At 72.9% G+C, this 57,671-nt stretch carries 38 protein-coding genes (1 of these 38 running past the window's edge); 29 read left to right on the forward strand and 9 right to left on the reverse strand.

The window, feature by feature from the left end; all coding sequences use genetic code 11:
* Positions 1-920, forward strand: a 920-nt coding sequence (locus LN042_RS19130; protein WP_230052485.1) for a phosphatase PAP2 family protein, incomplete at its 5' end; no start/stop codon positions are given.
* A gap of 68 nt (positions 921-988) precedes the next feature.
* Here LN042_RS19130 and LN042_RS19135 read toward each other — a convergent pair.
* Positions 989-1,552 carry an acetate uptake transporter gene (locus tag LN042_RS19135; protein WP_230052486.1) on the reverse strand — a complete coding sequence of 188 codons (564 nt, stop codon included), beginning with the start codon at positions 1,550-1,552 and terminating at the stop codon, positions 989-991.
* Positions 1,553-1,872: 320 nt separating this feature from the next.
* On the reverse strand, positions 1,873-4,506 hold the full coding sequence (locus LN042_RS19140; protein ID WP_249801236.1) for a SpoIIE family protein phosphatase: 2,634 nt from the start codon (positions 4,504-4,506) through the stop codon (positions 1,873-1,875).
* A gap of 440 nt (positions 4,507-4,946) precedes the next feature.
* Here LN042_RS19140 and LN042_RS19145 point away from each other — a divergent pair, with 440 nt between their 5' ends.
* The 8 genes from LN042_RS19145 (at position 4,947) to LN042_RS19180 (ending at position 17,589) form a co-directional block, all read left to right on the forward strand.
* Positions 4,947-9,533, forward strand: coding sequence for a HAMP domain-containing protein (locus tag LN042_RS19145; RefSeq protein WP_230052571.1), 4,587 nt, complete (start codon positions 4,947-4,949; stop codon positions 9,531-9,533).
* A 260-nt stretch (positions 9,534-9,793) separates the two neighbouring features.
* Positions 9,794-10,453, forward strand: a complete 660-nt coding sequence (locus tag LN042_RS19150; protein ID WP_230052488.1) for a response regulator — start codon at positions 9,794-9,796, stop codon at positions 10,451-10,453.
* 163 nt (positions 10,454-10,616) lie between these two features.
* Entirely contained in the window at positions 10,617-13,340 is a 2,724-nt protein-coding gene (locus tag LN042_RS19155) for a DNA translocase FtsK (protein ID WP_230052489.1), read from the forward strand.
* 138 nt (positions 13,341-13,478) lie between these two features.
* Entirely contained in the window at positions 13,479-14,333 is an 855-nt protein-coding gene (locus tag LN042_RS19160; protein ID WP_308191827.1) for a helix-turn-helix domain-containing protein, read from the forward strand.
* Positions 14,334-14,402: 69 nt separating this feature from the next.
* Positions 14,403-15,875: a 30S ribosomal protein S12 methylthiotransferase RimO gene (gene rimO / locus LN042_RS19165; protein ID WP_230052491.1), complete on the forward strand. Its 1,473-nt coding sequence runs from the start codon at positions 14,403-14,405 to the stop codon at positions 15,873-15,875.
* Positions 15,872-16,516, forward strand: coding sequence for a CDP-diacylglycerol--glycerol-3-phosphate 3-phosphatidyltransferase (pgsA, locus tag LN042_RS19170; protein ID WP_230052492.1), 645 nt, complete (start codon positions 15,872-15,874; stop codon positions 16,514-16,516). The genes rimO and pgsA overlap by 4 nt, the downstream gene beginning before the upstream one ends.
* The gene (locus tag LN042_RS19175; RefSeq protein ID WP_230052493.1) at positions 16,513-17,025 is read left to right on the forward strand and encodes a CinA family protein; all 513 of its coding nucleotides are present in this window, start codon (positions 16,513-16,515) and stop codon (positions 17,023-17,025) included. The genes pgsA and LN042_RS19175 overlap by 4 nt, the downstream gene beginning before the upstream one ends.
* Before the next feature lie 195 nt (positions 17,026-17,220).
* Positions 17,221-17,589, forward strand: coding sequence for a helix-turn-helix domain-containing protein (locus LN042_RS19180; protein ID WP_101382402.1), 369 nt, complete (start codon positions 17,221-17,223; stop codon positions 17,587-17,589).
* A 315-nt stretch (positions 17,590-17,904) separates the two neighbouring features.
* Here the strand turns inward: LN042_RS19180 and LN042_RS19185 are convergent, their stop codons facing one another.
* Complete coding sequence (locus LN042_RS19185) at positions 17,905-22,596, reverse strand: ATP-dependent helicase (RefSeq protein ID WP_230052494.1); 4,692 nt, start codon at positions 22,594-22,596, stop codon at positions 17,905-17,907.
* 210 nt (positions 22,597-22,806) lie between these two features.
* Between LN042_RS19185 and LN042_RS19190 the strand changes: the two genes are divergently transcribed.
* From LN042_RS19190 to recX, 4 genes are all read left to right on the forward strand, one after another.
* Positions 22,807-24,477 (forward strand): S8 family serine peptidase, encoded by a 1,671-nt coding sequence (locus LN042_RS19190; protein ID WP_230052495.1) that lies wholly within the window; start codon positions 22,807-22,809, stop codon positions 24,475-24,477.
* 90 nt (positions 24,478-24,567) lie between these two features.
* The gene (locus tag LN042_RS19195) at positions 24,568-24,762 is read left to right on the forward strand and encodes a DUF3046 domain-containing protein (protein ID WP_230052496.1); all 195 of its coding nucleotides are present in this window, start codon (positions 24,568-24,570) and stop codon (positions 24,760-24,762) included.
* A gap of 322 nt (positions 24,763-25,084) precedes the next feature.
* Complete coding sequence (gene recA, locus LN042_RS19200; protein WP_230052497.1) at positions 25,085-26,200, forward strand: recombinase RecA; 1,116 nt, start codon at positions 25,085-25,087, stop codon at positions 26,198-26,200.
* Between the two features lie 13 nt (positions 26,201-26,213).
* Positions 26,214-27,344 (forward strand): recombination regulator RecX, encoded by a 1,131-nt coding sequence (gene recX / locus LN042_RS19205; RefSeq protein WP_372495771.1) that lies wholly within the window; start codon positions 26,214-26,216, stop codon positions 27,342-27,344.
* Positions 27,345-27,365: 21 nt separating this feature from the next.
* Here the strand turns inward: recX and LN042_RS19210 are convergent, their stop codons facing one another.
* Positions 27,366-29,081, reverse strand: coding sequence for an FAD-dependent monooxygenase (locus LN042_RS19210; protein ID WP_230052498.1), 1,716 nt, complete (start codon positions 29,079-29,081; stop codon positions 27,366-27,368).
* A 477-nt stretch (positions 29,082-29,558) separates the two neighbouring features.
* Here LN042_RS19210 and LN042_RS19215 point away from each other — a divergent pair, with 477 nt between their 5' ends.
* Both LN042_RS19215 and LN042_RS19220 read left to right on the forward strand, forming a co-directional pair.
* The gene (locus LN042_RS19215) at positions 29,559-30,386 is read left to right on the forward strand and encodes a response regulator transcription factor (RefSeq protein ID WP_230052499.1); all 828 of its coding nucleotides are present in this window, start codon (positions 29,559-29,561) and stop codon (positions 30,384-30,386) included.
* A gap of 2 nt (positions 30,387-30,388) precedes the next feature.
* Positions 30,389-31,816, forward strand: a complete 1,428-nt coding sequence (locus LN042_RS19220; RefSeq protein WP_230052500.1) for a sensor histidine kinase — start codon at positions 30,389-30,391, stop codon at positions 31,814-31,816.
* A gap of 12 nt (positions 31,817-31,828) precedes the next feature.
* Here the strand turns inward: LN042_RS19220 and LN042_RS19225 are convergent, their stop codons facing one another.
* The gene (locus LN042_RS19225) at positions 31,829-32,800 is read right to left on the reverse strand and encodes a TAXI family TRAP transporter solute-binding subunit (RefSeq protein WP_230052501.1); all 972 of its coding nucleotides are present in this window, start codon (positions 32,798-32,800) and stop codon (positions 31,829-31,831) included.
* Positions 32,801-32,898: 98 nt separating this feature from the next.
* Between LN042_RS19225 and miaB the strand changes: the two genes are divergently transcribed.
* Positions 32,899-34,389 carry a tRNA (N6-isopentenyl adenosine(37)-C2)-methylthiotransferase MiaB gene (gene miaB, locus LN042_RS19230; RefSeq protein WP_230052502.1) on the forward strand — a complete coding sequence of 497 codons (1,491 nt, stop codon included), beginning with the start codon at positions 32,899-32,901 and terminating at the stop codon, positions 34,387-34,389.
* Positions 34,390-34,464: 75 nt separating this feature from the next.
* On the forward strand, positions 34,465-35,163 hold the full coding sequence (locus LN042_RS19235) for a class III extradiol dioxygenase subunit B-like domain-containing protein (protein WP_230052503.1): 699 nt from the start codon (positions 34,465-34,467) through the stop codon (positions 35,161-35,163).
* Between the two features lie 72 nt (positions 35,164-35,235).
* Here LN042_RS19235 and LN042_RS19240 read toward each other — a convergent pair whose 3' ends face one another.
* On the reverse strand, positions 35,236-36,006 hold the full coding sequence (locus LN042_RS19240; protein ID WP_230052504.1) for an antitoxin: 771 nt from the start codon (positions 36,004-36,006) through the stop codon (positions 35,236-35,238).
* A gap of 141 nt (positions 36,007-36,147) precedes the next feature.
* Between LN042_RS19240 and miaA the strand changes: the two genes are divergently transcribed.
* From miaA to hflX, 5 genes are all read left to right on the forward strand, one after another.
* The gene (miaA, locus tag LN042_RS19245; protein WP_230052505.1) at positions 36,148-37,083 is read left to right on the forward strand and encodes a tRNA (adenosine(37)-N6)-dimethylallyltransferase MiaA; all 936 of its coding nucleotides are present in this window, start codon (positions 36,148-36,150) and stop codon (positions 37,081-37,083) included.
* A 281-nt stretch (positions 37,084-37,364) separates the two neighbouring features.
* On the forward strand, positions 37,365-37,859 hold the full coding sequence (locus LN042_RS19250; protein ID WP_230052506.1) for a DUF1129 domain-containing protein: 495 nt from the start codon (positions 37,365-37,367) through the stop codon (positions 37,857-37,859).
* A gap of 27 nt (positions 37,860-37,886) precedes the next feature.
* Positions 37,887-38,771 (forward strand): diaminopimelate epimerase, encoded by an 885-nt coding sequence (dapF, locus tag LN042_RS19255; RefSeq protein ID WP_230052507.1) that lies wholly within the window; start codon positions 37,887-37,889, stop codon positions 38,769-38,771.
* Between the two features lie 184 nt (positions 38,772-38,955).
* Entirely contained in the window at positions 38,956-41,415 is a 2,460-nt protein-coding gene (locus LN042_RS19260; protein WP_230052508.1) for a RelA/SpoT family protein, read from the forward strand.
* Between the two features lie 22 nt (positions 41,416-41,437).
* A complete protein-coding gene (gene hflX, locus LN042_RS19265; protein WP_372495772.1) occupies positions 41,438-42,958 on the forward strand; it encodes a GTPase HflX in 1,521 nt (506 codons plus the stop codon).
* Between the two features lie 65 nt (positions 42,959-43,023).
* Here the strand turns inward: hflX and LN042_RS19270 are convergent, their stop codons facing one another.
* Together LN042_RS19270 and LN042_RS19275 are read right to left on the reverse strand one after the other, a co-directional pair.
* Positions 43,024-44,181, reverse strand: coding sequence for a trypsin-like serine peptidase (locus tag LN042_RS19270; protein ID WP_230052509.1), 1,158 nt, complete (start codon positions 44,179-44,181; stop codon positions 43,024-43,026).
* A 41-nt stretch (positions 44,182-44,222) separates the two neighbouring features.
* Complete coding sequence (locus LN042_RS19275; protein WP_230052510.1) at positions 44,223-45,365, reverse strand: trypsin-like serine peptidase; 1,143 nt, start codon at positions 45,363-45,365, stop codon at positions 44,223-44,225.
* 140 nt (positions 45,366-45,505) lie between these two features.
* Here LN042_RS19275 and LN042_RS19280 point away from each other — a divergent pair, with 140 nt between their 5' ends.
* From LN042_RS19280 to LN042_RS19300, 5 genes are read left to right on the forward strand one after another with little or no spacing between them, the layout of a single operon-like run.
* Positions 45,506-47,368, forward strand: coding sequence for an IucA/IucC family protein (locus LN042_RS19280; protein WP_230052511.1), 1,863 nt, complete (start codon positions 45,506-45,508; stop codon positions 47,366-47,368).
* Positions 47,365-47,889 (forward strand): GNAT family N-acetyltransferase, encoded by a 525-nt coding sequence (locus LN042_RS19285; RefSeq protein ID WP_308191829.1) that lies wholly within the window; start codon positions 47,365-47,367, stop codon positions 47,887-47,889. Before LN042_RS19280 ends, LN042_RS19285 begins: the two co-directional genes overlap by 4 nt.
* Positions 47,886-49,247, forward strand: coding sequence for a lysine N(6)-hydroxylase/L-ornithine N(5)-oxygenase family protein (locus tag LN042_RS19290; RefSeq protein ID WP_230052512.1), 1,362 nt, complete (start codon positions 47,886-47,888; stop codon positions 49,245-49,247). The genes LN042_RS19285 and LN042_RS19290 overlap by 4 nt, the downstream gene beginning before the upstream one ends.
* Positions 49,225-51,045 (forward strand): IucA/IucC family protein, encoded by a 1,821-nt coding sequence (locus LN042_RS19295; protein WP_230052513.1) that lies wholly within the window; start codon positions 49,225-49,227, stop codon positions 51,043-51,045. The genes LN042_RS19290 and LN042_RS19295 overlap by 23 nt, the downstream gene beginning before the upstream one ends.
* 12 nt (positions 51,046-51,057) lie before the next feature.
* Positions 51,058-53,169 carry an ATP-dependent DNA helicase gene (locus LN042_RS19300; RefSeq protein ID WP_230052514.1) on the forward strand — a complete coding sequence of 704 codons (2,112 nt, stop codon included), beginning with the start codon at positions 51,058-51,060 and terminating at the stop codon, positions 53,167-53,169.
* A gap of 113 nt (positions 53,170-53,282) precedes the next feature.
* On the opposite strand, the gene lexA is transcribed toward LN042_RS19300, so the two are convergent.
* Positions 53,283-54,161 (reverse strand): transcriptional repressor LexA, encoded by an 879-nt coding sequence (gene lexA / locus LN042_RS19305; RefSeq protein WP_230052515.1) that lies wholly within the window; start codon positions 54,159-54,161, stop codon positions 53,283-53,285.
* A 420-nt stretch (positions 54,162-54,581) separates the two neighbouring features.
* On the opposite strand from lexA, the gene nrdR reads away from it, so the two are divergent.
* Positions 54,582-55,088, forward strand: a complete 507-nt coding sequence (gene nrdR, locus LN042_RS19310) for a transcriptional regulator NrdR (protein WP_230052516.1) — start codon at positions 54,582-54,584, stop codon at positions 55,086-55,088.
* A gap of 178 nt (positions 55,089-55,266) precedes the next feature.
* Positions 55,267-57,671: the 5' portion of a vitamin B12-dependent ribonucleotide reductase gene (locus tag LN042_RS19315; protein WP_230052517.1), read on the forward strand. Its footprint extends 478 nt past the window's final position; only the first 2,405 of its 2,883 coding nucleotides appear in the window; its start codon is at positions 55,267-55,269; its stop codon lies off the right edge, out of view.

Consider the following 57,671-nt stretch of genomic DNA (forward strand, 5'->3'; position numbering starts at 1 on the left):
GACCCGTCGGGGCTTCTTCGCGTTCCGGCGCAGCACGCTACCCTCTCAGCCGGCACTACAGCTCGGTGGAGAGGCGCACGGCGTTGCAGAACCTGACCTTGTCGTGGCAGAGCGCCGGTACCGCCGGGGCCGTGCTCCTCGGAGCCGCCTACGCCGTGCACCGGGCGCGACCGGCGAGGACGACGCTGGTCGCCGTCCTCCGCGAGGCCGGCACCCTGCTGGCCCTGTTCGCGCTCTGGCAACTGGTCGGCCGGTTCTCGCTGATGTCGACGGACCACGCGCTGGACCGCGCCGAGTGGATCCATCGCACCGAGCTGAAACTCGGCCTGCCCGACGAGGCGTCCTGGCAACAGGCGATGATGTCGCACTCGGTGCTGCTGCGGCTGGCCAACTACTACTACGCGGTCATGCACTTCGGCGTGATGATCGCGATGCTGCTCTGGCTCTTCCTCCGGCACCGTGACCGCTACCCGTGGGTTCGGAACACGGTCGTGCTGGTCACCGCGAGCTGCCTGCTGATCCAGTTCGTCCCGGTGGCGCCGCCCCGGATGCTGACCGACCAGGGGTTCGTCGACGTCGCCGCGCAGTACGGCCAGTCCGTCTACACCGCGGGCCTCGGCGGGGTCCACGCGGACGAGCTGTCGGCGATGCCCTCGGTGCACGTGGCGTGGTGCGTGCTGGTGGCGGTCGCGGTGATCGCGGTGTCCGAGTCCGCCTGGCGCTGGCTGGTCCTGGTGCATCCGCTGCTGACCATCGCCGTCGTGGTGGTGACGGCCAACCACTTCTGGGCTGACGGCATCGTCGCCCTCTGGCTGCTGCTACTGGCCTACGCGGCGCAGTACGCCGCCGGCCGCAGGCGGCGGCGCTCCCCGGCGCGCGCCTGGCAGGGCGCGCCGGAGACCCAGCGGGTGGCGCGCTGACAGCGCAGAGGGTCCGGCGGGCGCTGCCGACGATCGGCACCGCCCGCCGGACCCGGGGAGGCGTTACCTCACTTGACCGGCAGGGCCGCCCGGCCCCAGCCGCTGTTGGTCAGTACGGCGGTGGCCCAGTACCAGCTGACCAACCCCGCGGCCGCGGCGATCCAGCCGGCCAGCTTGACCACCCAGCCGGTGCTGCCGAGGGTGCCGACCGCGTTCAGCACCAACGCGACGGCCAGCAGGCCGTAGACCCCGCGGCTGAACATCCCGGACTGCCAGCCGGCCGCGGCGAGCGTGATCGCCAGTAGCGCCCAGAGCAGCAGGAAGAGGCCCGCCGCGTTCTTGCCGTGCATTCCCGGGCTTATCGACCAGGCTGCCCAGAACGCGCCGAGCCCGGCGAAGGCGGTGCCGGAGAAGGTGTCGCCGGAGCGGAACTGCCACAGGCCGGCGACGAACAGTGTGATCCCGCCGACCACATGGGCGAGCCCGGCGGCGTCGGCGACGCCGGTGCGGTGCAGGACCCCGGTCTGCAGCAGGCCGAAGGCGAGGAGGGTCAGTCCGAGTGCGAGGTAGCCGAGAGGACCCGCCTCGAGGGAAGCGGATCGGGCGTTGGCCCCGGAAGCGTCAGTGCTCACCGGAGGCCTCCTTTCCTGGGTGTGCCGATATCGCTCGTATACGCACCCCCTCGGGCATGGCGGTGCCTCGGAGGGTGGTGGGTGTGCGGGGAGTGGGAGGTTTGCCGACGGCGTCGGCGGAGCGCCGACCGTCGCGGTGTCCGGGCAGCACGGCTGCCGGGACCACTGGTGCCGGGGAGGAAATCCCCGGTCAGCAGGTCTCTACCCAGGGTGACGGTGCTTGTACCCTTGTGAATGCCAGATTTTGTCGGTTCGTCAGCTGATCGAGTCTTGCTCGTGATCGGCCCACCGGCTCACCGGACAGGGTCCCAGCTGCGGACTCAACCCTGCCGCTGGGCCGGCAACCGCAGGGCGATGATCGCCATGTCGTCGCACGGCGGCTCCGGAGCGAACCGCTCCACCGCCCGCTGCACCCGGGCCGCCACCGCTCCCGCCGTGAGCCCGGTACAGCCGGTGAGCACCTCGGCCAGCCCGTCCTCGCCGAGCATCCGCATGCCCTCGCGCCGCTCGGTCACCCCGTCGGTCACGCAGAGCAGCACCTCCCCGGGCTCCAGCACCACCCGCTCGACCGTCAGCTCCAGCTGCTCCATCACCCCGAGCAGCGGCTGCGAGGTGGCCGCCGCGGCCACCTGGCCGTCGGGGCGCAGCCGCAGCGGCAGCGGATGGCCGGCGCAGACCAGGTCGAGCTCGGCGCGGCCGTCCGGGAGCGGCGTCAACTCACCGTAGAGCAGGGTGAGGAAGCGACCCCGGTCGCCCTCGTCGAGGATCGCCCGGTTGAGCCGGGCGAGCACCTGCGGCGCGTCCAGGCCCTCGCGGGCCAGCAGCCGCAGCGAGTTGCGGGCCAACCCGGTCACCGACGCGGCCTGCGGCCCGGTGCCGCAGACGTCGCCGATCGCGAAGCCGTAGGTGCCCTCGCGGATCGCGAACAGGTCGTAGAAGTCGCCGCCGACCTCGTTGCCCTCGCCGGCGGCCTGGTAGAAGACCTCCACCTCGACGCCCGGGATCTTCGGCAGCTCCGGCGGCAGCAGGCTGCGCTGCAGTGCCTGGCTGGTGGCGCTGCGCTCGGAGTAGAGGCGGGAGTTGTCCATCGCCAACGCTCCGCGCCGGGAGAGGTCCTCGGCCAGCTCCACGGTCTCCTGACGGAACGACACCCCGGCCCGGGTGCCCAGGACCAGCAGCCCGATCGCCCGGTTGCGGGCGGAGAGCGGCAGCACCACCGTCTCGCCGACCAGCCCGGCGGGCTCGGCCGCGGTCATCGCCTCGGCCGGGCCGCTCCAGAACGCGGTGCCGTCGGCGGTGATCCGGGCCGCCGCCGGGGTGCGGCGCAGCAGCGCCCGCAGCGGGTCGATCCGGTCCTCCTCCTCGTGCAGCACGAAGGCGAGTTCGGCGTACTCACTGCGTTCGGCCAGCGTGTAGACGGCGCACCAGGAGGCCAGCGTGGGCACCGCCATCTGGGCCATCAGGGCCAGCGTCTGCTGGTGCTCCAGGGTGCCGGCCAGCAGGTCGGAGGCCTCGACCAGGAAGGACAGGGCGCCGCGGCGCAGCCGCTCCCGTTCGGCGAGCCGGGCGTTCTCGACGGTGAGCGCGATCCGGTCGGCGGCGAACTGCAGGCGCAGCGCATGGTCGTTGTCGTACTGGGCCGCCTGCCTGGCAGCCACCCCGAGCGAGCCGATCAGCCGGCCCTCCACCTTGAGCGGCACGGTGATCAGCGAGCGCAGCCCGCTGCCGATCAGCAGCGGGGCGCTGTGCGGCCGCAGCGCCAGGTCGTCGTGGACGGCGGGCAGCCGGGCGGAGTCGTAACGGGACTGGCCGGAGTCGATCGGGAGCCGGACGTTCTTGGTGCGTTCGGCCGCCAGTCCGGTGGCGGCCCGGACCTCGAACTCGGTCTCGTCCTCGGTGGTCAGCAGCAGATAGGAGGCGTCGCCGTCGAGCAGGTCGCGGGCCCGCTCCACGGTCTGCTGCAGCAGGCCTGACAGGTCGTCGGCCCAGACGCCCTCGGGCAGCAGGTCCAGCGGTTCGAGGCCGACGAGCGCGGGCCCTGCCGGGGCCCGCTGGTCGGGGCTGCGCAGCACGGCGCGGTCCCGCTCGCGGACCATCAGGCACAGGGTGGCCGGCGCTCCGGTGGGATCCAGCACCCGGACCTGGCAGCCGTAGACCTCGATGGTGCGCTGGTCGGCGCGGCGGACCCCGAACACGCCCTCCCAGCGGGCCAGTCGCAGCGCCGCCTCCAGCGGTCCGGCGGGGCTCTGCGGCCAGACCACCAGCTCCGCCCAGGGCCGCCCGACGGCCTCGACGGCCGGGCGGCGGAACAGTTCTTCGGCGTCGGTGTTCCAACTGCGGACCACGCCCTCGGAGTCCAGCTGGGCGACGGCCACCAGCACCGGACCGTCGGTGCTCGGCAGCACCTCGCCGGGAGCCTGGGGGAGCGCGAACCGCGTGCCGGGGAGCGCGCGTTGCAGCGGGAGCCGGAACCAGACGGTCTTCTGCCCGGCGGCGTACTCCACGCCCCAGCGGCTGGACAGCGCCGAACACATGAGCAGTCCGCGCCCGCCCTCACCCTCGGCGTCCGCGAAGTGCTCCGAGTGCTCCGAGTCCGGCTCGTCGGCCGACCCGGCGGCCAGGGTCGGCAGACCGCGTTCCGGGTGGTGGTCGGTGACCCCGATCTGGACGGAGTCCTCCTCGCGCAGGCAGCTGACCTCGGCGGCGGTACCCGCGTGCACCACCGCGTTCGTGACCAGCTCACTGACCAGCACGATCGCGTCGTCGACCACCTCGGGCAGCCCCCAGCCCAGCAGTGCGTCCCGGACGAATCCGCGCGCGGCCGAAGCCGACCGGCCGTCCGGCTCGAAGGTGGCGGCTGCGCGCGCGGTGACCACGGGCTGCTTCTCCTCTGCGTCGGGTAGCTGCTCGGCGCCTGGTGCCTCCCCCCGGCCTTCGGCCGGGAGGGCCCCCATGGCTGGGTGGCGCTGTCCCGGTGGACCGGCCGGGGGACGTGCAGCGCTCCACCCTACTTTCCGGACGGCTTCCCCGTGGGCAAGGGTGACCGAAACGGGCACTCGAGGGTGATTCTGCCCACCACACGCCTCTCACAATGATGGGAGGACTCGCAAGCGGGTCAACAACGTCGGTCGGTACTGTCAGACTGGGGGATCCGCCCGAGTCCGCAGCCGGACCCCGGGCGGCGGACACCAGCCAGTTGCGACGTGGGAGGGTCCCGTTGAGTTCGGCCACCAAGGACGCTGTCGGGCAGAACGCCACCGGGCAGAAGAGCGCACCGGGTGCCCGTGGTGCCCGGTCGACCACCGCACCGCGCGGTGGAGCGGGTCGGCGCGCGGCGCACAGCCGCGGAGCGGAGCCCGCCGAGCTGCGCAAGCTGCTCGGGGCGCTGACCGCGATGCGCGACGGAAACTTCCGGCGCCGGCTCACCGTGCCCGGCGACGGCCTGGTGGCGGAGATCGCGGCGGTCTTCAACGAGGTCGCCGAGCGCAACCAGCACCTCACCGGCGAGCTGTCCAGGGTGCGGCGCGCGGTGGGCCGCGAGGGCCGGCTGACCGCCCGGCTGGAGAGCGGGGCCGGTGAGGGCGCGTGGGCCTCGGCGGTGGACAACTGCAATGCGCTGATCGACGACCTGGCCCGTCCGATGGCCGAGGTGGGCCGGGTGCTGTCGTCGATCGCCGAGGGCGACCTGGACCAGCGGATGGAGCTGCGCTCGACCCTGCCGGACGGCGGCAGCCAGCCGCTGCGCGGTGAGTTCCTCAAGGTCGGCCGGACCGTGAACAGCCTGGTCGACCAGCTCTCGGAGTTCACCGACGAGGTGACCCGGGTGGCGATCGAGGTCGGCACCGAGGGCAAGCTGGGCGGCCAGGCCCGGGTGCGCTCGATGTCCGGCAGCTGGAAGGACCTGGCCGACTCGGTCAACACCATGGCGGGCCGGCTGACCGCCCAGGTGCGCAACATCGCCGAGGTGACCACCGCGGTGGCCAAGGGCGACCTGTCCCGCAAGGTCACGGTCGACGTGGCCGGCGAGATGCTGGAGCTGAAGAACACCGTCAACACGATGGTGGACCAGCTGAACTCCTTCGCGGCGCAGGTGACCAGGGTGGCCCGCGAGGTGGGTACCGAGGGCCGCCTCGGTGGTCAGGCGCAGGTGCCGGGTGTCGCGGGTGTGTGGCGTGATCTCACCGATTCGGTGAACTTCATGGCCAACAACCTGACGGACCAGGTGCGCAACATCGCCCAGGTGACCACGGCGGTGGCGCGGGGTGATCTGTCGCAGAAGATCCAGGTGGACGCCCGGGGCGAGATCCTGGAGCTGAAGAACACCATCAACACCATGGTCGACCAGCTCTCGGCCTTCGCGGCGCAGGTGACCCGGGTGGCCCGGGACGTCGGCACCGAGGGCCGGTTGGGCGGTCAGGCGCAGGTGCCGGGTGTCGCGGGTGTGTGGCGTGATCTCACCGATTCGGTGAACTTCATGGCCAACAACCTGACGGACCAGGTGCGCAACATCGCCCAGGTGACCACGGCGGTGGCGCGGGGTGATCTGTCGCAGAAGATCCAGGTGGACGCCCGGGGCGAGATCCTGGAGCTGAAGAACACCATCAACACCATGGTCGACCAGCTCGGTTCGTTCGCCGACGAGGTGACCCGGGTGGCGCGGGACGTCGGCACCGAGGGCATCCTGGGCGGTCAGGCCACCGTGCCCGGCGTCTCCGGCACCTGGAAGGACCTGACCAACAGCGTCAACTTCATGGCGTCCAACCTGACCAGTCAGGTGCGCAACATCGCCGAGGTCACCACGGCGGTGGCCAAGGGCGACGTCTCCAAGAAGATCACCGTCGACGCGCGCGGCGAGATCCTGGAGCTGGTCACCACCGTCAACACCATGGTCGACCAGTTGAGCGCCTTCGCCGACGAGGTGACCCGGGTGGCCCGGGAGGTCGGCACCGAGGGCATCCTCGGCGGCCAGGCCCGGGTCCGCGGGGTCTCGGGCATCTGGAAGGACCTGACCGACAACGTCAACTTCATGGCGTCCAACCTGACCAGCCAGGTCCGCAACATCGCCGAGGTGGCCACCGCGGTGGCCCGCGGCGACCTGTCCAAGAAGATCACCATCGAGGCCCAGGGCGAGGTCGCCGCCCTGGCCGGCACCCTGAACACGATGGTCGACCAGCTGAGCGCCTTCGCCGTCCAGGTCACCAGGGTGGCCCGCGAGGTCGGTACCGACGGCATCCTGGGCGGACAGGCGGACGTCCCGGGCGTGGCCGGCATCTGGAAGGACCTCACCGACAACGTCAACCAGATGGCCAACAACCTCACCGGGCAGGTCCGCAACATCGCCCTGGTGATCACCGCGGTGGCCCGGGGCGACCTGTCGCAGAAGATCGACGTCGACGCCCGGGGCGAGATCCTGGAGCTCAAGACCAGCATCAACACCATGGTCGACCAGCTGAGCTCGTTCGCCGACGAGGTGACCCGGGTGGCCCGCGAGGTGGGCACCGACGGACGGCTCGGCGGCATCGCCCGGGTGCCCGGGGTGGACGGCACCTGGCAGGACCTCACCGAGTCGGTGAACGAACTGGCCAACAACCTGACCAGGCAGGTGCGCGCGATCGCCCAGGTGGCGACCGCCGTGACCCGCGGCGACCTGTCCCTGCGCATCGACGTCGACGCCTCCGGCGAGATCGACGAGCTCAAGGACAACATCAACCAGATGATCGCCAACCTGCGCGAGACCACCCGGACCAACCAGGAGCAGGACTGGCACAAGACCAACATCGCCCGGTTCTCCGGCCTGTTGCAGGGCCGGCGGGACCTGGAGGCGGTGGCCTCGTTGATCATGAGCGAGCTGACCCCGGCGGTCTCCGCCCAGCACGGCGCGTTCTTCCTCGCCCAACCAGCCGGCCGCTCCTCGGAGATGGTCACCGAGGACGACGACGAGGCCGACACCGTGCTGCGGCTGATCGGTTCCTACGGCTACCAGCGCCGCTCGATGCCGACCACCTTCCGGCCCGGCGAGTCGCTGGTCGGCCAGGCCGCGATCGAGAAGCGCCCGATCAGCCTGACCGAGGCGCCCCCCGGGTACCTGCGGATCTCCTCGGCGCTCGGCGAGTCCCAGCCCGCCCACGTGGTGGTGCTGCCGGTGCTCTTCGAGGGCCGGCTGCTCGGCGTGATCGAACTGGCCACCTTCAGCTCGTTCACCAGTGTGGTGATGGACTTCCTCACCCAGGTCGCCGACCTGATCGGGGTCACCGTCAACACCATCAGCGTCAACACCAAGACCGAGGGCCTGCTGCTGGAGTCCCAGCGGCTGACCGCCGAACTGTCGATGCGCTCCGCCGAGTTGGAGGCCCGCCAGGAGGAGCTGGAGCGGACCAACGAGGAGCTGCAGGAGAAGGCCGAGCAACTGGCCCAGCAGAACCGCGACATCGAGATCAAGAACAGCGCGATCGAGGAGGCGCGCCGGGTGCTGGAGGAGCGCGCCGAGCAGCTCGCCCAGGCCAACCGCTACAAGAGCGAGTTCCTCGCCAACATGTCGCACGAGCTGCGCACCCCGCTCAACTCGCTGCTGATCCTGGCCAAGTTGCTGTCCGACAACAACGAGGGCAACCTCTCGTCCAAGCAGGTCGAGTTCGCCGACACCATCCACGGCGCCGGATCCGACCTGCTGCAGCTGATCAACGACATCCTCGACCTGTCCAAGGTGGAGGCCGGGAAGATGGACGTGCGCCCGGCCCGGATCGCGCTGGTGCAGCTGACCGACTACGTGGAAGCGGCGTTCCGCCCGCTCACCGCGGAGAAGGGCCTGGAGTTCACCGTCAACGTCTCGCCCGACCTGCCCGCCACCCTGCACACCGACGAGCAGCGGCTCCAGCAGGTGCTGCGCAACCTGCTGTCCAACGCGGTGAAGTTCACCGAGGCCGGCACGGTGCGCCTGGAGATCGGCCCGGCCGGTCCGGTGGTGCCGCAGCACATCCGGGAGCAGTTGCTGGAGTCGGGCCGGATCGACGACCCGGACGCCCCGCTGGTGGCCTTCTCGGTGACCGACACCGGGATCGGCATCCCCGACGACAAGCTGCGGGAGATCTTCGAGGCGTTCAAGCAGGCCGACGGCACCACCAGCCGCAAGTACGGCGGCACCGGCCTGGGGCTGTCGATCAGCCGGGAGCTCGCCCGGTTGCTCGGTGGCGAGATCCACGCACAGAGCGAGTTCGGCCGGGGCAGCACCTTCACCCTCTACCTGCCGCTGTTGCAGGACGTGCCGGAGACCGCGGCGGAGCGCGGGCTGCCGGCGGGCGGCCAGTTGCGGGCCCCGGCCGGTGTCAGCCCGACCGGGGAGCCGGCGCCGGTCGGGGAGGCGGTGTTCGACGAGAAGAACCCCGCGGAGCAGTGGGCCCAGGAGGTCCGGGAGTTGGCGATGGAGCGGCGGCGGGGTGCGGCCGAGCGCCGCCGGGCGGCCGCCGAGCAGCCGGGGTCGGTCGCGCCGCCGCAGCCGGCCGAGCAGGCCGACAGGCCGCGGCAGTCCGACTCGGCCACCGCGAACCGGGTCGAGGACCTGCCGGCGCCCCGGACGGGCTCCGGTCCGGGGTTCGAAGGCCGGTTCGACGGCGAGGAGGTGCTGATCGTCGACGACGACGTGCGCAACGTCTTCGCGCTGACCAGCGTCCTGGAGCAGTACGGGCTCACCGTGCTGTACGCGGAGAACGGCCGCGAGGGGATCGAGGTGCTGGAGCAGCACGAGAACATCTCGCTGGTGCTGATGGACATCATGATGCCGGAGATGGACGGCTACGCGACCACCGAGGCGATCCGCCGGATGCCGCAGTTCGCCGGGTTGCCGATCATCGCGTTGACCGCCAAGGCGATGAAGGGCGACAAGGAGAAGAGCATCGAGGCGGGCGCCACGGATCACGTGACCAAGCCGGTGGACACCGATCACCTGCTCGGCGTGATGCGGCACTGGTTGGGGGCGCGCGGTTAGCGCTCTGGCACCGGCGTTTACTGGCGAGGCGGACCGGGAACCCGCTAGGGTCACTCATCGTTGCGAACAGTAACCGGACGACGACGGTGCGCGGGGCGGCAGCGGCGTTTCCCGGGTCGGCAGGTGCCTTCTGCGGCCTGTGACGAGCATCCGATACGGCTGGGCAAGGGGGTGCGGCTAGCATGGCCGGGACAGTGGCGAGCGGCACGCGAGTGCCGGCGCGCGGGAAACAGGCGGGCCATTCGGCAGGAGGGCGGGTCGTGGTGCAGAAGGCGAAGATCCTCCTGGTCGATGACCGGGCGGAGAACCTGCTCGCCCTGGAGGCGATCCTGTCGGCCCTGGACCAGACGCTGGTCCGGGCCGTCTCGGGCGAAGAGGCGCTGAAGGCGCTGCTCACCGACGACTTCGCGGTGATCCTGCTGGACGTCCAGATGCCCGGTATGGACGGCTTCGAGACGGCCGCCCATATCAAGCGCCGTGAGCGCACCCGGGACATTCCGATCATCTTCCTGACTGCGATCAACCACGGTCCACACCACACCTTCCGCGGCTATGCGGCCGGTGCGGTGGACTACATCTCCAAGCCGTTCGACCCGTGGGTGCTGCGCGCCAAGGTGTCGGTCTTCGTCGACCTCTACATGAAGAACTGCCAGCTCAAGGAGCAGGCGGCGCTGCTGCGCCTGCAGTTGGAGGACGGGGCCGCGGACGGCGGTGCCCCCGGCGGCGACTCCGCCGAGCCGCTGCTCGCCGAGCTCAGTGCCCGGCTGGCGTCGGTGGAGGAGCAGGCCGAGACGCTGACCAAGCAGTTGGACGACTCCCCGGAGACCGCGGCCGCCGCCACCGCCGCCCACCTGGAGCGCAAGTTGGTCGCGCTGCGGGCCGCCCTGGACGCGCTGCGGCCCGGCACCGTCGTCGACTGAGCCCTGGCTGCCGCCCGACGTGCCGTCAACCCTCCGTCGCCGGGTCGACCGTGTGGGTGATTGGGAGTGCCTGACGGAGTGTCGGCGGGCCGAGGCGACACACCCCGGGGCATGACGGTCGGTCATGTGTCCCGCGCGGGAGGCCGCCGGTAGGCTCTGGTACATGGCCACACGGACGCCCGGCAACGCACGCAGCTCCAGTTCGGGTCCGGCGAAGAAGGCCGCCCCCGCGCGGAAACCGGCCGCTCGCAAGCCCGCCGCGAAACCCGGCGCCAAGCCCGTCAAGGCCCCCGCGAAGGCCGGCAAGGCCGCCGCCGCCGCCAAACCCGCCCCGGCCCCGGCGCCGCGCCGCCGCCATCCGGTGGTCCGCGCCATGGGCGGGGTGGCCGGCGGGGTCGGCACGGTCTTCCGCGGCTTCGGCACCGGCGCCAGGAACCTGCATCCGGCGCACCGAAAGGACGGCCGGGCGCTGCTGCTGCTGGCGCTCGCCCTGGTGGTCGGAGCCGGCACCTGGTTCAGCCCGCAGGGCTGGCTCGGCGCGGCCGCCACCGTGGTGGTCAGCGGGCTGTTCGGCCGGCTCGGTGTGCTGGTCCCGCTGCTGATGGCGGGAATCGCGATCCGGCTGCTGCGCCATCCGGAGCTGCCGGAGGCCAATGGGCGGATCGTCATCGGCCTGAGCACCCTGGTGGTCGGGGTGCTCGGCCTGGTGCACATCGGCTGCGGAGCGCCCGGCATGCAGAACGGCGCGGCCCGGCTGCGGGAGTCCGGCGGCATCCTCGGTTGGGGCGTCTCCACTCCGCTGATGGCCGCCGCCGGGCCGCCGCTGGCCGTGCCGCTGCTGCTGCTGCTCACCTTCTTCGGTGTGCTGGTGGTCACCGCCACCCCGGTCAACAAGATCCCGGAGCGGCTGCGGTTGCTCTTCGTGCGCCTGGGCGTCGCCGAGCCGCTGCCCGCCGACGGCTACGGCGACTACGACGAGTACGGCCGTGAGTACGCCACCGGTGACCGGGAGCTCTCCACCGAGCCGCCGGAGGACGCGGACCCGCTGGCCCTGCCGTACACCGTGGACGGCGACCATCCCGACGACGAGGTGGCGGCCCGGCGCCGCAAGCGCGGCCGGCGCAAGCAGGTGGACGAGCCCGAGCTCGCCCCGGCGGTGCCCGACATGTTCGTCAAGGACCCGTTCCAGACCCGCGACCTGGCCGCCGGAGTGGCCGCCGATCTGGACGGCGCCCTGCTGCACGGAGTGCCCGCCTCGCCGGCGGTGGCCAGCATCATGCACCAGGTGCAGGACCGGACCGCGCCCCCGGAGGAGCCCGCGGTGCCGGCGGCCCGTGCCGCGGCTCCGACGGGTGGCGCGTCGGCCGCGCCTGCCGAGCAGGCGGCCGCCCCGCAGCGGATGGAGCAGCTGCAACTGCTCTCCGGCAGCGACTACGCGCTGCCCTCGCTGGAGCTGCTGGAGCGCGGGGGGCCGGCCAAGGCCCGCAGCGCCCTCAACGACGAGGTGGTCGCCCAGCTGACCGCCACCTTCGCCGAGTTCAAGGTCGACGCCAGGGTCACCGGCTTCACCCGCGGCCCGACGGTCACCCGCTACGAGGTGGAGCTCGGGCCGGCCGTGAAGGTCGAGCGGATCACCGCGCTGGCCAAGAACATCGCCTACGCGGTGGCCAGCCCGGACGTGCGGATCATCAGCCCGATCCCGGGCAAGTCCGCGGTGGGCATCGAGATCCCCAACCGGGACCGGGAGATGGTCAACCTCGGCGACATACTGCGCTCGCGCAGCGCCGCGGAGGACACCCATCCGATGGTGGTCGGCATGGGCAAGGACGTCGAGGGCCACACGGTGCTCGCCAACCTGGCCAAGATGCCGCACATCCTGGTGGCCGGCGCCACCGGTGCGGGCAAGTCGAGCTGCATCAACTGCCTGATCACCTCGGTGCTGATGCGGGCCACCCCCGACGAGGTGCGGATGGTCCTGGTCGACCCCAAGCGGGTCGAGCTGACCGCCTACGAGGGCATCCCGCACCTGATCACGCCGATCATCACCAACCCGAAGAAGGCTGCCGAGGCGCTGCAGTGGGTGGTCCGCGAGATGGACCTGCGCTACGACGACCTGGCGGCCTACGGCTTCCGGCACGTGGACGACTTCAACGCGGCGGTGCGGGCCGGCACGGTGACCCCGCCGCTCGGCAGTGAGCGGGAGCTGACGCCCTATCCGTACCTGCTGGTGATCGTCGACGAGCTGGCCGACCTGATGATGGTCGCCCCGCGCGACGTCGAGGACTCGGTGGTCCGGATCACCCAGTTGGCCCGCGCGGCCGGCATCCACCTGGTGCTCGCCACCCAGCGGCCGTCGGTGGACGTGGTGACCGGGCTGATCAAGGCCAATGTGCCGTCCCGGCTGGCGTTCGCCACCTCGGCGATGGCCGACTCCCGGGTCATCCTGGACCAGCCGGGCGCCGAGAAGCTGGTCGGCAAGGGCGATGCGCTCTTCCTGCCGATGGGCGCCTCCAAGCCGGTCCGGATGCAGGGCGCGTTCGTCACCGAGGCCGAGATCGCCGCCGTGGTGAAGCACTGCAAGGACCAGCTGACCGCCGTCTACCGGGACGACGTGACGGTGGGCGGCGGACCGAAGAAGGAGGTCGACGAGGAGATCGGGGACGACCTGGAGCTGCTGATCCAGGCCGCCGAGCTGGTGGTCTCCACCCAGTTCGGCTCGACGTCGATGCTGCAGCGCAAGTTGCGGGTCGGGTTCGCCAAGGCGGGGCGGCTGATGGACCTGATGGAGTCCCGCGGCATCGTGGGGCCCAGCGAGGGGTCCAAGGCCCGGGACGTGCTGGTCAAGCCCGACGAGTTGGACGGGGTACTGGCCACTCTGCGCGGGTAGGGCTCTGATGGTCCGTCAGTACCGTGCGTCCCGGTGGCCCCGGGGTGCGCGTTCGGTCGAACTCCGGTTGAGAAACGATTCGCCAGCACCCCTAGACTGTTCTTCCAGCAGGTGGCCTCCGCTCGAAAGGCGTGCCCAGTGACCGTCGGCAAGTCTTCCCACCGTGACAACAGCCGATCCTCCACCGGTGACACCGCAGCCGATCCCGGTGTCCAGGCCGACGTTCCCTCGATCGGGCGCACACTCGCCGGGGCACGGGAAGCGGCCGGGCTGACGGTCGATGAGGTGAGCGCCGCCACCCGGGTGCGGGTGCCGATCGTGCACTCCATCGAGGAGGACGACTTCAGCCGCTGCGGCGGCGACTTCTACGCGCGCGGGCACATCCGAGCGGTGGCCCGGGCGGTCGGCGCCGACGGCGACACCCTGGTGGCCTGGTACGACGCCGTCCACGGCACCGAGCCGGTGCAGCTGGCGCCGGTGGCGGCGCTGGAGGCCAAGCGGATGAGGATCGGGCAGGGGCGGCCGAACTGGACCGCCGCGATGGTGGTGGCGATCGTCGCGGTGATCCTGCTGATCGGCTTCAACCTGGTCAACGGCAAGTCCACCAGGGCACCGAGCGGCTCGGCCAGTGCACCGCTGCCCAGCGCGACCAGCTCGGCGCCCGCCCCGCCGACCGGATCCGCGCAGCCGCCCGCGCCCGCGAGCACCGCGCCGATCGCCGCCGCCCCGGCCGACAAGGTCACCGTCAAGGTGGTCGGCGAGGGCGGCAGCAGCTGGGTGTCGGCGGTGGACGGCGACGGCAAGTCGCTGTTTCAGAACAATCTGGACGACGGCAAGGACCAGACCTTCACCGATCCGAAGCAGATCAAACTGGTGATCGGCAACGCGGCGGCCGTCCATCTGTACGTCAACGGCAAGGACCTCGGGCCCGCCGGGAAGGACGGACAGGTGGTCCACCTCACCTACACCCCAGGTGATCCGCAGGCCGGCTGAGTCGCCCGTCGTTCGCCGCGCGGCCTCCGGGGGAAACGGCACCGGGGGCCGCGCGTTAATCTTGGCCCTATGCCTGAACGCCGTACTGTCGCACTGGTCACGCTCGGATGCGCCCGCAACGAGGTCGACTCCGAGGAACTCGCCGGGCGACTGGAGGCCGATGGCTGGCTGCTGGTCGACGACGCGAGTGATGCCGATGTCGCCGTGGTCAACACCTGTGGTTTCGTCGAGGCCGCCAAGAAGGACTCGGTCGACGCCCTCCTGGAGGCCAACGACCTCAAGGGGCACGGCCGCACCCAGGCCGTGGTCGCGGTCGGCTGCATGGCCGAGCGCTACGGCAAGGAGCTGGCCGACGCCCTGCCCGAGGCCGACGGCGTGCTCGGCTTCGACGACTACGCCGACATCAGCGACCGCCTGCAGACCATCCTGTCCGGCGGGCACCACGCGCCGCACCTGCCGCGTGACCGCCGCAAGCTGCTCCCGCTGACCCCGGTCGAGCGCCAGGCCGCCGCGACCGAGATCGCGCTGCCCGGGCACGGCGGTGCCCAGCCGTCGATCGCGGACCTGCCCGAGGGCGTGGCTCCGGCCTCCGGCCCGCGCACCCTGCGCAAGCGACTGGACGACTCCCCGGTGGCCTCGATCAAGCTCGCCTCCGGCTGCGACCGGCGCTGCTCGTTCTGCGCGATCCCGGCCTTCCGCGGCTCGTTCATCTCCCGACGCCCCTCCGACGTGCTGAACGAGGCGGTCTGGCTGGCCGAGCAGGGCGTCCGCGAGGTGGTCCTGGTCAGTGAGAACAACACCTCCTACGGCAAGGACCTGGGCGACATCCGGCTCCTGGAGACGCTGCTGAGCGAGATCGCGGCGGTGCCCGGCATCGAGCGGGTCCGGGTCAGCTACCTGCAGCCCGCCGAGATGCGCCCCGGCCTGGTCGACGTGATGACCGGCACCGCCGGCGTGGTGCCCTACTTCGACCTGTCCTTCCAGCACTCGGCCCCGGCGGTGCTGCGCCGGATGCGCCGCTTCGGCAACACCGACCAGTTCCTGCAGCTGCTGAGCACCATCCGGGACAAGGCCCCGCAGGCGGGCGCCCGGTCCAACTTCATCGTCGGCTTCCCCGGCGAGACGGAGGAGGACTTCGCGGAGCTGGAACGGTTCATCACCGAGGCCGGCCTGGACGCGATCGGCGTCTTCGGCTACTCCGACGAGGACGGCACCGAGGCGGCGACCTTCGACGGCAAGCTGCCCGAGGACGTGGTGGCCGACCGGCTGGCCCGGCTCACCCGACTGGCCGAGGAGCTCACCGCGCAGCGTGCCGAGCAGCGGATCGGCACCGAGGTCGAGGTGCTGGTCGAGTCCCTCGAGGACGGCGAGGTCATCGGCCGCGCCGCCCACCAGGCTCCGGAGACCGACGGCCTGACCACCCTGGTCGGCGCCGAGCAGGCCGTCGTGGGCCGGTTCTACCGCGCCCGGGTGATCGCGTCCGAGGGAGTGGACCTGGTGGCCGAGGTGATCGAGGCCGCGTCTCCGGCGGCTGCGGCATGACCGGCGGGCCGGGCAGCCCGGCAGCGGCCCGCCCGGCCCAGCCCGGGGCCGCCAAGCCGGCGGTGCCCTCGCTGTGGAACCTCGCCAACCAGCTGACCATGCTGCGTCTCGCGCTGGTGCCGGTCTTCGTGGTGCTGCTGCTCGCCGACGGCGGGCACAATCCCAAGTGGCGGGCGGTGGCCTGGGCGGCGTTCGCGATCGCCATGATCACCGACCTGTTCGACGGGGAGATCGCCCGCCGGCACGGCCTGGTCACCGACTTCGGCAAGATCGCCGACCCGATCGCCGACAAGGCGATCATGGGCGCCGCGCTGATCGGGCTCTCGGTGCTGGGCGACCTGCCCTGGTGGATCACCGCGGTGATCCTCGCCCGTGAGCTGGGCATCACCCTGATGCGCTTCTGGGTGATCCGGTACAGCGTCATCCCGGCCAGCCGGGGTGGCAAGCTGAAGACGCTGACCCAGGGCGTCGCGGTCGGCATGTACGTGCTGCCGCTGACCGGCTGGCTGGCCACCGGCCGGGCGGTGCTGATCGGACTGGCCGTGGTGCTCACCGTGGCCAGCGGAGCCGACTACGTGCGCCAGGCGGTGCGACTGCGCCGCGAGGGTCTGGCCCGGGCCGAGGAGGCGAAGGCGAAGTGACCGAGTACCTGCCGCTGGCTCAGCAAGTCCACCACGAACTGCTCGGGCTCCGCGCGACCCTGGCGGTGGCCGAGTCGCTCACCGGTGGCCTGCTGGCGGCCCAGCTGGTGGACGTGCCCGGCGCCTCCGCGACCTTCCGGGGATCGGTCACCGCCTACGCCACCGAGCTGAAGGCCGAGCTGCTGGGCGTGGACGAGGGGCTGCTCGCGGTGCACGGTCCGGTGCATCCGGTGGTGGCCCGGCAGATGGCCGAAGGAGTGCGCCGGCTGCTCGGTGCCACCTACGGCCTCGCGACCACCGGAGTGGCGGGGCCGGAACCGCAGCACGGTCAGCCAGTCGGCACAGTCCACCTGGGTTTCGCCGGTCCTGGTGGAACTCTGGTGAGATCGCCCCGGCTGTCGGGAGACCGTGCCACAATCCGACGAAAGGCCGTGACCGGCGCTCTGGAGCTCTTTCTGGCGCGGGCGGTGGCCGTCGGGAACGCCAATGGCGCCACCAGCGTCAGTTGAACAACGGCTGAACAGGCCGAATCCGGGAAACCTCTCGGTACCAAGGGCGTGTGTGCGCCCGGGGCGGGAACAACAGGGGAGGGGAGAGGCTTGCAGCCCAGAGTGAACACGACCACGGTCCCCGCACGGGAAGCGGGCAAGGCGGTACGGTGGGGACGTGACATCTCGATCCGCAGTCCGAGGAGGGAGCAACCGATGATCCTGCTCCGTCGCCTCTTGGGTGACGTGCTGCGTCGGCAGCGCCAGCGCCAGGGCCGCACACTTCGCGAGGTGTCGGCCGCCGCACGAGTTTCGCTCGGATACCTCTCCGAGGTCGAGCGCGGGCAGAAGGAGGCCTCCTCCGAGCTGCTCTCCGCGATCTGTGACGCACTCGACGTCCGGATGTCCGAGGTCATGCGCGAGGTGAGCGACGAGCTGTCGCTGGCCGAGCTTGCCGCGATGGCCGCCCTCTCCGAGGACGACCTGCTCCGTCCGGTGCTGGAGCCCGTACAGCTTCCCGCTCCGGGGGAACGGATGAGCACGATCACTCCGAAGGCCGCGGCCGTGGATGTCGTTGCTGCCTGACTCGCGCTGCTGACCTGAACGCTTGATGAGCATCAGGGGGGCCGGGAGAAGGAGCCGCGCGTGCACCGAGGCACCGAGGGCGCGGGCCGAATAGGTCCGCGCGGCCGTCGCCGGTCGGCGCTCGCCCGCGGCCGGGCGCTTCGCGTGGTCTGGCCGTTAGGCGTGGCGCTCTGGTTACTGTTCGCCGCCTGTCTGATATCCACCGGCACGCCGCACGGCTCCGGTGCCTTCTTCGCACTGCTCACCCTCGGCGGCTGGGGCCTCGGGGTGCTGCCGGTGCACTCGGACAGCCGGGCCCGGGGGCCGGTCCGGAGGTCAACCGCGCAGTCGCAGCCCGCGCGGAGTGGCGTGGAAGCCGGCCTCCTCGAGGACGGCGCCGAGCCCTGAGCCCAGTGCGGGCTCGCCGTTGGTCCGCTCCACCGTCAGACCGCTGAGCAGCCCCCGGCGCACCCCGTCCACCAGCGCGCCCACGGCCGCGGTCAGCACCTGCGGGGACTGCGTCCAGCAGAGCAGCGACTTGCCGCCGCGCTCCAGGTACAGCACCAGCTCACCGTCGACCAGCACCACCAACGCGCCCGCCTTGCGGCCGGGGCGGTGGGCGGTGGCCTGCTCGCCCGGCGGCTCGGGCCAGGGCAGCGCGGCACCGTAGGCATTGGCCGGGTCGGCCGCGGCCAGTAGCTGGGCGGCCGGGCGGTCGGCCGGGCCCGGACCGCGCTCGGGCCACTCGGTGGCGGCCGCCCGCTCCAGCCGCCCGTTGACCGAGCGGAGCCGGTCGGCGGCGCCGTCCATCGCGAACTGGGCGCCACCCAATCCCTCCACCAGGTAGCCGCGACGGGCCCGGCCGCGCTCCTCGAAGGCGGAGAGCACCTGGTAGACGCCGGCGAAACCGCCCGGGATCCGCTCGGCCTGCACCGCGCCCCGGGTCAGCACCCCGTGGCGGTCCAGCAGCACCTGCGCCTGGGCGGCGGCCCGGCCGGTCGGCTCGGCGGGGGCGGGCAGCATCGACCAGCGGCCGCCCGTGGTCGGGTCGCTCGGGAGCCGGGCCGAGACCCGGCCCAGCCCGCCGTACCGGGCGCGCGGCACCGAGCGCGGTGCGCGGTGTGCGGTCGACCCGGGGGTGCGGCCGGAGCCGAGCAGCGCCCGGACCGGGCCCAGGGTGTCGTTGGTGACCAGGCCGGCCCAGACCAGGTCCCACAGCGCGGCGGCGATTTCCGGCTCGGGGGTGTCCGGCAGCTGGGTGCCGAGCTGTTTGAAGAGCAGTCCGTAGCCGCTGGCCAGGGCGGAGAGCAGCGCCTCGTGCAGCGGGGTGCGGGTGAACGGGAGCGGCTCGGGGCGCACCAGGTCGGCGGTCTCGGCCAGATGCAGGCTGATCCAGCCGTCCTTGCCGGGCAGCGCGCCGGCCCCGGCCCAGCCGATCTCGCCCGCCTGCATCAGCCGGTCGAGCAGGCCGGGCTGGTAGTCGGCCAGCCGGGCGGGCAGGATCAGCCGCTCCAGCGCGGACGCCGGCAGCACCGTGCCCTGCAGCTGCTCGACCACCCGGTACAGCCCGTCCTCACCGCGCAGCTGGTGGCCGCTCAGATGCTGCCACTGCGGCAGGAAGGCGGCCAGGGCCCGCGGCGGCACCGCCTCCACCTCCTGGCGGAGCGCGGCCAGTGACCGGCGCCGCAGCCGGCGCAGCACCTCGGCGTCGCACCACTCGGGCTCGCCGGTGCCGCCGGCCTCCACCGGCCGGAACTCGCCCTGCACCAGCCGCCCGGCGGCGGTCAGCCGCTGCAGCGTGCCGACGACCACGGCGCTGCCCAGGCCGAACCGGGCGGCCGCCCGGGGGGCGGTGAACGGCCCGTTGGTCCGGGCGAACCGGGCCAGCAGGTCGCCGAGGGGATCCTTGACCGGCTCGGTGAAGGCCTCCGGGATGCCGACCGGCAGCGGCGTGCCCAGGGCGTCGCTGAGCCGCCCGGCGTCCTCGATCGCGGCCCAGCGCTGCTCGCCGGCGATCTTGACCAGGATGGCCCGGCGGGCCGCCTGCAACTCGGCCGGCCAGCCGGCTTCGGAGCCCCGCGCCAGCAGCTCCTCGGTGCTGAGCGGGCCGAGCAGCCGCAGGGCGTCGGCCACCCCCTCGACGTCCTTGATCCGGCGCTCAGGGGTGAGCCGCTGCAGCTCGGCCTCCAACTCGGCGAGCACCGCCGGGTCGATCAGCTCGCGCAGCTCGGCCTGGCCGAGCAGTTCGGCCAGCAGCCGGGAGTCCAGCGCGAGGGCGGCGGCCCGGCGCTCGGCCAGCGGCGAATCGCCCTCGTAGAGGTACTGGGCGACGTAGCCGAAGAGCAGCGAGCGGGCGAACGGCGAGGGCTCGGGCGTGGTGACCTCGACCAGCCGCACCGCGCGGGACTCCAGGTCGCGCATCAGCTCGACCAGGCCCGGCAGGTCGAAGACGTCCTGCAGGCACTCCCGGACGGCCTCCAGCACGATCGGGAACGAGCCGAACTCGCTGGCCACCTCGAGGAGTTGGGCGGCCCGCTGGCGCTGCTGCCAGAGCGGGGTGCGCTTGCCGGGGCTGCGGCGGGGCAGCAGCAGGGCGCGGCCGGCGCACTCGCGGAACCGGGAGGCGAACAGCGCTGAGCCGCCCACCTGGTCGGTGACCAGCTGCTCGATCTCACCCGGGTCGAAGAGCACCGCGTCGGCGCCCACCGGGGCCTCGTCGACCGCCGGCCCGTCAGCGACCGGGCTGCTGAAGTCGTAGTCGGGGGCGAGCAGGTCGACGTCCGGCAGCCGCAGCACGATGCCGTCGTCACCGTGCATCACCTGCGGGTCGAGCCCGTGCCGCTCGCGCAGCCTGGCCCCCAGGGCCAGCGCCCACGGGGCGTGCACCTGGGCACCGAACGGGGAGTGGACGACGATCCGCCAGTCGCCCAGCTCGTCCCGGAACCGCTCGACCACGATGGTGCGGTCGTCCGGCAGGTGACCGGTCGCCTGGCGCTGCTCGGCCAGGTAGCCGAGCAGGTTGTCGGCCGCCCAGTCGTCCAGCCCCGCGCCCAGCAGCCGCTGCCTCGCCTCGGGCTCGGGCAGGCTGCCCAGCTCGCGGACGAACGCGCCCAGCGCCCGGCCGAGTTCGAGCGGGCGGCCCAGTGAGTCGCCCTTCCAGAACGGGAGCCGGCCCGGCACTCCCGGAGCCGGGGTGACCAGCACCTTGTCATGGGTGATCTCCTGGATCCGCCAGGAGCTGGTGCCCAGGGTGAAGACATCGCCCACCCGGGACTCGTAGACCATCTCCTCGTCCAGCTCGCCCACCCGTCGCCCGCCACCACCCTTCTGACGAGGCGCTTCGCGCTGCCCCTCCTGGTGGCCGCCCTCGTAGGACTCGGAGCCGACGATGAAGACGCCGAACAGGCCGCGGTCCGGAATCGTGCCGCCGGAGGTGACGGCCAGGCGCTGGGCGCCGGGCCGGCCCGTGACCGTGCCGGCCACCCGGTCCCAGACCAGGCGGGGACGCAGCTCGGCGAAGGCGTCCGAGGGGTAGCGGCCGGCCAGCATGTCCAGCACCGAGTCGAAGGCGGACTGCGGCAGGGTGGCGAACGGCGCCGCCCGGCGGACCAGCGTAAGCAGCTCGTCCACGTCCCAGGTGTCCAACGCGGTGATCGCGACCAACTGCTGGGCCAGCACGTCCAGCGGGTTGCGCGGGATCCGCAGCGCCTCGATCCGGCCGGCCCGCATCCGCTCGGTCACCACCGCGGACTGCACCAGGTCGCCCCGGTACTTGGGGAAGACCACGCCGGTGGAGACCGCGCCCACCTGGTGCCCGGCCCGGCCGACCCGCTGCAGTCCGGAAGCCACCGAGGGCGGCGACTCCACCTGCACCACCAGGTCGACCGCGCCCATGTCGATGCCCAGCTCCAGGCTGGAGGTGGCGACCACGGCGGGCAGCCGGCCGGCTTTCAACTCCTCCTCCACCAGCGCCCGCTGCTCCTTGGAGACGGAGCCGTGATGGGCCCGGGCCAGCACCGGCGGGGCGCCCTTGGCCGCGCCCGAACCGCCCATCAGCTGGGCCGGACCGTGCCGCTCGGCCGGCGGGGCCCCGGTGGCGCGCTCATGGGCGATCTCGTTCAGCCGGTTGCAGAGCCGTTCGGCCAGCCGGCGGGAGTTGGCGAAGACGATGGTGGAGCGGTGGGCCTGGACCAGGTCGACGATCCGCTCCTCGACATGCGGCCAGATGCCGGCCGTCTGGGTCGGCTCGGTGGCGGCGGGGGCCGGCGAGAGCTCGCCCAGGTCGGCGACCGGGACCACCACCGAGAGGTCGAACTCCTTGGCCGCGGGCGGTTGGACGACGACGGCGCCGCGCTGGGGGGAGAGGAACCTCGCCACCTCGTCCACCGGCCGGACCGTGGCGGACAGGCCGATCCGCCGGGCCGGGCGCTCCAGCAACTGGTCCAGCCGCTCCAGGCTGAGCGCCAGGTGGGCGCCGCGCTTGGTGCCGGCCACCGCGTGCACCTCGTCGAGGATCACCGTGTCGACGGCGCGCAGCGCCTCCCGGGACGCCGAGGTGAGCAGCAGGAAGAGCGACTCGGGCGTGGTGATCAGGATGTCCGGCGGATGGCCCTGGAAGCGGCGGCGCTCGGCGGCCGGCGTATCACCCGAACGAGTGCCGACCTGCACCTCCGGCTCCGGCAGGCCGAGGCGGACCGCCGCCTGGCGCAGGCCGGCCAGCGGTGCCCGCAGGTTGCGCTCGACGTCCACCGCGAGGGCTTTCAGCGGGGACACGTAGAGGACCCGGAGGCGCCGGCGCGGATCGGCCGGCGGCGGGGCGCTGCTCAGCCGGTCGAGGGCGGCGAGGAAGGCCGCGAGGGTCTTGCCGGAGCCGGTGGGGGCGACCACCAGCACGTCGGACTCCCGGCGGATCGCGGCCCAGGCGCCGGCCTGGGCGGCGGTGGGCCGGTCGAAGGCGGCCTCGAACCAGGCCCGGGTGGCCGGCGCGAAGCCGGCCAGTGGGTCGGGGGAGAGCTGCTGGTCCGCCATGCCATCCATGGTGCCGGGTGGCACTGACAGTCCGGGGAGGGCGGTCGCACGGCGTGCACCGGATGGCGGCCCAGGTAAGGACATATCGGATGAAACGCTCATATGGTGAGGCCCAGGCGGCGAGGCTTCGAGGGTGATGAGGCTTCGAGGGCGGCTTCGAGGGCCGCGAGGCTGCGAGGCTTCGGTGGCTGCGACGAGCGGAGGACAGCGATGGCCGAGGTGCGGTTGGTCACCCGCGGCCGGCGTCGCTCCCTGGTGCTGCGCAGCGCTCCCGTCGTGCTCGCGGCGGTGCTCCTGCTCGGCGGGGCGCTCCCCTACATGGCGGGCGACCAGCGCTCGTACCTCAGTTTCCTGGTGCTGGCCGACCGGGCCGACGCCCAGGGCAGTGCCGCGGCGGACGCCGCGGTCCGGGCGCTGGGCGGCCGGCCGGTGCAGGACTACCCGCAGATCGGCGCGGTGCTCGCCTACTCCGCCGACGGCGACTTCGCGGAGCGGCTGCGCCGGCGGCCCGGGATCGCCGCGGCCGGGGCCACCCGCACCGAACCGGTGCCCGGGCCGCCGGGGGCGCTGGCCGGTGCGGGGGACTTCCGCCGTCCGGTGGTGTCGGGGCGGCCGTGGTCGGTGGAGCGGGTCGAGGGTGGCGTTCGTCGGTGGGGGGTCGGCGTGGCCGGGGTCGTCGGCGTCGAGTCGGTGCCCGGGGTGCCGTGGGCGCCGGCTAGTGCGGGGGGCTTTCGCCGTCCGGTGGTGTCGGGGCGGCCGTGGTCGGTGGAGCACCTCGAGGGCGACACCACCACGACGGTGCCGGATCCGGGCGAGCGCGGCGGCTGGAACCTGGCGATGATCGGCGACGACCCGGCAGCCCGGGGAGCCGGTCTGTTCACCGTGACCGGCGCCGGCCCGGCGACCGCGGCCGGCGAGCAGCGGGCCGCCGCGCTGCGTCGGGAGCTGGTCGCGGTGCTCGACTCCGGGGTCGACGACACCCACCCGGACCTGCGGGACGCGGTCAGCCCCGCCGACTCGGCCTCCTGTGCCGACGGCCGTCCGGACGCCCGGCGCGGCGCCTGGCGCCCGGACCCGTCGGTGGCGGAGAGCGGTCACGGCACCCATGTGGCCGGACTGGTCGGCGCGGCCCAGGACGGACACGGGATCGTCGGGGTGGCGCCCGGGGTGCGGATCGCGGCGGTGCGGCTGCTCGGACCGCTCGGGCAGTACTACCCGGAGAACATCGTCTGCGGGCTGCTGTGGGCGGCCGACCACGGTGCGGTGGCGATCAACAACAGCTACTTCGCCGACCCGTGGAAGTACAACTGCCCGGACGACCCGGACCAGGCCGCGATGATCCAGGCGGTGGACCGCGCGGTGGCCTACGCCCGGCGCGTCGCCGTGGTGGTGACCTCGGCGGGCAACGACACGCAGGACCTGGCCGGGCCGCGGACCGATCAGCGCAGTCCCAACGACCGGGCGGCCGGCCCGGCCCGGGACCGCCGGCTCGGCCCGGAGTGCATCCGGCTGCCCGGCGAGCTGCCCGGGGTGGTGTCGGTCAGCGCGGTCACCCGCAGCGGGACGGTCGCGGCCTACTCCAACTACGGCAAGGGCCGGATCACCCTGGCCGCGCCCGGCGGTGACCCGGACGGCGGGCCGGGCGAGGCGATCGTCTCGGACTGGCCCGGCGGCCGGTACGCCGCGCTGGCGGGCACCTCGATGAGCGCTGCCCAGGTGACCGGCGCCGTCGCGGTCGCCGCCGCACTGCATCCCGGGTGGGGGCCGGACCGGCTGCGGGACCTGCTGGTCGGTCTGGCCGCCGGGAACTGCCCGGTCGGACCAGGCCTGTGCGGAGACTCCAGCGGGTACGGCGCGGGGGTGCTGTCGGTGCCGCACTGACGGGCCGGCGCTGGGCGGCGCGAACCCGGGGCGGGCGGGCGCTGGGCGGCGCGACCGCGGGGTGCGGCCTGGCTCCGCGATACTGGCTTCATGAGGCTGACCGAGTTCTGGCGACGGATGAACGAGCACTTCGGCCCCGCGTACGCGGAGTCGTTCGCCCGGGACCACGTGATGAGCGAACTCGGCGGCCGGACGGTGCACCAGGCGCTGGACGCCGGCTGGGAGGCCAAGGACGTCTGGCGGGTGGTCTGCGATGTGATGGGCGTGTCGTCGCGGCTGCGCTGACGCGCTCGGCCGGCCGTTCCCCGGGGGTCGCTGCGCTTCTCTTTCTGCGCTTCCCTCCTTTTCCCTGCGGTTCTCTCCTCTTCCTCGCGGTTCCTTGCGTTCCTTGCGGTCCCTTGCCGTGGCTGCGGTGGCCTGCGGTTCCCCGCAGCTCCCCAGCGCCTTCCCGACGGGAAGTGGTCGAACAGCGATTCGAACTGTTGTTCCCTATACTGTTCCTCGACGAGTTATCCACAGGCCGAGCCCGTCCGGGGCCGATTGTCGGTGGGACGCGCTAGCGTCGAGGACGATGAAGCGCACAGCACAGAACCCGAGGGTGGAAGCCATGGCAGGTACCGATCGCGAGAAGGCCCTTGAGACCGCGCTCGCCCAGATCGAGCGACAGTTCGGCAAGGGCTCGGTGATGCGCCTGGGCGACCAGGCCCGTACCCCGATCGACGTGATCCCGACCGGATCCACCGCGCTGGACGTCGCGCTGGGCGTCGGTGGTCTGCCCCGGGGCCGGGTGATCGAGATCTACGGTCCGGAGTCCTCCGGTAAGACGACCCTCACCCTGCACGCAGCGGCCAACGCGCAGAAGCTCGGCGGCACGGTCGCCTTCGTCGACGCGGAGCACGCCCTCGACCCGGAGTACGCCCGCAAGCTCGGGGTCGACACCGATGCGCTGCTGGTCTCCCAGCCGGACACCGGTGAGCAGGCGCTGGAGATCACCGACATGCTGATCCGCTCCGGCGCGATCGACCTGATCATCATCGACTCGGTCGCCGCGCTGGTGCCGCGCGCCGAGATCGAGGGTGAGATGGGCGACTCGCACGTGGGTCTGCAGGCCCGGCTGATGAGCCAGGCGCTGCGCAAGATCGCTGGTGCGCTGAACCAGGCGAACACCACCGCGATCTTCATCAACCAGCTGCGCGAGAAGATCGGCGTGATGTTCGGCTCCCCGGAGACCACCACCGGTGGCCGGGCGCTGAAGTTCTACGCCTCGGTCCGGCTGGACATCCGCCGGATCGAGACCCTGAAGGACGGCACCGAGGCGGTCGGCAACCGCACCCGGGTCAAGGTGGTCAAGAACAAGGTGGCCGCGCCGTTCAAGCAGGCCGAGTTCGACATCCTCTACGGCCACGGCATCAGCTGGGAGGGCGGCCTGATCGACATGGGCGTCGAGCACGGCTTCATCCGCAAGGCCGGCGCCTGGTACACCTACGAGGGCGACCAGCTGGGCCAGGGCAAGGAGAACGCCCGCAACTTCCTGCGGGACAACCCGGAGCTCGCCGCGGAGATCGAGCAGAAGATCAAGGGCAAGCTGGGCATCGGCGTCGACCCGGACGCACCGGCGGACGGTGCGGAGCCGGCCGCCGAGTCGGCCGACGGCGCGGTCAAGCCGATCACCGCCACGGCGACCAAGAGCACCGCCAAGAAGACGGCGGCGGCCAAGGCCTGATCGGGCAATAGCGATGCGGAGCAAGCGGGGTCCGGGCGATGGGGCACGCCCGGACTGGTCGGACTGGGACGTCGAGGCCAAGGGCGAGCACGAGGGGGAGCGCCCGGACTGGGTGGTTGACGCACCGGGCCGACCGTCGGGGCCGACCGCCGACCCCGTCGGCTCGCGCGTACCGCGTGCGGGGGCGGGCAGCCGGGCCGAGCGCTCGGTGCTGGGGGAGTCGGCGCAGGGGGGCGGCGCTGCCAGGGTGGCGCGCCCGGTCGGGGAGTGGGTTGCGGAGGGTCCGGCGCGGGGGCGCCGGGCGGGGGGAGTGCGGTCGGGGGATGCTGCGCGGTCGGTGGGGGAGCGCTCGGTGGTGGGGGAGTCGGCGCAGGGGGGCGGCGCTGCCGGGGCGGTGCGGCCTATTGGGGAGTGGGTTGCGGAGGGTCCGGCGCGGGGGCGCCGGGCCGGCGGGCGGGGGCCGGCGGCCGGGGGAGTGCGGCCGGTCCGGGAGGAGCCGTCCGTTGCCCCGGCCGGGGACTGGGTGGCCGAAGCCGAGGCCGAGTTGGCGGCGGCCTCGGCCCGGTCCCGGCGCGGCCGGTCCCGGCGCGCCGAGTCCGCCGACGGTGCGCCGCGGACCCAGCGGACTCCGCAGCCGGACACCGACCCCGCCACCAGGGCCCGGGAGATCTGCCTGCGGCTGCTCACCGGCACCGCCCGCACCCGCAAACAGCTGGCCGACGCGCTGCGCAAGCGGGAAGTCCCGGACGAGGTGGCCGAGGAGGTGCTCTCCCGCTTCGAGGAGGTCGGCCTGATCGACGACGCCGCCTTCGCCGCCGCCTGGGTGGAGTCCCGGCACGCGGGCCGTGGGTTGGCCCGTCGGGCCCTGGCCCGGGAGCTGCGCACCAGGGGCGTGGCGAGCCCGGTGGTGGAGGAGGCCGTGGCCCAGCTCGACGCGGACGACGAGGCGGCCGCCGCGCGGGCCCTGGTGGACCGCAAGCTGCGCGCCACCACGGGCGTGGAGCGGCAGGCCAGGATCCGCCGACTGGTCGGCATGCTGGCCCGCCGCGGCTATCCCGAGGGGCTCGCCTTCCGAGTGGTGCGTGAGGCACTGGAGGCCGAGGGCGAGAGCGCCGAGGAGTTGGAGGACTGGTCGCTGGGCTAGCGGCGACGCCGCCGACGGGCGTCAGCTCGTGCTGGTGAGCGCCTCCGGACCGCCGCGGGCATGTTCGGCGAGCGCTTGCAGGTCCTCGGCGCGGGCGCCCTGGGTGATGCCGACCAGATGCCCGTCGGGGCGGATCAGCAGCACGGTGTGCGGGCCCGCCTCGGGGTAGTGCTCGGCGACCAGCACCTCGGTCGGCACGGGCAGCGCCGCCGCGACCTCCGCCAACCGGGGCATCAGCCCGGCCCCCAGCCACCGTTCGGCTGACCAGACCGCGGTGCCCGGTGCCACCAGCAGCAGTAGGAAGGCCGCGCCGAGCCGGGCGTAGAGCTGATCGGGCACCCCCTCGGTGGTGAGGACCGGGACGTCCGGTACCAGCACCCCGGGCGCCGTGGCCGGCAGGTTCTCGGTCAGCGCGCTGCCCCGCCCGGCGCCGCGCTGGGGCGGCACCCCGGACGGCGCGCCCGGATAGGCGGGCGCCCCGCCGAACCGCCCGGTGCCCAGCATCCCGTCGGCGAGCAGTGGCGCGTGCTTGCGGAACGGGCCGGTGAGCAGCGAGCGCCGGGTCTGCTGCCAACCGCGCAGCGGCCGCAGCAGCGGCATCGACTGGTCCACCGCGCGCAGCCGAGCTCCGACGGCGGCCCGCCGTTCCGCCTCGTACCCGTCGAGCAGCGAGCCGCCGGAGCGCCGTCCGCCGGTGAGCGGCGCGAGGTCCGGATCCTCCCGGCCGGGGGCCGGCGGCAGGTGCCAGGCGACCGCGAGCCGCCAGGCCAGGTTGTCCGCGTCGCGCAACCCGTCCGCCAGGTTCTGCATGCCCAGCGCCCCGTGCAGGTGTGCCGCGTCGCCGGCCAGGAAGCAGCGTCCGCTGCGGAAGCGGGCGGCCAGCCGCTGCTGTGCGGTGTGGTCGGCGGCGGCCAGCAGCTCATGACGGGGCAGTTCGCCGCACCAGCCGGTCAGGGTGGCCTTCACCCGGGTGAGCAGGGTGTCCCCGGTGACCAGGCCCGGCCAGGTGGCGTGCGGGTCCACCGGCTCGCTGGGCGCCGGCCGGCCGGGCGGCAGCCGCCAGTCCAGCCGCCAGAGCCCGTCCGGCAGCGGCCGGGCCGAGGCCTCCCGGTCGCCGCGCCACGGCGGTTCGCGGTGCAGCCGGGCCTCGCCGGGGAACGGCAGGTCGACCCGGACCGTGGCGATGGCGTGCCGGTCCACCGCGGGCCGGCCCGGAAACCGGATGCCGAGCAGCTTGCGCACCGTCGACCGGGCGCCGTCGCAGCCCACCAGGTGGCTGGCCCGCCACCAGGTGTCGCTGCCGTCCTGCGGGTGGCGGCTGCGCACGCTGACCCCGTCCCGGTCCTGCTGGATCTCCTCCACTCGGGCGTGCGGCACCAGTTGGATCAGCGGGGTGGCGGTGGCCGCGTCCCGCAGGCCGCGCTGCAGCCGGTGCTGCGGCAGGTGGCGCACCGGATGTTCGGCCAGGTCCAACTGGAGCACCTCCTGGCGCCGCCGCCAGACGGTCAGCCGGTCCCAGCGCGCGGCGTCCGAAGTGGCCCGCAGATAGCCGAGCCGTTCCAGGAAGGCGGTGCTCTCGGCGCCGAGCACGGCGCTGCGCGGACCCTCGGGGCAGACACCGCCGCCCTGGTCGAGCACGATGCTCGGCACCTCGTGCCGGGCCAGTGCCAGGGCCATCGCCAGACCCACCGGACCGGCGCCGACCACGATCACCGGGTCCACGGACGACCCCCGCACGGCAGCTCAGCAGGGGACGGCCGTCCGGCAGGGGCGGCGGTGGCGGAGCTGGTCCCGGGTGGTGTCACGAACAGCAATGCACCAGATCACCTGGGGGTCCGTCAAGCAGCACTCGGTGTGCGCCGGTTCGAGCCGCGGCGCCCCCGCGACCCCGGAACACCGGGTGAGCGCGGTGGGGGCGGAGCGGTGGTTCCGTGCAGCCCGTCCCACGGATGACCACGAAAAGGCGATTCCGCCCAGGCGCCGATCGAGGACCGAGGGCCGGAGCCGGCGGAGCCCGTGGCCCCCGGTCGGCCCGACCTTAGGCGGCGAAATAACGTCGGGTCACCGGATCTGAGCAGAACTTGAGGGTCACGAAAGGGCCACGCGTGCCGGCGAGCGGCCGTCAAGGGCTGGTCGGGGCGGGCGGCCGTGGGAGAGGATGAGCGCTTCGCCGGACCCGTGCGAGGTGCCGGCCGGACGCTGGAAGGATGTGGGATGCGGCTGCTCCTCGTCGAGGACGACGACCGGGTCGCGGCGGCGCTGGTCGCCGTGCTCAGTCGGCACGGCTTCCAGGTGCGGCACGCCCGCAGTGGGCACGAGGCGCTGGACGCCTTGGTGCCGGACGGCAGTGAGCCCTACCGGGTGGTGCTGCTCGACTTGGGACTGCCCGACCGGGACGGCTTCGAGGTGTGCAGCAGGATCCGGGCCGGCAGCGGCGTCCCGGTGATCATGGTGACGGCACGCGCCGACATCCGCTCCCGGATCCACGGCCTCAACCTGGGCGCCGACGACTACATCACCAAGCCCTATGACATGGGTGAGCTGCTGGCCCGGATCCACGCGGTGGCCCGCCGCTTCCAGCCCGCCCCGGCCGGTGGGCCGAGCGGCTCCGCCGCCGTGCCGGCCGGCCCGGGTTCGCTGGAGTCCTGGGACATCAGCATCGACCGGGAGCGCCGCCGGGTCAGCGTGGCCGGCCGGGAGGTGCCGCTCACCCGCAAGGAGTTCGATCTGCTGGCCCTGCTCGCGCAGAGCCCGGGCGTGGTCTACCGGCGCGAGCAGATCTTCAGCGAGGTCTGGCGCAGCGGCTGGGAGGGCAACGGCCGCACCCTGGAGGTGCACATCGGTTCGCTGCGCACCAAGTTGGCGCTGCCCGGCTTGGTCGAGGCGGTTCGCGGGGTCGGCTACCGGCTGATCCCGCAGTCCCCCACCCCTGATGGTGCCAAGCAGGACGGCGCCAAGCAGGACGGCGCCAAGCACGACGGTGTCGGGCAGGACGGCGCCGGGCGGGAAGGCACCGCCGAGCGGGAAGGCGGCAGGCCGTAGGCATGCGCAACCGCCTGCTCGGCATCCTGCTGGCGCTGATGGCCGGCGTGCTGGCCGCACTCGGCGTGCCGCTGGCCGGCTCGATGGCGCAGGCGGAGCAGAGCCGGGTGGTGGTCGACCGGATGGACGACGTCGCCCGGTTCGCCCAGGAGCTGCCCACCCAGGGGCTGCCGGAGCGCGGCTCGGCCGGCGCCGACCCCAATGTGCCGACCCCGCAGGACTCCTCGGCACTGGCCGCGCTGCGGGCCGAGGCCGACCGCTACCAGCAGCTCTACGGGATCAGGATCGGCATCTACCTCGCCGACGGCCGTCCGCTGGCCGTCTCCCCGGCCGACTGGAAGCTGTCCGCCGCCGGTGTCACGGCGGTGGCGGAGGCCAAGGACGGCAGGCGCAGTCACAACCCGCCGCAGGTCTGGCCCTGGACTCCGGGGCGGACCCTGACCATCGGCTCACCGGTGGTCCGCGACGGCGACGTGGTGGCGGTGGTGGTCACCGACTCCCCGACCGCTGAGTTGCGGTCGCGGATCGTGCACCGCTGGGCCTGGCTGGCCGGCGGCGAGGCGGTCGCCATGATCGCCGCGGTGCTGCTGGCGGTCCGTCTCACCGAGTGGGTGCTGCGCCCGGTGCGCACCCTGGACCGGGCCACCCACGACATCGCCACCGGGCGGATGGACGCCCGGGTGGCCGCCGTCGGTGGCCCGCCCGAACTGCGGCGGCTGGCCTCCTCGTTCAATGAGATGGCCGACCACGTGGTGCTCGCCATGGACCAGCAGAAGGCGTTCGTCGCCGACGCCTCGCACCAACTGCGCAATCCGCTGGCCGCGTTGCTGCTGCGGGTGGAACTGCTCGGCCTGGAGCTCCCCGAGGGGCGCGACGAGGAGCTGTCGCAGGTCCGCGAGGAGGGCGCCCGGCTGACCCGGGTGCTGGACGACCTGTTGGGTCTGGCCACCGCCGAGGGCAGCCGCCCGAAGCCCGAACCGGTGGACCTGACCGCCCTGGTGCTGGCCCGGGTGGACGCCTGGCAGCCGGTGGCCGACCGGCGGGGCATCCGGCTGGGCACCGGTACTCCGCCGCCGGCCCGGGCTTGGGCGGACCCGATCGGTTTCGGCAGCGCGCTGGACGCGGTGATCGACAACGCGCTCAAGTTCAGTCCCGAAGGGGGCACGGTGGCGGTGACCGTGCGACTGGGTCGGGACGAGGTCGCGGTCACCGTGGCCGACCAGGGGCCGGGGCTCACCGAGGAGGAGCTGTCCAGGGTCGGTGACCGGTTCTGGCGCAGCACCAGTCACCAGAACGTGGACGGGTCCGGTCTGGGCCTGTCCATCGCCCGCACCCTGCTGGTGGCCGGCGGCGGTTCCCTGGAGTTCGCCGCGGCCGAGCCGCACGGCCTGGCGGTGACGCTCGTGCTGCCGATCCCACCGAAGAGTTGACGGGATGTCGGCTCAGGGTTTGACCGAGCGGTAGTACGCCTGGGCGCCCTGGTGCAGCGGCAGTGGCTCGGTGTAGACGGCGGTCCCCAGGTCGACCAGCTGGGCCGAGTGGACCGCCGAGCCGATCACGTCCCGGCTGGCGATCACCGACCGGGTCAGTCCCTCCACCAGCGAGGGGCTGACGTCGTCCCTGGTGATGAGCAGGTTCGGCACCGCCAGGGTCAGCACCGCCTGGTTCTTGCCGTAGACCGCGGCCGGCAGCACGGAGGTGCGGTAGGCCGCGGAGTCCGGGTAGCGGTCGTGCAGCGCGTTGGCCAGGTCGCCCAGCGGCACGATCCGGATCGGGAAGGTGTTCGACAGCTGCGTGAGCGCACCGGTCGGTAGGCCGCCCGACCAGAAGAACGCGTCCAGGTCACCGCCGGCCAGCTCCTTGGCGGCCGCCCCCACGTCGAGCGGATACGGCTTGATCCCGGTCTTCGGGTCGATCCCGGCGACGGTGAGCAGCTGATTGGTCACCAGGTTCACCCCGGAGAGCGGCTGCCCGACCCCGACCCTCATGCCCTTCAGGTCGGCCACCCGCTGGACCGGCGAGTCGGCGGGCACCACCAGTTGCAGGTAGTCGTCGTAGAGCCGGGCGACCGCCCGCAGCCGCTGCCAGCCCGAGTTGCGGTACTGGGTCACGGCGTCGGCGGTGGCGAACGCGAAGGCGTCCTGCCCGGAGACCACCCGGTCCAGGTTGTCCACCGACCCCTGGGAGTCGTCCAGCCGCACCCGGACGCCGGGCATGGCCGACTGCACGTACCCCTTCAGCATCGCGCCGTACTGGCTGTACACCCCGGCGGGTACCCCGGTGGCGAAGCCCTGCACCCCCTTGGGGTAGCCGCCCGGCCCGGCGGTGCCCAGCCACCAGCCGGTCAGCGAGCCGACCAGCAGCAGTAGCGCGGCCAGCAGCGGCCAGCAGCGGCGGGCGGGGGAGCAGGTCATGCCGGGATCCTGCCAGGCCGGGCCGCTCGGCGGGAGGGGGCGAGCGGAAACCGTTGCCTGAGGGCCGTCCGGGTGCCCTTACCCTTGCTGATGTGGGTATGGGAGAGAGCTTGCGAACTTACAAGGTCGTCACGCACGGCTGCCAGATGAACGTGCACGACTCCGAGCGGCTGGCCGGGCTGCTGGAGGGCGCGGGATACGTCAAGGCCGACCAGGGCGGGGATCCGGACCTGGTGGTCTTCAACACCTGCGCGGTGCGGGAGAACGCCGACAACAAGCTGTACGGCAACCTCGGTCAGCTGGCGCCGGTGAAGTCCCGCCACAAGGACATGCAGATCGCCGTCGGCGGCTGCCTGGCCCAGAAGGACCGCGACACCATCGTGCGCCGCGCGCCCTGGGTCGACGTGGTGTTCGGCACCCACAACATCGGCCACCTGCCGGCGCTGCTGGAGCGGGCCCGGATCGAGCAGCGGGCCCAGGTGGAGATCCTGGAGTCGCTGGAGACCTTCCCGTCCACGCTGCCCACCCGGCGGGAGTCCGCGTACGCGGCCTGGGTGGCCATCTCGGTCGGCTGCAACAACACCTGCACCTTCTGCATCGTCCCGGCGCTGCGCGGCAAGGAGGAGGACCGCCGTCCCGGCGACGTGCTCTCCGAGATCGAGGCGCTGGTCGGCGAGGGTGTCATCGAGGTGACGCTGCTCGGCCAGAACGTCAACGCCTACGGCTCCGACCTGGGCGACCGCGAGGCGTTCTCCAAGCTGCTGCGCGCCTGCGGCCGGATCGAGGGCTTGGAGCGGGTCCGCTTCACCTCCCCGCACCCGCGCGACTTCACCGACGACGTGATCGCCGCGATGGCCGAGACACCGAACGTGATGCACCAGCTGCACATGCCGCTGCAGTCCGGCTCGGACGGCGTGCTGCGGGCCATGAAGCGCTCCTACCGGCAGGAGCGGTTCCTGGGCATCATCCGCAAGGTCCGCGAGGCGATGCCGGACGCGGCCATCTCCACCGACATCATCGTGGGCTTCCCCGGCGAGACCGACGAGGACTTCGAGCAGACCCTGCACGTGGTCCGCGAGGCCCGGTTCACCAACGCCTTCACCTTCCAGTACTCCAAGCGGCCCGGCACCCCCGCCGCCGAGATGGAGGACCAGATCCCCAAGGCCGTGGTGCAGGAGCGCTACGACCGGCTGACCGCCCTCCAGGAGGAGATCTCCTGGGAGGAGAACAAGAAGCAGGTCGGCCGCCGGCTGGAGATCCTGGTCGCCGAGGGCGAGGGCAAGAAGGACGACCGGACCGACCGGCTCTCCGGCCGGGCGCCCGACAACCGCCTCGTCCACTTCAGCCGTCCCGAGGAGCCGGTGCGCCCGGGCGACATGGTGACCGTCGAGATCACCTACGCCGCCCCGCACCACCTGCTCGCCGAGGGCCCGGCGCTGGCCGTGCGCCGCACCCGGGCCGGCGACGCCTGGGAGAAGCGCAACGCGGCCCCGGTGGCCAAGCCGGCCGGAGTGATGCTGGGCCTGCCCGGCATCGGTGCCCCTGCGCCGATCGCCGTCGCGCCGACCAACGGCTGCGGCTGCGACTGACGCCCCGTCGGGCCGGTCCGGCCGACCACCGAAACGGCCGGACAGGCCCTGATCAGGGCGACTAGAGTGATCGACATGTTGGTCGCCGCCGCCGTCTGCCCCTGCCCGCCGCTGCTGGTGCCCGAGGTCGCCTCGGGTGCCGCCGCCGAACTCGACGAGCTGCGGGCCGCCTGCGCCGAGGCCGTCGACGAGCTGCTGGCGGCCGAGCCGGAGCTGCTGGTGCTGGTCGGCGACGGACCGCAGGCGGAGGTCTGGACCGAGGGCGGGTCCGGTTCCTTCCACCGCTTCGGGGTGGAGCTGGCGGTCCGGCTGCCCTCGGGCGGGGCCGCCGGTGCGGAACTGAGCCCGGCGCTGAGCGTCGGCGCCTGGCTGCTGGAGCGCTCCGGCACCGGCCTGCCCACCCACGGCTGCGCCGTGCCCGCCGACACCCCGGTGGACCGACTGCTCGGGCTCGGCGAGGGGTTGGCCGCGCTGGCCGACCGGGTCGGCCTGCTGGTGCTCGGCGACGGCAGCGCCTGCCGCACCGTGAAGGCGCCCGGTTACCTGGACGAGCGCGCCGAGCCCTTCGATGCCGAGCTGGCCCGGGCCCTGGGCGCCGCGGACGCCGAGGCGCTGGCCGCGCTGGACGTCGAACTCTGCCGGCAGCTGCAGGTGGAGGGCCGGGCGCCGTGGCAGGTGCTGGCCGGCGCGGCACGCGGTGCGGGGCTCGGCGGGAAGCTGCGGTACGCCGACGCGCCCTACGGCGTGGGGTACTTCGTGGCGTCCTGGCGCTGACCGGCCGTTCCGCCGGATGCGGCGGGACGGGGCGATCCGCCGGGCCCCGCCGCGTTCCGCCAGGCCGGCCGGTCAGCCGGGCTGGTCGCCGCTGGGCGGCTCCTCGGTCTCGGCCGCCCGCGCCGCCCCCGCCTGCTCCGTTCTGGCCTGCTCGCCCTTCGCGTCCCCGCCCTTCGCGTCCCCGCCCTTCGCCGGAGCGCCCTTCGCCTTCCCGGCGAAGTCGTCGACCGCGCCCTTGGCCTTCTCCGCGCCACTGACGATCTTGTCGGTGTACTTGCCCTTGGTGGCCTTGTCGATCACCTCACCGGTCTTGTCGACCAGCTCGTCGATCTTCTCGTTGTGCTGTCCGGCCAGCTGTTCGGCCTTCTCCTTGAGCTCCTCGGCGAGCTCCTCGGCCCTGCCCTTGAGGTTGTCCATCAGGCCCATGGCTTCGTCTCCTGTGTCGGACTGCTCGGGTCGCTGCGCCGAGTCCTCCTCGGCCGCGGGGCTCGGGGACACCGCGCTGACGGCCGCGACCAGCAGCTCGGCGACCTCCGCGGGGGCGGGGACCAGGCTGCCCTGATCCTCACCCGGGCCGGCCTGCGGGGCCGGCACCGCGGCCGCCGGCGTGTCCACCGCGGTCTCGACTTCCGGCGCCGTCCGGGCGGCCGGCACGCCGGGCGGCGGCTGCTGCTCGGTGCCGGGCTCCGCCGGGGACTTCTCGGACGCCTCGGACACCTCGGATTCCTCGGGGGCCAGCACGGCCACAGCACCGCCCCCGGCCGTCTCGGCGGCCGGCGCACCGCCGCCGGCCGGTGCGGTCGCGGCCGATTGGCGGCGTCGGAACCAGCTGAAAACACCCATGTTCTTCTCCCAAGCTACGCGGTCCGCGGGGCCCCGGCCGGTTGTCCGCCGAGGTCACCGCCCACCCGGCCAACGACCCGGGTAGGAGGCGGTCACGTCCCCCTTTCGGGTGAGGCCTTGGGGTTTGCGAGACTGGGCGGTGTGAGCATCCCCCTTCCCAACGTCCCGGTGGTCTCGGTGGTCGGCGCCACCGCGGCCGGCAAGTCAGACCTCGCCGTGGCCATCGCCCGTGAGCTGGGCGGTGAGGTGATCAACACCGACTCGATGCAGCTCTACAAGGGCATGGACATCGGGACCGCGAAGCTCACCGAGGCCGAGCGCGGCGGTGTGCCGCACCACCTGCTGGACGTCTGGGACGTCACCGAGACCGCCAGCGTGGCGGAGTTCCAGCGGCTGGCCCGGGCCGAGATCGACCGGCTGCTCGCCGCCGGGCGGGCACCGGTGCTGGTCGGCGGCTCGGGGCTGTACGTGCGGGCGGCGATCGACGAGATGGAGTTCCCGGGCACCGACCCGGCGCTGCGGGCCCGGCTGGAGGAGGAGCTGGCCCGGCTCGGCCCGGCCGCGCTGCACGCCCGGCTGGCCGCCCAGGACCCGCCGGCCGCCGCTGCGATCCTGCCCGGCAACGGCCGGCGGATCGTCCGCGCGCTGGAGGTGATCGAGCTCACCGGCCGTCCGTTCACCGCCAACCTGCCGAGCAACACCGCCGTCTATCCGGCCGTGCAGATCGGCGTCGAGCTGCCGCGCCCGGAGCTGGACGAGCGGATCTCCCTGCGGGTGGACCGGATGTGGCAGGCCGGTCTGCTCGACGAGGTCAGGGCGCTGGAGGCGCAGGGATTGCGCGAGGGGCTGACGGCCAGTCGAGCGCTGGGCTACCAGCAGGTGCTGGCGCACTTCGCCGGCGAATGCACGGAAGAGGAGGCGCGAGCCGAGACGGTCCGCGCCACCAAGCGGTTCGCGCGCCGCCAGGAGTCCTGGTTCCGCCGCGACGACCGGATCCACTGGCTGGCCCGACCGTCCGGCGCCGACCCCGCCGAGCTGCTGGAACGGTCGCTGGAGCTGATCGCTCGAACGGGCTGACGAGGGTTTCCGGCCGGTCCTCGGCCGGATCCGGCCATCCGCCGGTGCACCTGCGGCGGGCACCTGCAAGTGCAGGAGGAAGCACCGGTCACGGGCGTGTCACGTCCTGGCCACGGATCACCCGGCGAGCCCGGGTTACGCGCTGTGAGCGCACTGGGACATGCCATTATCGAGGCAGAAGGGGCCGGTCGCGCGGGCCGGACCCGCCGATGGGGGTCCCACCCGGCCGAAGGGCTTGGGGAAGAGTCCCGTACTCGTGTCGAACTGTCAGGGGAGGCCGCGTGTCCACGGGTCCCGGCCCCGAAACCGAGCAGTTCGCCGATCACGACCTGGCCGAGGAGGCCTTCACCCTGCCCGCCGCCGACCTGCTGTCGCCGCTCGCCCCGGACCGGGCGCTCGAACCGGACCGACCGCTCGACCTGCCGCCGGACCCCGTGGTGCTGGAACGGGAGATCCGGCCGCGCCGCCGGCTGCGCTGGTGGCAGCTGCTGCCGATCGTGGTGGTCGGCGTGGGCGGCTCACTGATGTTCGCCTTCCCGCTCGCCTTCGGCTCGGTCAACGGCAACTCGATGGTCGGCATGCTCGGCCTGCTGCTCACCGCGGCGTCGGTCGGCTGGGGCGCGATGGCCTCCCGGCGGGCCGGTTACTCCTGGCCCGGGCTGCCCCGCCGCGGCTCCGACCGCCGGGCGAGCTGGCAGGCCATCGTGGTCTACACGCTGATCGTCTGCGCCGCCTTCGGCCTGGCGGTCTGGCGGGTCGTCCAGCTGCGCGGCTGAGCCACCCGGGTCAGTACCATCGGCAGCGTGAGCAGCGCACCCGATTCCCCCGCCGCGGGCATTCCGTTCGTCAAGGGCCACGGCACCGAGAACGACTTCGTGATCATCCCCGACCCGGACGGCCGACTGGCCCTGGGTCCGGCCGAGGTGGCCCGGCTCTGCGACCGGCGGGCCGGGATCGGCGGTGACGGCGTGCTGCGGGTGGTCCGCTCCGCCAACGACCCCGCCGCGGCCCACCTGGCCGGCGAGGCCGAGTGGTTCATGGACTATCGCAACGCCGACGGCAGCATCGCCGAGATGTGCGGCAACGGGGTGCGGGTCTTCGCCCGGTACCTGGTGCAGGCGGGGCTGGCCGAGCCCGGGCCGCTGCCGGTGGCCACCCGGGCCGGGGTGCGCCGCACGACGGTCGACGAGCGGGGCGACGTCACCGTGGACATGGGCCGGGCGCTGCTGCCCGGGCCGGACGACATCGAGGTGGCGGTGGGCGAGCGGCGCTGGCCGGCCCGCAACGTCAACATGGGCAACCCGCACGCGGTGGCCTTCGTCGCCGACCTGGCCGACGCCGGCGACCTGTACGAGGCTCCCGGGGTCAGCCCGGCCGGGGTGTACCCGGACGGCGTCAACGTGGAGTTCGTGGTGGACCGGGGCGAGCGGCACGTGGCGATGCGGGTGCACGAGCGCGGCTCCGGCGAGACCCGCTCCTGCGGCACCGGCACCTGCGCGGTCGCGGTGGCCGCCGCCCGCCGGGACGGGCGTGATCCGGCGGTCACCGGCGAGGCGGTCGAGTACCTGGTGGACGTACCGGGCGGCCGGCTGCGGATCAACCAGTTCCCGGACGGCCGGATCGAGATGACCGGCCCGGCGGTGCTGGTGGCGAGCGGCACCATCGACCCGCAGTGGCTGGGCCGCTGACGGTCGGCCGGGTGGGCGGTCCTCGATGAGGACGCCCGCTTTGCCCGTTCTGCGGTGCGGCGAATCCCCCCGTTCGGGTGATCTCGTGCACAGAGCGGAAGCGGGGGCTCGCGCAACGTGTTCTGCTCGGTAGCATGGACCACCGGGGCAGTCCGCGCTCCGGTGCTCGCTGCCGGAGGTTGCCATGACCGTCGAGACCGGCCGGCCCACCGGCCAGCCCGCCCCGAAGCCAGCTGCTGGTCCATCAGCGCCCCCGTCGAGCAGTTCGGCTGACGCCGCGTCGTCCCCGGCGTCGGTCGCTCCGTCCCCGGCGTCGGTCGCTCCGTCGCAGGCCAGGCGGCTGCTCGGAGTGGCCGCGCTGGGCCGGGCCGGCCGTGCCGCGCTGCTGGCCACCGGTCGCCCACTGGTGCCGGACGCCATCGAGCCGATCGTCCAGGTGCACCGCAGACACCACCCGGGTGCCGACCTGGCGCTGCTCGGCCGCGCCTACCGGCTCGCCGAGGCGAGCCACCGCGGCCAGAAGCGCAAGAGCGGCGAGCCGTACATCACCCACCCGCTGGCCGTCACCCTGATCCTGGCCCAGCTCGGCGCCGAGACGACCACGCTGGTCGCCTCGCTGCTGCACGACACCGTCGAGGACACCGAGGTGACGCTCGACCAGGTGGCCGCCGACTTCGGCCCCGAGGTGGCCTACCTGGTGGACGGCGTCACCAAGCTGGAGAAGGTGGACTTCGGCGCCGCGGCCGAGGCGGAGACGTTTCGCAAGATGCTGGTCGCCACCGGGGACGACGTCCGGGTGATGGTGATCAAGCTGGCCGACCGGTTGCACAACATGCGCACCATCCGCCACATGAAGCCGGCCAGTCGGCTGCGGATCGCCAAGGTCACCCGGGACGTGCTGATCCCGCTGGCCGAGCGGCTGGGCATCCACGTGGTGAAGACGGAGCTGGAGGACATCGTCTTCGCCACCCTGCACCCCGAGGAGTACGCCCGGACCCGCGCGCTGATCACCGCCCGCGAACCGGCCATGGCCCACCTGTTCAGCCCGTTCGCCCGGGCGCTGGCCCGCCAGCTCGCCGAGGCGGGGGTGCCGGCCGAGGTCACCGTGCGCCCCCGGCACTGCGTCTCGGTGCACCGGGTGCTGCTGCGCCGGGGGAAGGCCGGCCGGCCCGGCGCGGTGCACCCCGCCGACCTGGGGCGGCTGCTGGTGGTGGTCGAGGAGAACGCCGACTGCTACGCGGTGCTCGGTGAGCTGCACACCTGCTGGACCCCGCTGCCCGGCGAGTTCAAGGACTTCGTGGCGGCCCCCAAGTTCAACCTCTACCAGTCGCTGCACACCGCCGTCTCGATGACCGGCACGGTGGTCGAGGTGCTGGTCCGCACCCCGCGGATGCACCGGGTCGCCGAGTTCGGCGTGGTGGCGCTGGGCAGCCCGGCGCCGGGCGGTGACCCGGCCGGGCGGGACGAGGGGGACGGAGCCGACCCGGGCCGCCCCGGCTGGCTCAGCCGGCTGCTGGAGTGGCAGCAGGAGACCCCCGATCCGGACGCCTTCTGGTCCGCCCTGACCGCCGACCTCTCCGACGACCGGGAGATCACCGCCATCACCGAGGACGGCACCACCCTGGTGCTGCCGGCCGGCGCCAGCTGCGTCGACGCCGCCTACCAACTGGGCGAGGAGATCGGCCACCGCTGTATCGGCGCCCGGCTGAACGGGCGGCTGGTGGCGCTGTCGACCGCGCTGTGCGACGGCGACGTGGTCGGCATCCTGACCGAGCCGGCCGGTCGGCCCGGCGGTCCGGAGCCGTCCGGTCCCAGCCCGCAGTGGCTGGACTTCACCCGCACCCCCGGCGCCCGGTTCGCCATCGAGCGCTGGCTGGCCGGCCACCCGGTGCCGTCCGTCGCCGAAGCGCCGGGCCGGCCGGCGGAGCCGCCAGCCGAGCCGGCCGGACCCGCTGAGTCAGCCGGACCCGCCGGGTCGGCCGGACCCGCCGAGTCGGCCGGACCCGCCGGGGCCCGGGCCGCCGCCCCCGGCCGGCTGCCGCGCGGCCGCGACCGGCTGGTGATCGCCCCCGGTCACCCGGGCGCCGCCGTCCGGCTGGCCCGCTGCTGCACCCCCGTGCCCCCGGACCGGGTGACCGGCTTCCCGGTCCGCGGCGGCTCGATCGCGGTGCACCGGGCGGACTGCCCGACCGGCGAGCGGATGCGCGGCGCCGGCCGCGGCCCGATCCCCCTGGACTGGGCGCCCGAGGCGGCGGCCGGCTTCCGGGTCACCTTGCAGGCCGAGGCGCTCAACCGCCCCGGGCTGCTGGCCGACCTGACCGCCGCCATGTCCGCCACCGGCCTGGACATCGTCTCGGCGGTGGTCGAGCCGCCCGAGGAGCTGCGGGTGCGGCACACGTACACCGTCGAGCTGCCGGACGCCGCCACCCTGCCGGTGGTGATGCGGGCGATGCTGCGGGTCTCCGGGGTCTACGATGTCCGGCGCCCCGGTCTGGCGGCCCCGCGGCCGCCGCGCCTGCGCCCGACCGCCCGTTCCGTCGCTAATGCGGATGACCCGGGGCCGGGCCGCATGCGACCATCGAAGGGAATTCGGGGCCGTTCCGCGGCGTTAGGCGCAGTGGACGGACCGGAAGACCGTCAGTGACACCTCCAGCAGTAAGGACACGATGACCTCCACGTTCGAAGACCGCGAATTTTCCGGCACCACGGCGACGCACCGCACCACTCGCCGCCCCGCCGACCTCCGGGCCGAAGCCCTGATGGACGAGGACCTCGCGGCGATCGACGAGGACTTCGGCCCGAACTTCGACGGCGACCAGTACGACCGCAGCGAGCGCGCCGCGCTGCGCCGGGTCGCCGGCCTCTCCACCGAGCTCGAGGACATCACCGAGGTCGAGTACCGCCAGCTGCGCCTGGAGCGCGTGGTGCTGGTCGGCGTCTGGACCGACGGCACCGTCGAGGAGGCGGAGAACTCGCTCGCCGAGCTCGCCGCCCTCGCCGAGACGGCCGGTTCCGAGGTGCTCGACGGCGTGATCCAGCGCCGTGACAAGCCCGATGCGGCCACCTACATCGGCTCCGGCAAGGCCCAGGAGCTGCGCGACATCGTCGCCGCCACCGGCGCCGACACCGTGGTCTGCGACGGTGAGCTCACCCCGGGCCAGCTGATCCACCTGGAGGACGTGGTCAAGGTCAAGGTGGTCGACCGGACCGCCCTGATCCTGGACATCTTCGCCCAGCACGCCAAGTCGCGGGAGGGCAAGGCGCAGGTCTCGCTGGCCCAGATGCAGTACATGCTGCCGCGGCTGCGCGGCTGGGGTCAGTCGCTGTCCCGGCAGATGGGTGGCGGTGGCTCCGGCTCGGCGGGCGGCGGCATGGCCACCCGTGGTCCCGGTGAGACCAAGATCGAGACCGACCGGCGTCGGATCCGCGAGAAGATGGCGAAGCTCCGCAAGGAGATCGCCGAGATGAAGAAGGGGCGGGACACCAAGCGCCAGGAGCGCAAGCGCCACCAGGTGCCCTCGGTCGCCATCGCGGGATACACCAACGCGGGCAAGTCCTCACTGCTCAACCGGCTCACCGGCGCCGGCGTGCTGGTGGAGAACGCGCTGTTCGCCACCCTGGACCCGACGGTCCGCCGGGCCGTGACCCCGGGCGGCCGGGTCTACACCCTGGCCGACACCGTCGGTTTTGTCCGGCACCTGCCGCACCACCTGGTCGAGGCGTTCCGCTCGACCATGGAGGAGGTCGCCGACGCCGACCTGATCCTGCACGTGGTGGACGGCTCGCACCCGGAGCCGGAGACCCAGCTGGCCTCGGTCCGCGAGGTGATCACGTCGGTCGAGGCGCAGAACGTGCCGGAGATCGTGGTGATCAACAAGGCCGACGCGGCCGACCCGCTGGTGCTGCAGCGCCTGCTGCGCCGTGAGCCGCACGCCGTGGTGGTCTCGGCCCGCAGCGGCCAGGGCATCGACGAACTGCTCAAGCTGATCGACGATGAGCTGCCCCGCCCGGCCGTCGAGGTGCACGCGCTGGTGCCGTACACCCGCGGCGACCTGGTCTCCCGGGTGCACGCCGAGGGCGAGTTGATCGGCGCCGAGCACACCGCCGAGGGCACCGAGCTGCGGGCGCTGGTCGCCGCCGAGCTGGCGGCCGAGCTGGAGCGCTACGCGGTGGCCGTGCAGCGCTGATACCGGAACGCCATCGGGCCCGGCCCCCACTGCGGTGGGAGGCCGGGCCCGAGCGCGTCCTGCCGTTACTGCTTCTGCTGCGGCTGCGGCAGCTCGGTCATCTCCTGGAACATGCCCTGGGCCTGGTCGTCCAGCTCAGGGCCGGCCAGCCAGGCGGACGGGTCCGGACCGATCGAGGTGTTGGACACCAGCGCCACCTGGCCGTTCGGCTCCTTGGCCAGCCAACCGCCGCCGCTGGAACCGCCGGTCATGGTGCAGCCGATGGTCAGCATGGTCGGCCGGGTCGCGTCGAAGGAGAGCCGGGACGGCTTGCCGCCGTCGCAGTACTCCAACTCCTGCCCGGTGTACGGCGGGGCGGCCGGGAAGCCGTAGGCGCTCACCGCGGTGATCTCGTTGCGCGGGGCGTTGAACCAGATCGGCACCGAGCCGCCGACCTCCTCCTCCAGCGACTTGCCGGGCATGTCCGGGTTGGTCACCTGGATGATGCCGGAGTCGTACTGGCTGACCGGGCCGCCGGTCTCGCCGCCCTCCTCGACCCACTGCGGGGCGACCATCGCCTGGTCGGCCCACCACTCGCCGTAGGGGGCGACCTGGTTGAGCGTCACCTGCTTGCCACTGCTGGCCGCGCCGGAGCGGTTGTAGGACGGGATGAAGGCGATGTTCTTCAGCCAGTCGCCGTCCTTGCCGCCGTGCAGGCAGTGGCTGGCGGTCCACACCAGGTTGCTCTTGCCCGGGTGTGCCGGGTCGGAGACCACGGTGCCGGAACAGACGTAGGTGCCCTGGGGGCTCTTGGTGAAGATCTTGCCGAACACGGCCATGTTGTTGGGGTACGGGTGCTTCTCGCCGACCGCCTGCACCGGGCTGGGCAGCGGGTCGTTCTGCGAAGTGTCGTCACCCATCTTGGTGCCGGCCTTCATCGGCGGTGCCGGAGTGGCCTTGTTCATCGAGTCGACGTTCCAGAGGTCCTTGACGACCTGGTTGTTGAGCGCGTGCTTCTTGGCCCAGTCGGCCCAGTCGGAGCTCTTCCAGTTCTTCAGGTTCTGCAGCTCCGGCGGCAGCTTCAGGCCGGGCTTGCCGCTGCCGGCGGCGGCCGGGCTGGAGGCGGCGGCGGACGAGGCGTCGGTGGAGTTGGTCTCGTCAGGACCGCAGGCGGCGGTGCCGAGGGCGAGGGCGGTGACCAGGGCGGCGGCGAGGCCGGCCCGGCGCGTTATCCGGTGCGACATGTGCGAGGTCCCCCGTGGAGATGAGAAGAGTTGGCGTGGCGTCAGTCGTTCTTGGCGATGTAGTCGAGAGCGCCCTGGGCCACGTCGTCCAGGTACGGACCGGCCAGCCAGGCGGACGGGTCCGGGCCGATCGAGGTGTTGGAGACCAGCGCGGGCTTGCCGTCCTTCATCGAGAACCAGCCCCCGCCGCTGGAGCCGCCGGTCATGGTGCAGCCGATCACGTTCATCGGCGGGCGGCTCTTGTCGAAGGACAGCCGGGACGGCTTGCCGCCCGCGCACTGCTCCATCTCCATGCCGGTGAACGGCGGGGCGGCCGGGTAGCCGATGGCGGTGATCTTCAGCTGGTCGCGCGGGGCGTTGAACCAGACCGGGACGGAACCGCCGACTGTCTCCTCCAGCGACTTGCCGGTGGCGTTCTCCGGCTTGACCTGGATGATGGAGAAGTCGTACTGGCTGGCGGCGCTGCCGTACTCGTCACCCTCGGCCTCCCACTGCGGCGAGGTGATGCCCTGGACGGCGTCCCAGATGCCGAACGGTGCGACCTTGTCGACCGTGGACTTGCCGCCGTTGCTCACCGCACCCGAGCTGTTGAAGGCCGGGACGAAGGCCATGTTGCTGTAGAACTTGCCCCCGCTGGACTTGCCGGCGCTCAGGCAGTGGCCGGCGGTCCACACCAGGTTGCTCTTGCCCGGGTGCGCCGGGTCGGAGATCACGGTGCCGGAGCAGACCGCGTGCTCGGTCGGGGAGATGTCGAAGAAGATCTTCCCGTCGACCGGGTACTGGGTGTACGGGTGGCTGATCGGCTGGGCCTGGACCGGCGCCGGCAGCGGGTCGTTGCCGTCGCCGCCGGGCTGCTGCGGCGGCGCGGCGGGGTCCTTGGGCTTGGCGGCGAGCAGCTTCTGCAGGTCCCAGAAGCCCTTCGCGGCCTGCGGCAGCACGTGCTGCTTGGCCCACTTGTCCCAGTCCGCGAACTTCCACTTCTTCAACACGTCCAGCGAGGGGAGACCGCCGGGCAGGCCGGCGTCGCTCGCGCCGGCGGCGGGAGAGGGCGCGGCCGAGGTGGTCGGGGCCGCCTGCGGCGGGTTGTCGGTCTCATCGGGACCGCAGGCGGCGGCCGCCAGGACGATCGCGGCGGTGGCACCCGCGGCGGTCAGTGCCCGTCGGGTACGTGCAATTCGTGACATGTGTTCAGTTCCCCCGTGAGGATAAGGACCAAGGGAGTCTCCCATGCGCCAAGGACGGTCGGTGACACCCCCCAGTTGCGCCGGTGCTGAACGGTCACCGATCTGTGACCACCGGCAGCTGCGCTCGTTGGACCAACCGGATGCGTCCGGTTCGGCACGCCGCGGCCGAACCGCCGTTCGCCGCATCCCCCGCGCACCGAGGAGCAGCCTTGAGCACCGCCCTGACCGGAGCCCCGGCCACCGTCCCGCCCCAGCCGACCCAGTTCGCCGACACCGACCCGCTGTTGCACCAGGATCCCGTGGTCGCGGCCGAACAGGCGGCCCTGGAGGCCCTGTTGCGCTGCTGGTGCCGCGAGCGCGGCGCCGCACCCGACGCGGACGGGGTGCTGCGGATCGAACTGCTCGGCGGTGCGGCCCGCCTCGTCGCCCCGGTGCGGCACTGGTCGCGGTGCGGCTGGCACCGGTTCGAGCGGGCCGAGTTGGCGACCGGCCCCGAGCAGCGCGGCGCGGCGGTGGACGCCGTCACCGCGGCCGCGCTGCTGGCCCGTTCGGCGGCCGCCCGGCCGGAGCAGATCGCCGACCTGGCCGGCCGGGTCGCCGATTCGGTGCAGCGCACCGGTGAACTGCTGCGCCGGCGCCGGAGCCGGCCGCACGCCGAGGTCCACAGCGAGTTCCTGCGTGCCGAACAGGCCCTGCTGCTCGGCCACCCGCTGCACCCCACCCCGAAGAGTCGCGACGGTCTGGGCCCGGCCCAGAGCGCGGCCTACTCGCCCGAGCTGCGCGGCAGTTTCGCGCTGCACTGGTTCGCCGTCGAGCGCGAGCTGCTGGCGGCCGACTCCGCGCTGCCCGTCGACGCCGCCCGGCTGACCGCTGAACTGCTCGCCGCCCCCGGGCTGTTGCCGGCGAACACCGCCGCGTTGCCCCTGCACCCCTGGCAGGCGCAGGAGTTGGCGAGCCGACCGGAGATCGCCGCGCTGCTCGACCGGGGCCTGCTGCACGACCTAGGCCGGCACGGCGCACCCTGGCACCCGACCAGCTCGGTGCGGACCGTGTTCCGCCCCGGCACGCCGTGGATGCTCAAGCTCTCGCTGGGTCTGCGGATCACCAACTCCCGCCGGGAGAACCTGCGCAAGGAACTGCACCGGGGCGTGGAGGTGCACCGGCTGCTGGAGGCCGGTCTCGGCGCCGAGTGGCGGGCGGCGCACCCGGGCTTCGACATCGTGCGTGACCCCGCCTGGATCGGCGTCGACCTGCCCGGTCAGGACGAGGAGCGGGCCACCGGACTGGACACCGTGCTGCGGATGCAGCCGTTCGCTCCCGGCGACCGGGCGCTCTGCGTGGCCGGCCTGGTCGCCGAGCGGCCGCTGGGTGAGCCCGGCCCCGAGGTGTCGTCCGAGCTCGGTGACGTGCTGCGGGCGCTGGCCCGGCGCTGCGGTCGGCCGGTGGCGACGGTGGCGGCCGAATGGTTCCTGCGCTACCTGGACACCGTGGTGCTGCCGGTGCTCTGGCTCGACGGGCAGGCCGGGATCGCGCTGGAGGCGCACCACCAGAACAGCCTGGTGCTGCTGGACGCGGACGGCTGGCCGTGCGGCGGCCGGTACCGCGACAACCAGGGCTACTACTTCCGGGCCTCGCACGCCGACCGGTTGGAGCAGCGGCTGCCCGGCCTCGGCAAGGCCAGCGACACCTTCGTGGCGGACCGGGTGGCCGACGAGCGGTTCGCCTACTACCTGGGGATCAACCACGTCTTCGGCCTGATCGGCGCGTTCGGCTCACAGCGGCTGGCCGACGAGGCGGTGCTGCTGGCGGCCCTGCGCCGCTTCCTGTCCTCTCCGGCGGCCACCGCCACCGGCTCCGGCCTGCCCGCCCTGCTGCTCTCGGCCCCGCGGCTGCGGGCCAAGGCCAATCTGCTGACCCGGCTGCACGGCCTGGACGAGCTGGTCGGGCCGGTGGACACCCAGTCGGTCTACGTCGACATGGCCAACCCGCTGGCCGCCGGATGACGGCCGTGGGGGAGTTCCGGTTACGCCCGGTCGAGGAGGACGACCTGCCGCTGATCACTGCCTGGATGAACGATCCGGCGGTGGCGGCCTTCTGGCAGCTGGCCGGCCCGCCGGAGGTGACCGAGCAGCACGTGCGCCCGCAGTTGAGCCCGGGCGGACCGAGCCGCCCGTACCTGGGCCTGCTCGACGGCGAGCCGATCAGCTACTGGGAGGTCTACCGGACGGCCCGCGACCGGCTCGCCGACCACTACCCGGCCGGCCCCGACGACCTGGGCGTGCACCTGCTGCTCGGCCCGCCCTCGGCGCGCGGCCGGGGGCTGGGCGCGGTGCTGATCGACGCGGTGGCGGGCGAGTTGCTGCGGAACTGCCCGCGGGTGGTGGCCGAGCCGGACGTGCGCAACACCGCCAGTGTGCGGTCCTTCGAACGCGCCGGGTTCCACCGCGCCGGAGAGCTCCGACTGGCCGAGAAGCGGGCCGTGTTGATGATACGCGAGCGAACGAGGACGGAGCCGGACCGATGAGCCGTCAGCAGGACCAGACCCATGACCTGCTCGGGGTCGGGATCGGCCCGTTCAACCTGTCGCTGGCCGCGCTGGCCGACCAGGTGCCCGGGCTGACCGCGCTCTTCTGCGAGGCCAAGCCGGAATTCCGCTGGCACCCGGGGATGCTGGTGGACGGGGCCAGGATGCAGGTGCCGTTCCTGGCCGACCTGGTCTCGCTGGTGGACCCGACCAACCCGTGGTCCTTCCTCAACTACCTGCGCGCGCACGAGCGGCTCTTCCCCTTCTACTTCGCCGAGCGCTTCCACTTGGCCCGGCGCGAGTACGACCACTACTGCCGGTGGGTGGCCGAGCGGCTGCCCAGCTGCCGGTTCGGCGCCGAGGTCGTCGCGGTCCGCTGGGTGGACGGCGCCTTCGAGGCGGAGCTCGGCGGGGGTGCACCGGTCCGGGCCCGCAACCTGGTGCTCGGCGTCGGCACCAGGCCGGTGTGGCCGGCCGCCTTCGCCGCCCTGGAGGGTCACCCGGCGGTCTGGCACTCCGGCGACTACCTGCAGCGGCGCGCCGCCCTGCGGTCGGCCCGGGACGTCACCGTGGTCGGCTCCGGGCAGTCCGGCGCCGAGGTCTTCCTCGACCTGCTGCGCTCCCGCGGCGAGGACGGCACCCGGCTGCGCTGGCTGACCCGGACCAGGGCACTGGCGCCGATGGAGTACTCCAAGCTCGGCCTGGAGCACTTCACCCCCGACTACACCCGGTACTTCCACGCGCTGCCCGAGGCGGTCCGCGACCGGCTGGTGGCCGAACAGTGGCAGCTGCACAAGGCGGCCAGCGCGGAGACCCTGGCCGACATCCACGACCTGCTCTACGAGCGCACCATCGGCCGCCCGATCGGCGCGGTGGACGCGGAGATCATCCCCGGCACCGAGGTGACCGCCGCACTGCCCGGCCCGTGCGGCGGCCTGGAACTGCGCTGCCTGCACCGCGACTCGGGCACCAACCGCACCCTGCGCACCGACGCCGTGGTGCTCGCCACCGGCTACCGGGCCGCGCACCCGGCCTTCCTCGATCCGCTGGCCGACCTGATCGACCGGGACGAGCAGGGCCGGTTCCGGGTCGACCTGGACCACCGGGTGGCCACCGCCCCCGCCCTGACCGGCGGTCTCTACGTGCAGAACGCCGAACTGCACACCCACGGCGTCGGTACCCCCGACCTGGGCCTGGGCGCCCACCGCGCGGCAGTGATCCTGAACGCGCTCACCGGCCGCGTGGTGCACCCGCTACCGGCCCGGACCGCCTGGACCAGCTTCGCCCCCGCCGCCCTGCCGACCCAGGGCGGCGCCGCCACCAAGGAGCCGCAGCATGCACCGTCCGCCGGTCGATGACGTCCTCACCGCCGAACGCTGGCAGCGCGCCTGCCGGGCGCTCCTGGCCAAAATGCTGGGCGAGTTCGCCTACGAGGAGCTGCTGGCCCCCGCGCCGGTCGACGACGGCCTTTACCGGATCGCGCTCCCCGGCGGGCCGGTCTACCGGTTCGCCGCCCGGCGCGGTGCCTACGGCAGCTGGCAGGTCGACCCCGGTTCGGTGCGCCGGGACGGCGAGCGGTCCGACGATCCGTTCGAGTTCCTGCTGGCGGCGCGTCGGCAGCTCGGCCTCACCGGGGACACGGTCGGCCACCTGGTCCGGGAGCTGACCGCCACCCTGCTCGCCGATGTCCGGCTGGCGGCCCAGCAGTTGACGGCCGCCGAACTGGCCGACCTGGACCACGCCACCCTGGAGGGGCACCAGACCGGGCACCCGTGGATCGTGCCGAACAAGGGCCGGCTGGGCTTCTCGGCCTCGGACGCCGCCGCCTGGGCCCCCGAGGCCCGTCAACTGCAGAGCCTGCGCTGGCTGGCCGTCCACCGCGACCTGGCCGCCTACCGGGGCCTCGGCGAGCTGGCCGAGCCGGAGGAGCTCTACCGCCAGGAGCTGGACCTGGCGGTGCTGGCCGGCTACCGGCTGCTGCTGGCCGACCGCGGGTTGGATCCGACCGGCTACCTGCTGCTGCCGGTGCACCCCTGGCAGTGGGACGAGACGGTGCTGCCGCTGTTCGCGCCCTGGGTGGCCGACGGCCGGATCGTGCTGCTGCCGGCCGACCGCGACCTGCGGCTGCCGCAGCAGTCGATCCGGACCTTCTTCAACGTCACCAGCCCGGACCGGCGCAGCGTCAAGCTGCCGCTGTCGGTGCTCAACACCCTGGTGTGGCGCGGGCTGCCGACCGAGCGGGCGCTGGCCGCGCCGGCCGTGACCGCGTGGATCCACCGGCTGCGCGACCAGGACCGGTTCCTGCGCGAGGAGTGCCGGGTGGTGCTGCTCGGCGAGGTCGCCTCGGTGGCGGTCCGGCATCCGTACTACGCGCGGCTGCCGGAGGCGCCGTACCAGTACAAGGAACTGCTCGGCGCGATCTGGCGGGAGCCGCTGGGCGGTTGTCTGGAGCCCGGTGAGCGCGGGCGCACCCTGGCCGCGCTGCTGCAGACCGGCAGCGACGGGCGCAGCCTGGTCGAGGAACTGGTCGCCCGCTCCGGGCTGGGCGCGCGGGACTGGACGGCGCGGCTGTTCGCGGTGATGCTGCCGCCGCTGCTGCACTTCCTCTACCGCTACGGCACGGTGTTCTCGCCGCACGGGGAGAACGCGATCGTGCTGTTCGACCGGCACGATGTGCCGGTGCGACTGGCGATCAAGGACTTCGTGGACGACGTCAACATCAGTGACCGGGACCTGCCGGAGCTGCGCGGGCTGGATCCGGCGGTCAGCGGGGTGCTGCTCCGGGAGGGCCCGGCGGGGCTGTGCCAGTTCCTCCACGCCGGACTGTTCATCGGCGTCTACCGGTTCCTGGCGCCGCTGCTGGAGCGCCGCTGCGGTCTGCCGGAGCCGGAGTTCTGGGAGTTGCTGCGCGCCGAGATCCTGGCCCACCAGCGGCGGTTCCCGGAGCTGGCCGACCGGTTCGAGCTGTTCGACCTGCTCACCCCGGAGATCGACCGGCTCTGCCTGAACCGCAACCGGCTGCTGCTGGACGGCTACCGGGACCGCTCGCAGCGTCCGCACGCCGCGGTGCACGGGCGGGTGGCCAATCCGCTGGCGAACCCGTCGGGCAGTGCGTTGCCCGGTCCGCGGGAGAGCGTTGTCAGTCCGGCGCCGTAGGGTGGTAGGGCCATGAGGAACGACTCCGCACCCCAGTTGCCGGCCGAGGATCTCCCCGCCGAGCCCGCCGTCGAGACCGCCGGCCGTCCTGGCCATCCTGAGCTGGCCGAACTTCTCCACGCCGCGGTCACCGCGGTCGGCGGTGTCGAGCGGCCCGGCCAGATCAGGATGGCCGAGGCGGTCGCCGAGGCCGTCGAGAGCGCCGAGCACCTGCTGGTGCAGGCCGGCACCGGTACCGGCAAGTCGCTGGCCTACCTGGTGCCGGCGCTGGCGCACGGTGACCGGGTGGTGGTGGCCACCGCCACCCTGGCACTGCAACGCCAGCTGGTGGAGCGGGACTTGCCGCGCACCGTGGAGGCGCTGCACCCGGTGCTGCGGCGCCGCCCGGAGTTCGCCATGCTCAAGGGCCGCTCCAACTACCTCTGCCTGCACCGGGCGCACGAGGGCACGCCCAGTGACGAGGGCGAGGGGCTGATCCCGCTGGAGGAGATCACCGGGCCGACCGGCAAGCTCGGCGAGGAGGTGCTCCGGCTGCGCGACTGGGCCGACGAGACCGAGACCGGCGACCGGGACGACCTGACCCCGGGCGTCTCCGACAAGGCCTGGGCCCAGCTGTCGGTCAGCTCCCGGGAGTGCCTGGGCGCCACCCGCTGCCCGTACGGGCCGGAGTGCTTCGCGGAGCGGGCCCGGGAGCGGGCCAAGCTGGCCGACGTGGTGGTCACCAACCACGCGCTACTGGCGATCGACGCGATCGAGGGCGCCCCGGTGCTGCCGGAGCACGAGCTGCTGATCATCGACGAGGCGCACGAGCTGGTGAACCGGGTGACCGGCGCGGCCACCGCCGAACTCACCGTCGGCGCGGTCAACCGCGCGGTCAAGCGGGCCGCCCGGCTGGCCAACGAGAAGGCGGTGGACGCGCTGCAGGCCGCCGCCGAGAGCTACCACGGCCTGATGGAGACCGCCCAGCCCGGCAAGGTCGACGAACTGCCCGAGTACCTCGGCTACGCGGTCGCCGCGATCCGGGACGCCAGCCGCCAGGTGATCACCTCGCTCGGTGAGATCCGGGACAAGGGCCTCACCGACGAGGACGCCGTCCGCAAGCAGGCGATGGCCGCCGTCGAGTCGCTGCACGACACCACCGAGCGGCTGCTGGAGGAGTCGCCGTACGACGTGGTCTGGATCGAGCGCAACGACCGCTACGGGCTGGTGCCGGCCTCGCTGCGGGTGGCGCCGATGAGCGTCTCCGGGCTGCTGCGGGAGAACCTCTACCGGGAGCGCTCGGTGGTGCTGACCTCGGCCACCCTGAAGCTGGGCGGCGACTTCACCGGGGTGGCCGCCTCGGTCGGCCTGCCCGCCGAGGGGCGGCTGCCGGACCAGCGCGGCGGGGCGGAGCCGGAGCGCGACCTGAGCGAGGACGCGCCGCCGACCTGGCGGGCGCTGGACGTCGGCTCGCCGTTCAGCTACCCCAAGCAGGGCATCCTCTATGTCGCCAAGCACCTGCCGGCGCCCGGTCGGGAGCCGGAACGGCCGCAGATGCTGGACGAGTTGGCCGAGCTGATCGGTGCCGCCGGTGGGCGCACGCTCGGGCTGTTCTCCTCGATGCGGGCCGCCCAGACCGCTGCCGAGCAGCTGCGCGAACGGCTGGACTACCCGATCCTGCTGCAGGGTGAGGACACCCTGGGCGAGTTGATCCGGAACTTCGCCGGCGATGCCGAGACCTGCCTGTTCGGCACCCTGTCGCTCTGGCAGGGCGTGGACGTGCCGGGCTCCGCCTGCCAGTTGGTGGTGATGGACCGTATCCCGTTCCCGCGCCCCGACGATCCGCTGATGAGCGCCCGGCAGAAGTCGGTGGAGGAGGCTGGGGGGAACGGCTTCATGGCGGTGGCGGCCACCCACGCCGCGCTGCTGATGGCGCAGGGCGCGGGCCGGCTGGTCCGAGCGGCCGACGACCGGGGCGTGGTCGCGGTGCTCGATCCGCGGCTGGCCACCGCACGGTACGGCGGCTTCTTCCGGGCCTCGATGCCGGACTTCTGGTACACCACCGACCGCAACCAGGTGCGCCGCTCACTGGCGGCCATCGACCAGAGTGCGCCGCCGGTCCGGCCGGTGGTCAAGCGGGGCTGACCGGGCAGTCGGCGAGCCGAGCCGGATTCGAACGCCTCCGTCCGGACAGGACTGACGGGCCGTCGGATGACCGACGGCCCGTCAGGAGCAGGAGGGGCGGGGGCGTGCCCGGGTCAGAGGCGGCGCAGTACCGCGACGACCTTGCCCAGGATGGTCGCGTTGTCGCCCGGGATCGGCTCGTAGGCCGGGTTGTGCGGCAGCAGCCAGATCCGGCCGTCCTCGCGCTTGAGGCGCTTGACGGTGGCCTCGCCGTCGATCATGGCGGCCACGATGTCGCCGTTCTCGGCGACCGGCTGGCGGCGCACGGTGACCCAGTCCCCGTCGCAGATGGCCGCCTCGATCATCGAGTCACCGCGCACGGTGAGCGCGAACAGCTCGCCCTCGCCGACCAGCTGGCGGGGCAGCGGGAAGACGTCCTCGACGGTCTGCTCGGCGAGGATCGGCCCGCCGGCGGCGATCCGGCCGACCAGGGGCACGTAGGAGGTGGAGGGGCGGCCCGCGGCGTCGGCGGTGTTGGGGCGGGTGACCTCGACGCCGCGCACCTCGTAGGCGCGCGGGCGGTGGGGGTCGCGCCGCAGGAACCCCTTGCGCTCCAGGGCCATCAGCTGGTGCGCCACCGAGGAGGTGGAGGAGAGCCCGACCGCCTGGCCGATCTCCCGCATGCTCGGCGGATAGCCGCGGCGCTGCACCGAATCCCGGATCACGTCGATCACCCTGCGCTGCCGCTCGGTCAGCCCTGCCTCGTCGGTGCGGATGCCCGGCGGCCGGCCGGGCAGCGAGCGGACCTGGCTGCCGGGCAGGCCGAGCGGCACGTCCTGGACGGAGGCGTGCTCGACCGGCTGGTCCTGCAGGAAGCCCGGCGCGCCGCCGGGACGGGAGCTGTCGCTGCGGTCCATGCTGCTGCGGTCCTCCTGTACCGGGATGCCGCGGCCGTCGGCAATGGTGTTCTGGAGAGCGGTGTTGCTGGAGCTACTGGTCTGTACGGTGTTCATGGCGGCCCCTCTCGACGGGCGGTCTTCCCTGCTTGCCCAGCCCAACGGCAGCACCTATCGAAAGGTTGCGCCAAACACACGTTCGAGTGAATTATTTCGGGTCCGCATGACTCGATCAAGGCATTGGGTGTATGTGCTGTCGATTAAATGTTCGATCAGTGATTCTAGCCTGCTCCTCCCCAGCCGTTCGGGCGAGTGGTCGAAATCGTCGCCACGACTGACCAGCGGCGATCGCGCCGGGTGATTCCGGGGCCACTGCGCGTCCGGCGTGTTGAAGGGTGCGTCACGCTAGATCTAGTGGTTGGATAGCTGCTCGCAGCCCACAGGTTGTGGTCCCCATGTCATTGGATCTTGAACGGGTGGCCTAGACTATGGGTCTGCCCAGCCCGCTCAGCCGGTTCGCCCAGGAAGGGAGTCCCCGTGCACTGCCCCTTCTGCCGGCACTCCGACAGCCGTGTGGTCGACAGTCGTACCACTGACGACGGCAGTGCGATCCGCCGCCGCCGGCAGTGCCCCGACTGCAGTCGGCGGTTCACCACGGTGGAGACGGCCGCGCTCATGGTGATCAAGCGCAGCGGGGTGACCGAGCCGTTCAGCCGCGAGAAGGTGATCTCCGGGGTCCGCAAGGCCTGCCAGGGCCGACCGGTCACCGAGGACGCCCTGGCGCTGCTCGGCCAACGGGTGGAGGAGTGCGTGCGGGCCAGTGGCAGCGCCGAACTCTCCACGCATGACGTGGGCCTGGCCATACTCGGCCCGCTGAAGGAGCTGGACGTCGTCGCCTACCTGCGGTTCGCCTCGGTGTACCAGGCGTACGACGGGCTCTCGGACTTCGAGGCCGCCATCGCGGAGTTGCGAGGCGCGGAGCAGTCCACCACCGCGCAGGACGAGGACGGCTCCGCCGTGCCCGTCCCGGCCGCGGCGCCCTAGGAGGCGGTTACCCACGCCCCCTGGGGCTCAGGCGTGCCCGAAAACGGCGCGCAAACCCTTACAGACGGTGCGAACCGGTCGGCGTCCCCGGCCTGCCCGCCCACCAGGAGAAGCGAAGCAGCACACCCCGAGAAGCGACAATTGGGGTATGCCGGGCGTTTGCCCAGGAGGAGGAGAAGTGACAGACACCACGAGCGGCAGCGCGCGCGGGTCGAAGTCCGAGAAGGCCGGCAAGGGCGGTAAGGCCCCCAAGGGCGGTCTGCGGATCGAGCGCATCTACACCACCCCCGGGGTCCACCCCTATGACGAGGTCACCTGGGAGCGGCGCGACGTCGTCATGACCAACTGGCGCGACGGCTCGATCAACTTCGAGCAGCGCGGCGTCGAGTTCCCCGACTTCTGGTCGGTGAACGCGGTCAACATCGTCACCAGCAAGTACTTCCGCGGCGCCGTGGGCACCCCGCAGCGCGAGTGGAGCCTGAAGCAGATCATCGACCGGGTGGTGCTGACCTACCGCGCCGCCGGTGAGAAGAACGGCTACTTCGCCTCCGCCGTCGACGCCGAGATCTTCGAGCACGAGCTGACCCACGCCCTCCTCCACCAGGTGTTCAGCTTCAACTCCCCGGTCTGGTTCAACGTCGGCACCAAGCAGCCGCAGCAGGTCAGCGCCTGCTTCATCCTGGCCGTGGACGACTCCATGGACTCGATCCTGGACTGGTACAAGGAAGAGGGGATGATCTTCAAGGGCGGCTCCGGCGCCGGCCTGAACCTCTCCCGGATCCGCTCCTCCAAGGAGCTGCTCACCTCCGGCGGCAACGCCTCCGGCCCGGTCTCCTTCATGCGCGGCGCGGACGCCTCCGCCGGCACCATCAAGTCCGGCGGCGCCACCCGGCGGGCCGCCAAGATGGTGGTGCTCGACGTGGACCACCCGGACGTCGAGGCCTTCATCGACACCAAGGTGAAGGAGGAGGAGAAGATCCGCGCGCTGCGGGACGCGGGCTTCGACATGGACCTGGGCGGCGACGACATCACCTCCGTCCAGTACCAGAACGCCAACAACTCGGTCCGGGTCTCGGACGAGTTCATGACGGCGGTGGAGAACGGCACCGAGTTCGGCCTGCGGGCCCGGCTGACCGGCGAGGTCATCGAGACCGTCGACGCCAAGAAGCTGTTCCGCAAGATGGCCGAGGCGGCCTGGGCCTGCGCCGATCCGGGCATCCAGTACGACTCCACCATCAACCACTGGCACACCTGCCCGGAGTCCGGCCGGATCAACGCGTCCAACCCCTGCTCCGAGTACATGCACCTGGACAACTCCAGCTGCAACCTGGCCTCGCTGAACCTGATGAAGTTCCTGCGCGAGGACGACAGCTTCGACGCGGTGACCTTCGCCAAGGTGGTCGAGCTGGTCATCACCGCGATGGACATCTCGATCTGCTTCGCCGACTTCCCGACCGAGAAGATCGGCGAGACCACCCGGGCCTACCGCCAGCTGGGCATCGGCTACGCCAACCTGGGCGCGCTGCTGATGGCCACCGGCCACGCCTACGACTCGGACGGCGGCCGCGCGCTGGCCGGTGCGATCACCTCGCTGATGACCGGCACCGCCTACCGCCGCGGTGCCGAACTGGCCGGCGTGGTCGGCCCGTACGACGGCTACGCCCGCAACGCCGCCCCGCACCAGCGGGTCATGAAGCAGCACGCGGACGCCAGCCTGGCCGCCGTCGCGCTGGACGACCTGGACGCCCCGGTGTGGGCCGCCGCCAACGAGACCTGGCAGGACGTGCTGCGGATCGGCGCGCAGAACGGTTTCCGCAACGCCCAGGCCTCGGTGCTGGCCCCGACCGGCACCATCGGTCTGATGATGGACTGCGACACCACCGGCGTCGAGCCCGACCTCGCCCTGGTCAAGTTCAAGAAGCTGGTCGGCGGCGGCTCGATGCAGATCGTCAACAACACCGTGCCGCGCGCCCTCCAGCGCCTGGGTTACCACGGTGAGGCGGTCGAGGCGATCGTGGCGCACATTGCCGAGCACGGCAACGTGCTCGGTGCCCCGAGCCTGAAGACCGAGCACTACGAGGTCTTCGACTGCGCCATGGGCGAGCGCTCCATCTCCCCGATGGGCCACGTCCGGATGATGTCGGCGATCCAGCCGTGGATCTCCGGCGCGATCTCCAAGACGGTCAACATGCCGGAGAACGCCACCGTCGAGGAGGTCGAGGAGATCTACTTCGAGGCGTGGAAGCTGGGCGTCAAGGCGCTGGCGATCTACCGCGACAACTGCAAGGTGGGCCAGCCGCTGTCGGCCAAGAAGAAGGGCGACGACGCGAAGGAGGCGCCGGCCGCGGCCGCCGCGCCGGCCGCCGTGGAGAAGGTGGTCGAGTACCGCCCGGTCCGCAAGCGCTTGCCCAAGGGCCGTCCCGGCATCACCACCTCCTTCACGGTGGGCGGCGCCGAGGGCTACATGACCGCCAACTCCTACCCGGACGACGGTCTCGGCGAGGTCTTCCTCAAGATGTCCAAGCAGGGCTCCACCCTGGCGGGCATGATGGACGCCTTCTCCATCGCCGTGTCGGTCGGCCT

The organism is Kitasatospora humi (genome assembly GCF_020907985.1).
In the GTDB taxonomy this organism is placed as follows: domain Bacteria; phylum Actinomycetota; class Actinomycetes; order Streptomycetales; family Streptomycetaceae; genus Kitasatospora; species Kitasatospora humi.

What these genes read in the sequence shown, in the direction of transcription:
- LN042_RS19220 (WP_230052500.1), top strand. Translation starts at nt 30,389, where the DNA reads ATGCGCAACCGCCTGCTCGGCATCCTGCTGGCGCTGATGGCCGGCGTG.
- rimO (WP_230052491.1), top strand. Translation starts at nt 14,403, where the DNA reads ATGCCTGAACGCCGTACTGTCGCACTGGTCACGCTCGGATGCGCCCGC.
- LN042_RS19280 (WP_230052511.1), top strand. Translation starts at nt 45,506, where the DNA reads ATGCGTCCGGTTCGGCACGCCGCGGCCGAACCGCCGTTCGCCGCATCC.
- LN042_RS19140 (WP_249801236.1), bottom strand. Translation starts at nt 4,506, where the DNA reads ATGGGGGCCCTCCCGGCCGAAGGCCGGGGGGAGGCACCAGGCGCCGAG.
- LN042_RS19145 (WP_230052571.1), top strand. Translation starts at nt 4,947, where the DNA reads ATGCGCGACGGAAACTTCCGGCGCCGGCTCACCGTGCCCGGCGACGGC.
- LN042_RS19285 (WP_308191829.1), top strand. Translation starts at nt 47,365, where the DNA reads ATGACGGCCGTGGGGGAGTTCCGGTTACGCCCGGTCGAGGAGGACGAC.
- LN042_RS19260 (WP_230052508.1), top strand. Translation starts at nt 38,956, where the DNA reads ATGACCGTCGAGACCGGCCGGCCCACCGGCCAGCCCGCCCCGAAGCCA.
- LN042_RS19155 (WP_230052489.1), top strand. Translation starts at nt 10,617, where the DNA reads ATGGCCACACGGACGCCCGGCAACGCACGCAGCTCCAGTTCGGGTCCG.
- recX (WP_372495771.1), top strand. Translation starts at nt 26,214, where the DNA reads ATGCGGAGCAAGCGGGGTCCGGGCGATGGGGCACGCCCGGACTGGTCG.
- LN042_RS19215 (WP_230052499.1), top strand. Translation starts at nt 29,559, where the DNA reads ATGCGGCTGCTCCTCGTCGAGGACGACGACCGGGTCGCGGCGGCGCTG.
- LN042_RS19195 (WP_230052496.1), top strand. Translation starts at nt 24,568, where the DNA reads ATGAGGCTGACCGAGTTCTGGCGACGGATGAACGAGCACTTCGGCCCC.
- pgsA (WP_230052492.1), top strand. Translation starts at nt 15,872, where the DNA reads ATGACCGGCGGGCCGGGCAGCCCGGCAGCGGCCCGCCCGGCCCAGCCC.
- LN042_RS19180 (WP_101382402.1), top strand. Translation starts at nt 17,221, where the DNA reads ATGATCCTGCTCCGTCGCCTCTTGGGTGACGTGCTGCGTCGGCAGCGC.
- LN042_RS19240 (WP_230052504.1), bottom strand. Translation starts at nt 36,006, where the DNA reads ATGGGTGTTTTCAGCTGGTTCCGACGCCGCCAATCGGCCGCGACCGCA.
- LN042_RS19290 (WP_230052512.1), top strand. Translation starts at nt 47,886, where the DNA reads ATGAGCCGTCAGCAGGACCAGACCCATGACCTGCTCGGGGTCGGGATC.
- lexA (WP_230052515.1), bottom strand. Translation starts at nt 54,161, where the DNA reads ATGAACACCGTACAGACCAGTAGCTCCAGCAACACCGCTCTCCAGAAC.
- LN042_RS19275 (WP_230052510.1), bottom strand. Translation starts at nt 45,365, where the DNA reads ATGTCACGAATTGCACGTACCCGACGGGCACTGACCGCCGCGGGTGCC.
- LN042_RS19270 (WP_230052509.1), bottom strand. Translation starts at nt 44,181, where the DNA reads ATGTCGCACCGGATAACGCGCCGGGCCGGCCTCGCCGCCGCCCTGGTC.
- LN042_RS19300 (WP_230052514.1), top strand. Translation starts at nt 51,058, where the DNA reads ATGAGGAACGACTCCGCACCCCAGTTGCCGGCCGAGGATCTCCCCGCC.
- hflX (WP_372495772.1), top strand. Translation starts at nt 41,438, where the DNA reads ATGACCTCCACGTTCGAAGACCGCGAATTTTCCGGCACCACGGCGACG.
- LN042_RS19185 (WP_230052494.1), bottom strand. Translation starts at nt 22,596, where the DNA reads ATGGCGGACCAGCAGCTCTCCCCCGACCCACTGGCCGGCTTCGCGCCG.
- LN042_RS19295 (WP_230052513.1), top strand. Translation starts at nt 49,225, where the DNA reads ATGCACCGTCCGCCGGTCGATGACGTCCTCACCGCCGAACGCTGGCAG.
- LN042_RS19225 (WP_230052501.1), bottom strand. Translation starts at nt 32,800, where the DNA reads ATGACCTGCTCCCCCGCCCGCCGCTGCTGGCCGCTGCTGGCCGCGCTA.
- LN042_RS19235 (WP_230052503.1), top strand. Translation starts at nt 34,465, where the DNA reads ATGTTGGTCGCCGCCGCCGTCTGCCCCTGCCCGCCGCTGCTGGTGCCC.
- LN042_RS19190 (WP_230052495.1), top strand. Translation starts at nt 22,807, where the DNA reads ATGGCCGAGGTGCGGTTGGTCACCCGCGGCCGGCGTCGCTCCCTGGTG.
- miaB (WP_230052502.1), top strand. Translation starts at nt 32,899, where the DNA reads ATGGGAGAGAGCTTGCGAACTTACAAGGTCGTCACGCACGGCTGCCAG.
- recA (WP_230052497.1), top strand. Translation starts at nt 25,085, where the DNA reads ATGGCAGGTACCGATCGCGAGAAGGCCCTTGAGACCGCGCTCGCCCAG.